The organism is Companilactobacillus tucceti DSM 20183 (assembly GCF_001434665.1).
Classification (GTDB): Bacteria; Bacillota; Bacilli; order Lactobacillales; family Lactobacillaceae; genus Companilactobacillus; species Companilactobacillus tucceti.
The window spans coordinates 1-57,671 of record NZ_AZDG01000004.1; the positions used below are offsets into that span (position 1 = coordinate 1).

General features: G+C 34.2%; 57 protein-coding genes (1 of these 57 running past the window's edge). 26 read left to right on the forward strand and 31 right to left on the reverse strand.

What is annotated here, in order from left to right:
• Window positions 1-921: 921 nt before the first annotated feature.
• A complete protein-coding gene (locus FC72_RS02510) occupies window positions 922-2,535 on the reverse strand; it encodes a hypothetical protein (RefSeq protein ID WP_057764458.1) in 1,614 nt (537 codons plus the stop codon).
• A 151-nt stretch (window positions 2,536-2,686) separates the two neighbouring features.
• The gene (gene brnQ / locus FC72_RS02515) at window positions 2,687-4,009 is read right to left on the reverse strand and encodes a branched-chain amino acid transport system II carrier protein (protein WP_057764460.1); all 1,323 of its coding nucleotides are present in this window, start codon (window positions 4,007-4,009) and stop codon (window positions 2,687-2,689) included.
• A 152-nt stretch (window positions 4,010-4,161) separates the two neighbouring features.
• On the opposite strand from brnQ, the gene FC72_RS02520 reads away from it, so the two are divergent.
• A complete protein-coding gene (locus tag FC72_RS02520; protein WP_057764462.1) occupies window positions 4,162-4,713 on the forward strand; it encodes a GNAT family N-acetyltransferase in 552 nt (183 codons plus the stop codon).
• Window positions 4,714-5,147: 434 nt separating this feature from the next.
• On the opposite strand, the gene FC72_RS02525 is transcribed toward FC72_RS02520, so the two are convergent.
• Window positions 5,148-6,725: a peptide chain release factor 3 gene (locus tag FC72_RS02525; RefSeq protein ID WP_057764464.1), complete on the reverse strand. Its 1,578-nt coding sequence runs from the start codon at window positions 6,723-6,725 to the stop codon at window positions 5,148-5,150.
• 8 nt (window positions 6,726-6,733) lie between these two features.
• Entirely contained in the window at window positions 6,734-8,110 is a 1,377-nt protein-coding gene (locus tag FC72_RS02530; protein ID WP_235805135.1) for a hemolysin family protein, read from the reverse strand.
• 109 nt (window positions 8,111-8,219) lie between these two features.
• Between FC72_RS02530 and FC72_RS02535 the strand changes: the two genes are divergently transcribed.
• The 8 genes from FC72_RS02535 to FC72_RS02570 all read left to right on the forward strand — a co-directional run bounded on the left by FC72_RS02535 (window position 8,220) and on the right by FC72_RS02570 (window position 14,229).
• Window positions 8,220-8,684, forward strand: coding sequence for a hypothetical protein (locus FC72_RS02535; RefSeq protein WP_057764468.1), 465 nt, complete (start codon window positions 8,220-8,222; stop codon window positions 8,682-8,684).
• Window positions 8,685-8,947: 263 nt separating this feature from the next.
• Window positions 8,948-9,607, forward strand: a complete 660-nt coding sequence (locus tag FC72_RS02540; RefSeq protein WP_057764470.1) for an amino acid ABC transporter permease — start codon at window positions 8,948-8,950, stop codon at window positions 9,605-9,607.
• The gene (locus tag FC72_RS02545; RefSeq protein WP_057764472.1) at window positions 9,588-10,280 is read left to right on the forward strand and encodes an amino acid ABC transporter permease; all 693 of its coding nucleotides are present in this window, start codon (window positions 9,588-9,590) and stop codon (window positions 10,278-10,280) included. The genes FC72_RS02540 and FC72_RS02545 overlap by 20 nt, the downstream gene beginning before the upstream one ends.
• Window positions 10,270-11,010, forward strand: a complete 741-nt coding sequence (locus FC72_RS02550; protein ID WP_057764475.1) for an amino acid ABC transporter ATP-binding protein — start codon at window positions 10,270-10,272, stop codon at window positions 11,008-11,010. The genes FC72_RS02545 and FC72_RS02550 overlap by 11 nt, the downstream gene beginning before the upstream one ends.
• A 15-nt stretch (window positions 11,011-11,025) precedes the next feature.
• Complete coding sequence (locus FC72_RS02555; protein ID WP_057764477.1) at window positions 11,026-11,874, forward strand: transporter substrate-binding domain-containing protein; 849 nt, start codon at window positions 11,026-11,028, stop codon at window positions 11,872-11,874.
• Window positions 11,875-11,961: 87 nt separating this feature from the next.
• Window positions 11,962-12,750 (forward strand): transporter substrate-binding domain-containing protein, encoded by a 789-nt coding sequence (locus tag FC72_RS02560; protein WP_057764479.1) that lies wholly within the window; start codon window positions 11,962-11,964, stop codon window positions 12,748-12,750.
• 37 nt (window positions 12,751-12,787) lie between these two features.
• Window positions 12,788-13,483, forward strand: a complete 696-nt coding sequence (locus tag FC72_RS02565; protein WP_057764481.1) for an amino acid ABC transporter permease — start codon at window positions 12,788-12,790, stop codon at window positions 13,481-13,483.
• Complete coding sequence (locus FC72_RS02570) at window positions 13,483-14,229, forward strand: amino acid ABC transporter ATP-binding protein (RefSeq protein ID WP_057764483.1); 747 nt, start codon at window positions 13,483-13,485, stop codon at window positions 14,227-14,229. The genes FC72_RS02565 and FC72_RS02570 overlap by 1 nt, the downstream gene beginning before the upstream one ends.
• 228 nt (window positions 14,230-14,457) lie before the next feature.
• Here the strand turns inward: FC72_RS02570 and ntdP are convergent, their stop codons facing one another.
• Window positions 14,458-14,991: a nucleoside tri-diphosphate phosphatase gene (gene ntdP / locus FC72_RS02575; protein ID WP_057764485.1), complete on the reverse strand. Its 534-nt coding sequence runs from the start codon at window positions 14,989-14,991 to the stop codon at window positions 14,458-14,460.
• Window positions 14,992-15,074: 83 nt separating this feature from the next.
• Window positions 15,075-15,851: a recombination regulator RecX gene (gene recX, locus FC72_RS02580; RefSeq protein ID WP_057764487.1), complete on the reverse strand. Its 777-nt coding sequence runs from the start codon at window positions 15,849-15,851 to the stop codon at window positions 15,075-15,077.
• 64 nt (window positions 15,852-15,915) lie between these two features.
• Between recX and rlmD the strand changes: the two genes are divergently transcribed.
• Together rlmD and FC72_RS02590 are read left to right on the forward strand one after the other, a co-directional pair.
• A complete protein-coding gene (gene rlmD, locus FC72_RS02585; RefSeq protein ID WP_057764489.1) occupies window positions 15,916-17,295 on the forward strand; it encodes a 23S rRNA (uracil(1939)-C(5))-methyltransferase RlmD in 1,380 nt (459 codons plus the stop codon).
• A 115-nt stretch (window positions 17,296-17,410) separates the two neighbouring features.
• Window positions 17,411-18,343, forward strand: a complete 933-nt coding sequence (locus tag FC72_RS02590) for an aldo/keto reductase (protein ID WP_057764491.1) — start codon at window positions 17,411-17,413, stop codon at window positions 18,341-18,343.
• Here FC72_RS02590 and FC72_RS02595 read toward each other — a convergent pair.
• The gene (locus FC72_RS02595) at window positions 18,340-18,768 is read right to left on the reverse strand and encodes a MarR family winged helix-turn-helix transcriptional regulator (RefSeq protein ID WP_057764493.1); all 429 of its coding nucleotides are present in this window, start codon (window positions 18,766-18,768) and stop codon (window positions 18,340-18,342) included. The two genes, FC72_RS02590 and FC72_RS02595, sit on opposite strands and share 4 nt — an antisense overlap.
• A gap of 92 nt (window positions 18,769-18,860) precedes the next feature.
• Between FC72_RS02595 and FC72_RS02600 the strand changes: the two genes are divergently transcribed.
• A complete protein-coding gene (locus FC72_RS02600; RefSeq protein ID WP_057764495.1) occupies window positions 18,861-20,240 on the forward strand; it encodes an MDR family MFS transporter in 1,380 nt (459 codons plus the stop codon).
• A gap of 245 nt (window positions 20,241-20,485) precedes the next feature.
• Here the strand turns inward: FC72_RS02600 and FC72_RS02605 are convergent, their stop codons facing one another.
• Both FC72_RS02605 and FC72_RS02610 read right to left on the reverse strand, forming a co-directional pair.
• A complete protein-coding gene (locus FC72_RS02605) occupies window positions 20,486-21,352 on the reverse strand; it encodes a DegV family protein (protein ID WP_057764497.1) in 867 nt (288 codons plus the stop codon).
• 105 nt (window positions 21,353-21,457) lie between these two features.
• Window positions 21,458-21,769, reverse strand: coding sequence for a hypothetical protein (locus tag FC72_RS02610; RefSeq protein WP_057764499.1), 312 nt, complete (start codon window positions 21,767-21,769; stop codon window positions 21,458-21,460).
• A 452-nt stretch (window positions 21,770-22,221) separates the two neighbouring features.
• On the opposite strand from FC72_RS02610, the gene FC72_RS02615 reads away from it, so the two are divergent.
• Both FC72_RS02615 and FC72_RS02620 read left to right on the forward strand, forming a co-directional pair.
• Window positions 22,222-23,253: a branched-chain amino acid aminotransferase gene (locus FC72_RS02615; RefSeq protein WP_057764501.1), complete on the forward strand. Its 1,032-nt coding sequence runs from the start codon at window positions 22,222-22,224 to the stop codon at window positions 23,251-23,253.
• Between the two features lie 18 nt (window positions 23,254-23,271).
• Window positions 23,272-24,204 (forward strand): L-lactate dehydrogenase, encoded by a 933-nt coding sequence (locus tag FC72_RS02620; RefSeq protein ID WP_057764503.1) that lies wholly within the window; start codon window positions 23,272-23,274, stop codon window positions 24,202-24,204.
• A 317-nt stretch (window positions 24,205-24,521) separates the two neighbouring features.
• Here FC72_RS02620 and FC72_RS02625 read toward each other — a convergent pair whose 3' ends face one another.
• The 3 genes from FC72_RS02625 to FC72_RS02635 are packed head-to-tail and all read right to left on the reverse strand — an operon-like array spanning window position 24,522 to window position 26,735.
• Window positions 24,522-25,163 (reverse strand): flavodoxin family protein, encoded by a 642-nt coding sequence (locus FC72_RS02625; RefSeq protein ID WP_235805136.1) that lies wholly within the window; start codon window positions 25,161-25,163, stop codon window positions 24,522-24,524.
• 52 nt (window positions 25,164-25,215) lie between these two features.
• Window positions 25,216-25,863, reverse strand: a complete 648-nt coding sequence (locus FC72_RS02630) for an NAD(P)H-binding protein (protein ID WP_057764505.1) — start codon at window positions 25,861-25,863, stop codon at window positions 25,216-25,218.
• A gap of 14 nt (window positions 25,864-25,877) precedes the next feature.
• A complete protein-coding gene (locus FC72_RS02635) occupies window positions 25,878-26,735 on the reverse strand; it encodes an aldo/keto reductase (protein WP_057764507.1) in 858 nt (285 codons plus the stop codon).
• Between the two features lie 120 nt (window positions 26,736-26,855).
• On the opposite strand from FC72_RS02635, the gene FC72_RS02640 reads away from it, so the two are divergent.
• Window positions 26,856-27,719 carry a LysR family transcriptional regulator gene (locus tag FC72_RS02640; RefSeq protein WP_057764509.1) on the forward strand — a complete coding sequence of 288 codons (864 nt, stop codon included), beginning with the start codon at window positions 26,856-26,858 and terminating at the stop codon, window positions 27,717-27,719.
• A gap of 320 nt (window positions 27,720-28,039) precedes the next feature.
• On the opposite strand, the gene FC72_RS02645 is transcribed toward FC72_RS02640, so the two are convergent.
• A complete protein-coding gene (locus FC72_RS02645) occupies window positions 28,040-29,056 on the reverse strand; it encodes a YeiH family protein (RefSeq protein WP_057764511.1) in 1,017 nt (338 codons plus the stop codon).
• A gap of 108 nt (window positions 29,057-29,164) precedes the next feature.
• On the opposite strand from FC72_RS02645, the gene FC72_RS02650 reads away from it, so the two are divergent.
• Window positions 29,165-30,016: a LysR family transcriptional regulator gene (locus FC72_RS02650; protein WP_057764513.1), complete on the forward strand. Its 852-nt coding sequence runs from the start codon at window positions 29,165-29,167 to the stop codon at window positions 30,014-30,016.
• On the opposite strand, the gene FC72_RS11060 is transcribed toward FC72_RS02650, so the two are convergent.
• Complete coding sequence (locus tag FC72_RS11060; protein WP_268871645.1) at window positions 30,013-30,144, reverse strand: hypothetical protein; 132 nt, start codon at window positions 30,142-30,144, stop codon at window positions 30,013-30,015. The two genes, FC72_RS02650 and FC72_RS11060, sit on opposite strands and share 4 nt — an antisense overlap.
• A gap of 109 nt (window positions 30,145-30,253) precedes the next feature.
• Window positions 30,254-31,954: an FAD-dependent oxidoreductase gene (locus tag FC72_RS02655; protein ID WP_057764515.1), complete on the reverse strand. Its 1,701-nt coding sequence runs from the start codon at window positions 31,952-31,954 to the stop codon at window positions 30,254-30,256.
• A 168-nt stretch (window positions 31,955-32,122) separates the two neighbouring features.
• On the opposite strand from FC72_RS02655, the gene FC72_RS02660 reads away from it, so the two are divergent.
• Window positions 32,123-32,596, forward strand: a complete 474-nt coding sequence (locus tag FC72_RS02660; protein WP_057764517.1) for a nucleoside 2-deoxyribosyltransferase — start codon at window positions 32,123-32,125, stop codon at window positions 32,594-32,596.
• A 163-nt stretch (window positions 32,597-32,759) separates the two neighbouring features.
• A complete protein-coding gene (locus FC72_RS02665; protein ID WP_057764519.1) occupies window positions 32,760-33,584 on the forward strand; it encodes a hypothetical protein in 825 nt (274 codons plus the stop codon).
• Window positions 33,585-33,754: 170 nt separating this feature from the next.
• On the opposite strand, the gene FC72_RS02670 is transcribed toward FC72_RS02665, so the two are convergent.
• Together FC72_RS02670 and FC72_RS02675 are read right to left on the reverse strand one after the other, a co-directional pair.
• Complete coding sequence (locus FC72_RS02670) at window positions 33,755-34,534, reverse strand: ABC transporter permease (RefSeq protein ID WP_057764521.1); 780 nt, start codon at window positions 34,532-34,534, stop codon at window positions 33,755-33,757.
• 18 nt (window positions 34,535-34,552) lie between these two features.
• Window positions 34,553-35,488, reverse strand: a complete 936-nt coding sequence (locus tag FC72_RS02675; protein WP_057764523.1) for an ATP-binding cassette domain-containing protein — start codon at window positions 35,486-35,488, stop codon at window positions 34,553-34,555.
• Window positions 35,489-35,637: 149 nt separating this feature from the next.
• Between FC72_RS02675 and FC72_RS02680 the strand changes: the two genes are divergently transcribed.
• The gene (locus tag FC72_RS02680; RefSeq protein ID WP_057764525.1) at window positions 35,638-36,153 is read left to right on the forward strand and encodes a MarR family winged helix-turn-helix transcriptional regulator; all 516 of its coding nucleotides are present in this window, start codon (window positions 35,638-35,640) and stop codon (window positions 36,151-36,153) included.
• Window positions 36,154-36,701: 548 nt separating this feature from the next.
• Here the strand turns inward: FC72_RS02680 and FC72_RS02685 are convergent.
• Genes FC72_RS02685 through FC72_RS02695 form a run of 3 tightly spaced genes read right to left on the reverse strand, consistent with a single transcriptional unit; the run spans window position 36,702 to window position 40,239 of the window.
• Window positions 36,702-37,856: a hydroxymethylglutaryl-CoA synthase gene (locus FC72_RS02685; protein WP_057764527.1), complete on the reverse strand. Its 1,155-nt coding sequence runs from the start codon at window positions 37,854-37,856 to the stop codon at window positions 36,702-36,704.
• On the reverse strand, window positions 37,856-39,088 hold the full coding sequence (locus FC72_RS02690; protein WP_057764529.1) for a hydroxymethylglutaryl-CoA reductase, degradative: 1,233 nt from the start codon (window positions 39,086-39,088) through the stop codon (window positions 37,856-37,858). The genes FC72_RS02685 and FC72_RS02690 overlap by 1 nt, the downstream gene beginning before the upstream one ends.
• Window positions 39,085-40,239: a thiolase family protein gene (locus FC72_RS02695; RefSeq protein ID WP_057764531.1), complete on the reverse strand. Its 1,155-nt coding sequence runs from the start codon at window positions 40,237-40,239 to the stop codon at window positions 39,085-39,087. The genes FC72_RS02690 and FC72_RS02695 overlap by 4 nt, the downstream gene beginning before the upstream one ends.
• Before the next feature lie 91 nt (window positions 40,240-40,330).
• Between FC72_RS02695 and FC72_RS02700 the strand changes: the two genes are divergently transcribed.
• On the forward strand, window positions 40,331-40,615 hold the full coding sequence (locus FC72_RS02700) for a hypothetical protein (RefSeq protein ID WP_057764533.1): 285 nt from the start codon (window positions 40,331-40,333) through the stop codon (window positions 40,613-40,615).
• Here FC72_RS02700 and galU read toward each other — a convergent pair.
• The 3 genes from galU to map are packed head-to-tail and all read right to left on the reverse strand — an operon-like array spanning window position 40,612 to window position 43,262.
• Window positions 40,612-41,508 carry a UTP--glucose-1-phosphate uridylyltransferase GalU gene (gene galU / locus FC72_RS02705; RefSeq protein ID WP_057764535.1) on the reverse strand — a complete coding sequence of 299 codons (897 nt, stop codon included), beginning with the start codon at window positions 41,506-41,508 and terminating at the stop codon, window positions 40,612-40,614. The genes FC72_RS02700 and galU overlap by 4 nt on opposite strands.
• 3 nt (window positions 41,509-41,511) lie before the next feature.
• On the reverse strand, window positions 41,512-42,456 hold the full coding sequence (locus FC72_RS02710) for a YihY/virulence factor BrkB family protein (protein WP_057764537.1): 945 nt from the start codon (window positions 42,454-42,456) through the stop codon (window positions 41,512-41,514).
• An 11-nt stretch (window positions 42,457-42,467) separates the two neighbouring features.
• Window positions 42,468-43,262, reverse strand: a complete 795-nt coding sequence (map, locus tag FC72_RS02715) for a type I methionyl aminopeptidase (protein WP_057764539.1) — start codon at window positions 43,260-43,262, stop codon at window positions 42,468-42,470.
• 135 nt (window positions 43,263-43,397) lie between these two features.
• Here map and FC72_RS02720 point away from each other — a divergent pair, with 135 nt between their 5' ends.
• Entirely contained in the window at window positions 43,398-43,853 is a 456-nt protein-coding gene (locus FC72_RS02720) for a flavodoxin (RefSeq protein ID WP_057764541.1), read from the forward strand.
• A gap of 3 nt (window positions 43,854-43,856) precedes the next feature.
• A complete protein-coding gene (locus tag FC72_RS02725; protein ID WP_057764544.1) occupies window positions 43,857-44,297 on the forward strand; it encodes a GtrA family protein in 441 nt (146 codons plus the stop codon).
• A 177-nt stretch (window positions 44,298-44,474) separates the two neighbouring features.
• Here FC72_RS02725 and FC72_RS02730 read toward each other — a convergent pair whose 3' ends face one another.
• The 5 genes from FC72_RS02730 to wecB form a co-directional block, all read right to left on the reverse strand.
• Window positions 44,475-45,461: a 3-hydroxyacyl-CoA dehydrogenase gene (locus tag FC72_RS02730; protein WP_057764546.1), complete on the reverse strand. Its 987-nt coding sequence runs from the start codon at window positions 45,459-45,461 to the stop codon at window positions 44,475-44,477.
• 245 nt (window positions 45,462-45,706) lie between these two features.
• On the reverse strand, window positions 45,707-47,038 hold the full coding sequence (locus FC72_RS02735; protein ID WP_057764549.1) for an APC family permease: 1,332 nt from the start codon (window positions 47,036-47,038) through the stop codon (window positions 45,707-45,709).
• 23 nt (window positions 47,039-47,061) lie between these two features.
• Entirely contained in the window at window positions 47,062-48,018 is a 957-nt protein-coding gene (locus tag FC72_RS02740; protein ID WP_057764551.1) for an L-threonine 3-dehydrogenase, read from the reverse strand.
• Between the two features lie 34 nt (window positions 48,019-48,052).
• A complete protein-coding gene (locus tag FC72_RS02745; RefSeq protein ID WP_420806036.1) occupies window positions 48,053-49,240 on the reverse strand; it encodes a glycine C-acetyltransferase in 1,188 nt (395 codons plus the stop codon).
• Window positions 49,241-49,646: 406 nt separating this feature from the next.
• Complete coding sequence (wecB, locus tag FC72_RS02750; protein WP_057764555.1) at window positions 49,647-50,789, reverse strand: non-hydrolyzing UDP-N-acetylglucosamine 2-epimerase; 1,143 nt, start codon at window positions 50,787-50,789, stop codon at window positions 49,647-49,649.
• Window positions 50,790-51,193: 404 nt separating this feature from the next.
• On the opposite strand from wecB, the gene fba reads away from it, so the two are divergent.
• Window positions 51,194-52,063, forward strand: coding sequence for a class II fructose-1,6-bisphosphate aldolase (gene fba / locus FC72_RS02755; RefSeq protein ID WP_057764557.1), 870 nt, complete (start codon window positions 51,194-51,196; stop codon window positions 52,061-52,063).
• Between the two features lie 84 nt (window positions 52,064-52,147).
• Here the strand turns inward: fba and FC72_RS02760 are convergent, their stop codons facing one another.
• Complete coding sequence (locus FC72_RS02760) at window positions 52,148-53,503, reverse strand: FAD-dependent oxidoreductase (RefSeq protein WP_057764559.1); 1,356 nt, start codon at window positions 53,501-53,503, stop codon at window positions 52,148-52,150.
• Between the two features lie 162 nt (window positions 53,504-53,665).
• A complete protein-coding gene (locus FC72_RS02765; protein WP_057764561.1) occupies window positions 53,666-54,655 on the reverse strand; it encodes an ornithine cyclodeaminase family protein in 990 nt (329 codons plus the stop codon).
• Window positions 54,656-54,797: 142 nt separating this feature from the next.
• On the opposite strand from FC72_RS02765, the gene FC72_RS02770 reads away from it, so the two are divergent.
• Entirely contained in the window at window positions 54,798-55,229 is a 432-nt protein-coding gene (locus FC72_RS02770; RefSeq protein ID WP_057764562.1) for a GNAT family N-acetyltransferase, read from the forward strand.
• A 30-nt stretch (window positions 55,230-55,259) separates the two neighbouring features.
• On the forward strand, window positions 55,260-55,934 hold the full coding sequence (locus FC72_RS02775) for an EAL domain-containing protein (protein WP_057764564.1): 675 nt from the start codon (window positions 55,260-55,262) through the stop codon (window positions 55,932-55,934).
• Between the two features lie 116 nt (window positions 55,935-56,050).
• On the opposite strand, the gene FC72_RS02780 is transcribed toward FC72_RS02775, so the two are convergent.
• Window positions 56,051-57,394 carry an FAD-dependent oxidoreductase gene (locus FC72_RS02780; protein WP_057764566.1) on the reverse strand — a complete coding sequence of 448 codons (1,344 nt, stop codon included), beginning with the start codon at window positions 57,392-57,394 and terminating at the stop codon, window positions 56,051-56,053.
• Window positions 57,395-57,568: 174 nt separating this feature from the next.
• Here FC72_RS02780 and FC72_RS02785 point away from each other — a divergent pair, with 174 nt between their 5' ends.
• On the forward strand, window positions 57,569-57,671 hold the start of the coding sequence (locus tag FC72_RS02785) for a GGDEF domain-containing protein (protein WP_057764568.1). It continues 1,094 nt past the right edge of the window; 103 of the gene's 1,197 nt are visible here — the first part of the coding sequence; its start codon is at window positions 57,569-57,571; the stop codon falls past the right edge of the window.

A 57,671-nucleotide genomic window follows, 5' to 3' on the forward strand; every position in this document is an offset into this window, starting at 1 on the left:
CCGAAAACCTACATTTCTTTCTGCCGAAAACCTACATTTTTAAACTGCCCTTGACATGTTCTAAAAAGTTATATTTTCACATGATTAAAATGAGTTTTGATAAATTGAAATAATTAAATGAATTGCTTATATTAATTGATATTTAGCAAGTTGACATATACACTGTATGGATGAGTTCACTTGCTACACTAAGGATTGCACACTATGCCCCCGTGAATTAACGGGGCCAAGATTATAAATAATTACTTGAACGCACGTCCTCTTTTTTGCATGCTAAATTCTATTAAATAAAAATTCAAAATGGGCATAGATATTATAGATTTAAAGGCTGGTAATTTCGCTATTGTTTTGAACAAAAGCGGATTTAGTCAAAATCATTCAAAAAGATATGAAACAGGTCGTTCGAAACGATCTGTTTTAACTAAAATGCATTGGTTACTCAAAAAAATAGTAACAGTTAACTAAGCTCAACTTAGGGAGTGCCGTTTTAACACCCCTTTGTAAGAAATACAGGCGCCACTTTTGGCAGGCATGGGGTAAAAGACAATTTTGTCTAAAACTATATTTCTCCATAGGTGGAGAAAAGCTATTGGTCATAAAAGACTAACAGTATAAAATCTATAAACTTTAAAAATAAGTCTGCGTATAATTACTCAGGGGGTAACGTTTCGTTCAATGCTTATCAGTTGGGCAATAATTACTAAACGTAAAAATTTGTTTCACATCCTAGATAGTCATTTTAATGTTTTGACTATATTTTTTATTGTCATAACATCCCTAAGTACAAAAAAAGACCGCTAGTCCAATGACTAACGATCTACACGCCCCGATAGTATATTTATTTTTTGACTATATTTTGACTATATAGTTATGAAATTGATTGATAATTTTTAAAACTGTAATTCGTAAAACGTTTATTTATCAAGGCTTATAGCACCTTGTACACCTTGTGAAACACTCAATATTGGGCATATCGGTTCCAATCTTATCTACTTTCCAATTAGTTCCACCTGATAATGCTCTAACTTTTGAAACTTCTTTTTTAGAATTTTGAAGTGCATATGTTTTATGATTTGTAGCTAAACTTATTTCTTTAGGTGTACTCAAATTTTTAACTGTCATATTTTCAGTAATTACACCATCTGCAATAAAGTCTACATCTGAAGCATTTACCCATTCATGTGTTGAAACTCTATATTGTTTTACACCATTAACAGTTCTTAATTTATCTGTTTTCCATGAGGAATTAGCCATCAAACTTCGATTAGTTACTTTTTTATTATCATCGTTATATAGTGCATAGTGTTTTGCATCTTTATGTGTCGTAACTATTCCTGAAATCATAGTATTTTCATTAGAATTTGTATTATCTTTAGAAGGTGTTGGTTTGTCAGGAACGACATCTACCTCTTGTACAAGTTCAAGATAATTATAAGGGATAATATCCATGTCAAGATCGGATATTGCTTTTCTTAATGGTTTACCATTAACCGTAAATTTCAACTTATTATCCCGATCAGAATCACTCAATGAAGTAGAACTAACATTTGATAGTAACCTACTTCCTTCAGTTTGATCAAAATGGTAAGGTGCCCACTCACCGTAAACAATCTCCCCAAAAGATAAAGCTATAAGCCTATAATATGTCCCAGCTTTAAAAGTATCACCCATATCATCTATGGGAACGACATGGTCCATGAATCCTTCCTCATTAAAAAGTTCTGGACGATCCTTTTTAAGTACATCACTACTCATTGGTTCAAACTCTCTTGCATCTTTTTTACTTGTAGCATAAAAAGAAGGCCTCTCTGTCTTAATAAAATAAGGAAGATAAATACTCCTATTGTTCCCATCTTTACTAGTATCTGTCAATCGAGGAGAAACATATTTTTTTAAGTTATCAATTTCGGAAGTATTTTCAACAGGACTTACATTAACTATCCTTTTAATTGGGGTTCCTTCTTTTATGGTTATTTTAGATTTATAACTCAAATTGACTGACGTCGTTGGATTTTCTAAAACATTGAACTTCAATCCTTTTTTCCCTTCAACTCGGCCAGGTTCATTTCCCTTGTGATATAAGAAATCAACATCCATCGAAAAATCACTCTTATTATCTTGTAAGTTTCGCAATTCATCTTCTGTAGTTACTTGTTTACCATTGGAATCATATATTTTCAAACCAATAAATATATCATTGTTAGTCAAGTACTCTTCATCTGAATAAGGTAACGTTGAATTGGTTATATTTGAAAAGGAATCATAATCAAAGACAAAGTAAGTATCGCCATCTAATGGTACAATCCCTCCGCTTAAATTAAGCAGATTAACTAAATCCGGATAAAAGGCTTTTCTAACATTTCCTGATGTAAATTCATTGGCAATACTTTTCAGCCTAGAAACATCAATATTTGTTGCTTGACCATCACTTTCGTCAGCATAAACCTCAGTACTTTGAACAAGTGGGGTAAATACTGGACTAGCAAATAATAAGGTAGCACAAATAATCCCTGAATATTTAATTGATTTTTTCATGTTTTTTCCCCTTTAGCGTTATCTAAATTTCCCGAAATGTAAACGCTATTTATACCATATATATTATTAAAATTATGAGAAAAAATCAATATGATAAAATCAAAATATTAAAACACATAATATCATATATTGATATTATATAATGATATTTTTATTTCTTGTTCAATTTTTCAATCAAATATCCGATCATTAACCCTATCGCAGCAGGAACAATCCATGATAATCCCATGCTAGATAATGGCAGGTAATCATTTGCACTAATTAAAAAACTAATTTGTAAGTTTTTGGGCATCGAAACGGCTCCAGAGATAATTGCCGGAACAATCGTAAATAATGTAGTCATACCATAGATCCAACGTGAATCACCTAATATTGGTGACAAAACGGCCAATAATATCAAAACTATGGCTAACGGATAAATAAACATCAAAACCGGCGTGGAATACTTGATGATATTAGTTAGTCCCACATTGGCAAAAATACAAGGTATAACACTAGCAAAAATAATTAACAACTTATATGAGAGCTTTGGAAACATATTATTGATCGATTCACCAAAAGCTGATATAAGTCCAATAGCCGTTTTTAGACAAGCTATGATGACGATCAAAGCTAAAAGAATACTCCCAAAAGATCCGAAATAATAATTAAATATCTGAGCCAATGTAACTCCACCATTTTCAGCTCGACTGAATTGACCTAAACTCATTGTCCCAATCAATGCCAATAATGAATAAATGGCACCCATCAAAATAACACTAATAACACCCGACTTAATGGTGTCTTTAGCAATCTGCGTTGGTTCTGTTATCCCTAAATTTTTAATAGCATCAACCACAATGCTACCAAAAGCTAATGATGCTAAAGCATCCATCGTATTGTATCCTTCAGTGAAACCACTAAAAATAGGACTACCAACGTATGATTTATTAGGTTGAAATGATAAATCTCCCATGGGCTTTATCAAAGCAACAACAATCAATATCCCTAGCAAAATTAAAAACATTGGCGTTAACCATTTACCCACATACGTCATTAATTTACTTGGCTTTCTAGCAAAGAACCAAGCTGTTAGAAAGAAGATCACAGAGAAAACCGCTAAAACTAATTTCTCATTTCCATGACCTATAAAGGGAGCAATTCCCATTTGAAAAGATGATGTTGCTAGACGAGGTGTCGCAAAGAATGGACCAATCGTCAAATAAAGTAGAATAGTAAATCCATACGCATAAGGTCGATTTACCTTTTGAGCTAGTTCAAAAACATTCTCACTGCGAGTCATTCCCATACCAGCCACACCTAGAAGTGGCAGTCCGATTCCAGCAATCAAAAATCCAATAATTGCCAAAATAACATGACTACCTGCTTGTTGACCTAAAAAAACCGGAAAAATTAAATTTCCAGCTCCAAAAAATAGTCCAAATAACATTGAACCGATAAACATTAAATTACGCCAAGATAATTTAGATTTCATTATATAAACTCCCCCAAAAAGCACTATTACAAAGATAACAATTTTTTAAAAGTTTATACAGTTTTTTGTTGAATCTATCATAACTAAGGTCTAATACTTCAATAAGAATCTAAAATAGCCTAAAATAAGAATCAATTCTGGGAGATGATGGCATGAAACAAGTTGGGACTATACCATTGGAAACCGATCGTTTAGTGTTGAGACGTTTAACGATTGAAGATTCTGATGACATGTTTAATAACTGGGCTAGTGATTATAAAGTCACTAAATATTTGACATGGCGAACCTATAGGTCAGTGAAAGATGCTAAAGATTTTTTGATTGAAAAGGAAAAATCCTATCTTAATCCAGCCACATATGATTGGGGCATAGTTGTAAAAGAAACTAATGAACTTATCGGAACTATATCAGTCGTCAATATGGAAGAAAAAACCTATACGATGGAAATTGGTTATTGCATCGGTTCTAAATGGTGGGGCAATGGATATACCCCTGAAGCACTAGAACGTATCATCGAATTTTTGTTTGAAATGACTGATGTCAATCGAATCGAAGCTAAACACGACGATAACAACCATAATTCAGGACGTGTTTTAACCAAATGCCATATGAGATTTGAGGGAATCTTACGTGACAGTGGTTTAAATAACAACGGCGTTTGCGATGAAGCATATTATTCAATATTACGCCGTGAATATTACTAATGTTTTTTCTTTCCGCTTGCGGTTGAAAACCACGACCTGCTGTTTGGACCGGTTCAAGCCTTGGTCTTGAACCTCGATTTTTAGCTTTGCTAACGCAAATCTAAAAATACGTCCTGTAGTGTAAGTGCTAAAGCACTAACGCTACTACAACTGCTGGTCGTGGTTTTCAACCTCCAGCTACTTTAGCCTTTCATACCTTAAAAAATTAATTAACAACATCAAAAAAAGTCGTTACAAGAAATTATCCTTGTAACGACTTTTACTTTTAATTTCAAATATAGCCGGAGGTAGAAAATTTTGAACCAGCTGTGGAATAAGGACGAATTTTAAAATTCACCGGTTTGTGATGAAGTTTAAAATCGAGGTCCTAGACCTTGGCTAGGACCGGTCCCCACAGCAGGTTCAAAACTTTTCTACCGTAGGCGGCCAACACACTACAGTTTAGAAGTTAATTTAACATCTGGATATTTATTAGCAAACCAGTTTTCTGCAAATCTGTTTTCAAACAAGAATAATGGCTGATCATCCAAATCCTTAACTAACATATTTCTTGTAGATGACATTGCTGGATCAAGTTGTTCAGGATCGATCCAACGAGCTGTTCTGGAGCCGATTGGCTTCATAATAACATCACAGTTGTATTCATTCTTCATTCTGAATTGGAAAACTTCAAATTGTAGTTGACCAACAGCACCTAAGATGTAGTCATTAGTTGTATAAGTTCTATACAACTGAACCGCACCTTCTTGAACAAGTTGTTGCATCCCTTTGTGGAAAGATTTTTGCTTCATAACGTTCTTAGCTTGAACTTCCATAAACATTTCTGGTGTAAATTGTGGAAGATCTTCAAATTGAATAGATTTCTTACCAGTATAAATAGTATCTCCAATTTGAAAATTACCAGTATCGTATAAACCAACAATATCACCGGCAACAGCAGTTTTAACTTGTTCTCTTTGATCGGACATGAATTCAGTAGCGTTATTCAAACGCATTACTTTACCAGTTCTTTGTAAAGTAACATCCATTCCTTTATCAAACTCACCTGAACATATACGGACAAAAGCAATTCTGTCACGATGATTAGGATTCATATTAGCTTGAATTTTAAAGACAAAAGCTGAAAATTCTGGATCATCAGGTTTAACAACTTCATCACTATCTTGCATTTTATGTTCAGCTGGTGCTGGTGCCATATCTAAGAATGTATCCAAGAATGTTTGTACACCAAAGTTTGTCAAAGCTGAACCGAAAAATACTGGTGTTTGGTTACCTTTTTTGATCTTATCAAGATCAAAACTATTACCAGCTTCTTTGATTAGATCGACTTCACCAACAGCTTGCTCGTAAACACCTTCGCCTTCTAATTCTTCATTTCCAGCTGGTAATTTACCGTCTGTTAGTGGCAAATAGCGATCATCGCCTTCTTTACGGTATAGTTCAACACGATCATTAGCAATATCATAAAGACCCTTTAGTTCCTTACCCATACCAATTGGCCAATTCATTGCGCAACCTTCGATATTAAGTAAATCTTCAAGTTCTGCAATAAGATCTAATGGATCACGACCATCACGATCCAATTTGTTCATAAAGGTAAAAATTGGAATACCACGTTTTTTAACAACTTTAAATAATTTCTTTGTTTGAGGCTCAATACCTTTAGCAGAATCAATAACCATGACAGCCGCATCAACGGCCATCAAAGTACGATAAGTATCTTCAGAGAAATCTTCATGTCCTGGGGTATCCAAGATATTAACGTCTTTATCATGATAATGGAATTGCATAACTGAACTGGTTACTGAAATTCCACGTTTCTTTTCGATTTCCATCCAATCACTTGTAGCAAATTGTCCTGACTTTTTGGCTTTAACTGTACCGGCGGAACGAATAACCCCACCAAAATAGAGCATTTGCTCTGTTATTGTTGTCTTACCCGCATCCGGGTGAGAAATAATTGCAAATGTTCTACGCTTGTTAACTTCATTTTCTAATTGTTTTTGTTCCATATTATCTCCTAGTAACTCTTCTTAAACATGTTGCTTGTAACTACTTTTACTTTTTCATCGGGAATGGTAACAATAACGTCCTCGATTTTTGAACCATCCATTTTACCTGAAGTTATTTCAGTTCCATCTTCTAAGTTAAAAGATTTAGGATGATTATTATCTGGAATTTCCCCAACATTCATAATTAAAAATCCGGCAATTGTATCAACATCATCAACATGAATATCTTCATCAAACATATCGTTGAAGTCTTCAATTGATAAACGACCGAAAACTGAATATTTATTAGGACTGATTCGTTGATAATTAGATGTCGCTTCATCATATTCATCATCGATCTCTCCAACAATTTCTTCCAAAATATCTTCGATAGTAGCTAGACCGACGATTCCACCATACTCATCAACAACCATACTGATTTGTGTCTGAGTGCTGCGCATCTTTAATAAAACAGAATCAATATTAGTTGATTCCTGAACAAATAAAGGCTCTTTCATGATTTCATTCAAACTAATATTATCAAATCCTGATTCACGGGCCTTCTTCAATAGATCTTTAATATGTATTATTCCAATGACCTTATCTTTATCTCCACCATAGATGGGTATTCTAGAATAAGGCTGATTCAAAATCGAATCAATATTTTCATTAATTGGATCATTTATATCAATCATAAAAGCATCTATTCGAGGAACCATAATTTCTCGAACAGTTTTATCACCAAAACGAATAATTCCTTGTAACATTTCAAACTCATCAGAATTTATCGTTCCACTTTGACGTGATTTTTGGATAGTAGCCAGCATTTCATTTCTACTTACTGGCTCATCTTTTTGACTAAAGTCAATTGGTGTTATCTTCATCAAGAGCTCAATTGTAGCCGTCAATAACCAGACAAATGGTTTTAATAACTTTCCAAATAGATTGATCATTGGTTCAGTAAAGCTTGCTACTTGATATGGACGATGTAATGCGATCCTTTTGGGATATAATTCACCGAATACTAGTGATATGTATGAAAGTATCACCGTAATAACAATAATAGAAACTTCTCTACTACCTGGGAAAGTTCCTATTAGACTTTCAAACCTGGTACTCAAACTCGTTGCTGCACTCGCCGATGAAAGAAAACCTGCCAAAGTAATTGCAACTTGAATAGTTGATAAGAAACTATTCGGATTATTGATTGCTTTTAAAACTTTAACAGCCCGACGATTTCCGTTGTCGGCTTTTTCCTCCACTTTGGTTTTATTAACCGAGACAATTGCCATTTCGCCAGCAGCAAAGAAGGCATTCAAAAGTGTTAGAACAACAATTAAGATCAATTGACCTAAAAGCGTCGCTCCGGTAGGATCATCACTCATTAAATTTTCACTCTCTTTCATAAAGAACTTTAAACAAAATTGATAGAATCATTATAGCAGGTGTTAAAGTTTTCAACAATAAAGCTTTTTCATGCTAGAATTAAGATATCAATAGATTGAGGTACTAATAATGTCTAATAAAAAGATCGCAGTTATTTATCTTTTCTTTTTTATCATCCCATATGTTGTTTGCTTGGGAGTAGTGGGAATTTCATACAACGCTTTAGTCCTACACGCTCTAACGTGGAGAGTTATTGCTGGAGGTATTGTCGGTGCATTTGGAATGTTTGCTGTAAAAGTAATTGCCCAGCGCCCGGTTTTGATAATGTATCGTTCATCAACAACTAAAGCACTTAAAAATTTAATAAATTTCTTTATCCTTGAACGAAAAAAAACAACCATCGGCTTAAATTTAATGGTGGATTTCTTATTGTCGATTGCAAGTATTTATATTGTTGCTAAATTAATTCCGTTATCCACAATAATCGGTTCTGCTATTGGTTGGTTAGTACTGATTCTCATAGTATCACTCACTTTAGCATCATATTTAGAATTTGAATCATTATCTATTTATTCAAGTAAAAGTAAAAAATGAGAAAAAAAACACTTGACTTAGAGATTTTTTAATAATAGTCTTTAGTCATTAAATTAATAGAGGGAGGTTTTAGACATGACAAACTTAAACAACGTAAAACAAATGCAAGCATGTTGTTGTGTAGTAATGATGCAAAATACATTACTATACTATTTCGGCATGCCTAATACCACTCTCAATTAACACACGTAGTGTAAATAATTAAGGAGAGCTGACATTAGTCAGCTCTCCTTTTTTTTATACCTACAGAAAGGGGGAAATAAATGAGTTGGGAAATTATTAAACAGAGTTTACCAATGTTTCAACAAGGATTTCTATTAACGCTTTATTTATCACTGATCGGAATAATAGGCTCAATCATTGTTGGGATAATTTGTAGTCTCGTCGAGTACTTCAAAATTCCAGTTTTAAATAAAATACTTAAAGTTTATATTGAAATTTCTAGAAATACACCTTTACTGATTCAATTATTCTTTTTGTACTATGCATTCCCTGCTATGGGAATCAAAATGAGTGCTCAACTTTGTGGGATCATCGGACTTATTTTCTTAGGTGGAAGTTATATGTCAGCTGGATTTAGTGGTGGATTCAATGGAGTAAATAAAAAGCAAGTCGAATCTGGTAAAGCCATTGGTTTAAGTCGTTGGCAATTAGCAAGGTATGTTATCTTTCCACAAGGATTTGCATTAAGCATCCCTGCTTTAGCAGCAAATATTATCTTCTTGATCAAAGAGACTTCTATTTTTACTGTTATTGCAATTCCAGAACTAACTAACACGGCATTAGATTTGATCGGGCTGTATTACAATTCCAATGAATATTTATTCGTCTTGGTTGTTGCATACGCAATCATCTTAATTCCACTATCAATTATTCTGACATTACTTGAAAGGAGGGTTCGTTATGGCACATTCGGGAATTAACGTTTTGTTTGAGGGAACAAACTTAACACGATTATTACTAGGAATGTGGACAACTTTTAAGATTGCTGCCGTCGCCATTATTATTGGTCTCATCATAGGAATAATCTTGGGGATCCTTAGAACCTTCCATAATCCAATTTTAAGATTTGTTCTTAGAATCTATCTTGAATTTTTCAGAATAGTTCCGACGGTCGTATTACTATTTTTATTCTATTATATATTGCCCAGACAAATGAATCTTCATATGCCTGGTACTCAAGTGGCGATGCTCGTTTTCTCTTTATGGGTAGCTGCTGAAATGAGTGACATCGTTAGAGGCGCTTTGATATCCGTTCCAATACATCAAAAAGAATCAGGATTAGCAATTGGTTTGAATAAATTTCAACTTTATCGCTATGTTCTAGTTCCTCAAGCGGTTCAACTTGAATTGCCTGCTACGATCAACTTAATAACTCGTGTCATCAAAACAACTTCACTATTAATGCTAATAAGTGTTATGGATGTTGTAAATATCGGACAACAAATAGTTGAAGCAAATAATCAAAAATATCCCACCGGAGTCTTTTGGATCTACGGATTAATATTTTTACTATATTTCTTGATCGACTACCCACTATCTTGGTGGGCGGGACGCTTAGAGAAGAAGAGATTGGAGCAAACAAATGGCGAATGAAGTTTTAAAAGTTGAACATTTGGATAAGTATTATCAGAAGAAACATGTTTTGCACGACATCAACTTCACTATTTCTAAAGGCGAAGTTATCACATTACTTGGACCTTCAGGATCTGGTAAAAGTACCTTGATAAGATGTTTAAACGGTCTTGAAGACTTTAGAAATGGTGAAATAACTTTTGAGGGTAAAAAAGTTATTCCTAATGAAAAAAATTGGCAACAGTTAAGACAAAAAATCGGAATGGTTTTTCAAAGTTATGACCTCTTCCCTAATCTAACTGTTTTAGAAAATATTTTATTGGGACCTACTAAAGTACAAAAGAGAAATGTTGATGAAGTAAAACAAGAAGTTGATAAACTTTTGCAGAAGGTAGATCTACTGGATTATAAAGATGCCTATCCTAGACAACTATCTGGTGGTCAAAAACAAAGAATTGCTATCATTAGAGCATTGGCACTTCATCCTGAATTCATGCTTTTTGATGAAGTTACAGCTTCACTAGATCCCGAAATGGTTCGCGGGGTCTTAAATATTATTCAAGATTTAGCAGACGAAGACAATATGACAATGATCATTGTCACACACGAAATGAACTTTGCACAACAGATAGCTGATAGAGTCTTATTTTTAAAGGATGGGAACATTTTAGAAGATACATCGGGTAAAGAATTTTTTAAAAATCCAAAAACTGATCAAGCACAGGAATTTTTACAAAGTATGAATTTTTAATTGGGGGAAAATATTATGAAGCACAAGTTATTAGTTAAGTTAGTCGCACTAGTAGGAATAATTGCCAGTATTACTTTGGTTTTAGCTGGTTGTGGTTCATCATCTAGTTCTGAAAGTAATAATCCTAGTAGTGTTGAAAAGATTCAAAAACGTGGTACTATTCGAGTTGCTGTCTTTGGAGATTTGCCACCTTACGGCTGGGTAAATAAAGATGGTAAACGTGTTGGTTATGATATTACTTTGGCAAGAAAGATTGCTAAGGATTTAAATGTTAAACTTAAGTTTGTTCAAGTAAATGCCAATAACCGTGTTGACGCATTGAACTCTAATAAAGTAGATATTGTTTTAGCAAACTTCACCGTTACACCTGAAAGAAAAGATGTTGTTGATTTTGCTAAAGCATATATGAAGGTCTCTGTTGGTGTTGTTTCACCAAAAGATTCTCCAATTACTAAAGTCAGTCAATTAAATGGTAAGAACTTAATTGTTACTAAAGGTACTACTGCTGAAAATTACTTCACATCTAAGCAAAAGAGCGTTGACTTATTGAAGTTTGATTCTAAAACACAACAATTTAATGCTCTAAAGAATAATCGTGGAGTGGCCTTAGCCGATGACAATTCCTATTTATACGCCTGGGTAAAAGATAATCCTACCTATACTGTAGGAATCAAAAATATTGGACCTAATCAATACATCTCACCTGCTGTTAAAAAAGGTAACAAGTCATTATTGAATTGGACTAATAAAGAGATAAAGAAATTGAACAAGCAAGGCTTTTTCACTGATGATTACAATAGCCAGTTGAAACCATATTTTGGCGATGAAGTCAAACCATCAGACATCATTTTGCCACAAAAGTAAAATTAAAAAGACATATCTTTTCAAACATGTTGTTATTTGTGAGAAAATAGAAAATGGAAAATTTTTATAATTGGGAGATTATTTAATATGAAGAAAAGAATTGCGTTAATAATAGCTGCTGCATTTGCTTTCATCTTGGTATTAAGCGGATGCTCTAGCAACAGTGCCGAAAATGACACTAAGACAAAGGGAACTTTAACTGTTGGTCTTGAGGGGACTTTCGCACCATATTCATATCGTGAACATGGCAAGTTGACAGGATTTGAAGTTGAATTAGCAAGAGATGTTGCTAAAGAACTAGATTTGAAAGTTAAATTCGTACCAACAAAATGGGACTCACTTATTGCTGGACTAAACTCAAAGACATTTGATGTTGTCTTCAATAACGTGGCTATCAATCCTTCACGTAAGAAACAATACATTTTCTCAACACCATACATCTACTCAAAATCAGTTATCGTAACTAAGAAAGATAATACTGAAATCAAGTCGATCGATGATGTTAAGGGTAAGAAGTTAGGTGAAGGTACTGGTACTGATAACTACAATAAGGCTAAGAAATTTGATGCCGATGTTGTTCCATCATCAGATTACCAAACAACACTATCAATGATTGATCAAGGTCGTATTGCAGGTACTATCAATTCTAAAGAATCGTTCTTGACATGGAAGAAAGACGGTCACCAAAATACTGACTTACACTATATCGAAATTCCATCAAGCAAGATCGAAACATCTAAAATTGCACCTATCTACAATAAGAACTCAAAACACTTACGTGACAGAGTTAATAAGGCACTTAAGAAGCTTGAAAAAGATGGTACATTAACTAAGTTATCTAAGAAATACTTTACAGATGACATTACTAAAAAATAATTTCTAATTTAAGTCAGCGAGAGGGGTTTGCTATTCCATGTGGGATATTATCATAACGTCGCTTCCGGAAATGGTTGGAGCTATGCTTCAATTTACTATTCCTTTAGCCGTAATATCGTTTATTCTAGGATTGATCCTAGCAGTTTTAACAGCACTAATTAAATTTATTGAACCTAGTGAGAATAAGGCTATTCGTTATCCTTACCTATTATTACGAGGTATTGCCAATTTTTATGTCTGGCTATTTCGTTCAACGCCTTTACTAGTTCAATTGTTCATCATATTCTTTGGATTACCAAGTATTGGTGTTCAGTTACCAGCTTTCACAGCTGCTGTAATTGGATTCTCATTAAATACCGGGGCATATGCATCTGAAACCATTCGTTCTGCACTCTTATCTGTACCACAGGATCAATGGGATGCAGCATATACACTGAATTTTTCAACTAGACAGACACTGATGAAAATCGTCTTGCCACAAGCGGTAAGAATCGCCTTACCTCCACTATCCAATTCATTTATTGGTTTAGTTAAGGATACATCTTTGGCCAGTTCGATCACTATTTTGGAAATGTTCCAAGTTAGTCAACAAATCACAGCAAAGAATTATCAACCACTATTGATGTATACACTAGCTGCTGCTTTATACGCAATTGTCTGCTCGTTGCTTAGTTGGCTACAACATTACTTAGAACACAGAACTTCTAAATATGTGAAAGGGAGTGAAGCATAATGATTTCAATGAAAAATATTATTAAGAAATATGACGGCAAAACCGTTTTGAATGATATTAGCGTTGACTTCCCTAGTGGTAAAACTTCAGTTATTCTTGGACCTTCAGGTTCTGGTAAATCTACATTGTTGCGTTCATTAGACCTACTAGTCAGACCTGAAAGTGGATCAGTTAGTTTTCCTGATTTATCAGTTAACTACGCTGAACCAATTTCTAAAAAAGATAGTTTTAGTTTAAGAAGAAAGACTAGTATGGTCTTTCAAAATTGGAATCTTTTCCCTAACCTAACAGTTTTAGATAACATTACAGCTGCTCCAATAACTGTTTTAAAAACTTCTAAGGCAGATGCTGAAAAAGAAGCTAGATCTTTATTAAGACAAGTTGGATTAGAAGGATTAGAAAAACGCTATCCTAGCCAATTATCTGGTGGACAACAACAACGTATTTCAATTTGCCGCGCCTTAGCTATCAATCCAGAATATATTCTACTTGATGAGCCAACAAGTGCCCTTGACCCTGAACTTGAAACACAAGTTTTAAAAATTCTTGAGAAACTTGCTAATGAAGGACAATCAATGATCATTGTTACTCACAATATGGAATTTGCTCGTTTAGTTGCTGATAAAATTGTTTTTATTGAAGATGGTAATAAAGTATTTGACGGAGAAACAAAAGATTTCTTTGAAAATCCCACACCTAGAATTAAGGACTTCCTATCAGGAATATCACTTGAAGCTGAAAATTAGAAATTGGGGTCGTGACATAAGTTACGACCTTTTTTTGTTTCTAAATTTTTATAGACTAAACGTGTGCCAAAAGACTGCAACCTCCACATAGCTACGAACCACAAATGATTGATAGTGCCAATCATTCGCGTCTCTAGGCTATGCTCCGGTGGCAAATCGTCTTTTGTCACACTCTATAGAAAATAAAAAAGACCGCGTAAGCGGTCTTTTTTTGTATATCGAGCAATCCTAATGGTGCGACAATTCTTTATATCGTTGCATCCATAGATCAACATAAGCCTGTGAGAACGGCCCTTTTCCTTTATCGATCCAATCAATTAAAACGTCAACGTTGCGATGTAAGATCGTATCTATTTCTGGCGGATAGTTCCACATTTTACTGTGTGCTGCATATTCATCTACATCAAGTAGACGCTTCTCTCCGTCAGGAAAGACTTTGACATCTAAATCATAATCAATATATTTGATGGCCTCTTTGTCTAAAGCAAATGGTGTCGCTAAATTGCAATAATAAGAAACCCCACTCTCACGAATCATAGCTATTATATTGAACCAGTAGTGCTTGTGAAAATAAACCAGTGCTGGTTCTCTTGTAACCCAACGGCGACCGTCAGATTCAGTAACAAGAGTGTTCTCATTACAACCAATAATTTCGTTTTCACTTGTCTTTAACACCATTGTTTCACGCCAAGTACGATGTAAATGACCATCATGCTTATAACTCTGGATTGCTACGTAATCTCCTTCTTTCGGGATCTGCATAAATTACCCAGCTTTCCAATTCTTGTTCACGAAAAATTATAACAGAGCTGTGAAACAAATAAAAGCTATTATAGTCTTAATTGTTAATCGTTTTCATTCTCATTCAAAACTTGCTTGATATCATCATAGCGATAGCCTTTACCCATTAGATATGTTATTAGTTTTGATTGATTATCATATCTTCGACTAACTTTGCCAACCATCTTACGAAGATTATCTAGTTCGGTATCGTCATCTTTTTCTAAATCCAAATTACTAATGGCCTCGTTAATAACATCCCCACTATATCCCTTTTGATAAAGACTCTGTTTTATCTTGGTCATTTGCTGCTGAAATGAAGCACGACGTTGTTTTCTAGCTTGTTTCTCAGCAAAATTTGTCGCATTTTCAATTAATCTATCCTCGTCAATTTGATCCATTTTATCTTGAATGATCAAACTAGGGACACCTTTTTGAATCATTTTTTGTTCAATGATTTTAGGACCGTTAACTGTAGTATTAAGTTGAGTATTGATAAAACTATTTGCATAGGATTCATCGTCCAAATAATTTAGATCCATCAATTTCTTTAATACAGCATCAATTGTTGGATAGTCATATTCTTTTTTAAAAAGGTAATCTTTCATTTCCTTTTTAGTTCGCAGCTGATAACTTAAATAGTTTGCGGCATCCCCATAAGCTTTATTTATATTCTCTCGATTTTTAATTTCTTTGATCTGAACATCTGTAAGCTCTTCATCTTTCATTAATCTAAAATCGACTAATGTCGCTTCTGACACTGGAAAAGCATATTCCCCATCAAGAAAAATATTATATCTGCCTTTTCTTTTTTGTGCTTGGACCTTCGTTACTTTTGCCAATATACTTACCTCACATGTTATACTCAAGTGTAAGTTTAACGTAGATTTTAAAAAAGGAAAAATAATGAATACAAATATAACAAGTGAATTAAAAATTGGGGACCGTTTTCCCCTAACAATTAAACGTATTGGAATTAACGGTGAAGGTATCGGGTTCTTTAAACACGTAATCGTTTTCGTTCCAAAGGCTGTGCCTGAAGATGTTATTGTCTGTGAAATCATTGATCTTCATGACAATTTTATCAACGGTAAAATTCATAAAATAAGAACTGCCAGTCCATATCGTAATCCAGATGTACCAGAATTAGCTAGTGAAGTCGGCGGATTAGAATTCGCTCATATCAAATATGAAGACCAATTAAAATTCAAGGCTGATATTTTACGTGAATCACTGGAAAAATATAAACCATACGCATATCAAAATTATCGTATAAAATCAACGGTTCCTTCTGTTCAACAAGAAAAATATCGTAATAAAGCTCAATTTCCAATTCAAGAAGTAAACGGTAAAATTCTTTGTGGATTATATAAAAATGGAACTCAAGATTTGGTTGATCTAACACAAATGCCTACACAAATGGACTTAACAATGTCTGCCATGCGTAAGATAGTTCAAATCATTAAAGATTTAGAGATTCCTGTTTTCAATCCCGAAAAGAAATCTGGAATTCTACGTATGATCGTCATTCGTGAATCAGTTGAATTTAATAAATTACAAGTTACATTCATCACTCGTTCACAAAAGTTCCTAAAAGAAAGACAAATCATTGAAAAAATTCAAGAAGAGATTCCTGAAGTTAGTTCAATTTCACAAAATATCAATCCCGACGATAAAGGTAGCGTTTGGGGGGATGAAACTAAATTGATCTGGGGAGATCAATATTTACAAGAAGACATCAACGGTTATGTATTTAATCTGTCCCCTCGTGCCTTTTTACAATTAAACTCACTTCAAACTGACAAATTATATGACCTAGCGACTGAAGCTCTTCATCCTGAAGCAAATGATATTTTATTAGATGCCTATTGTGGTGTTGGTACGATTGGAATTACTTTAGCCGATAGAGTTGAACACGTTTATGGAATTGAGATCATTCCTGAAGCTATTGAAGATGCTAAAAAGAACGCAGAATTAAACGGAATTGAGAATACTGATTATTATGTTGGTTCGGTAGATCAAGTTTATCCACAATTATTAACTGACAATGTTCACCCTAATGCCGTTATCGTTGATCCTCCACGTGTTGGACTTGATGGCAAGTTAATTGATACACTTCTTCGTCATCGTCCTGAAAAGCTTGTCTATGTCTCATGTAATCCATCAACTTTGGCAAAAGACTTAACTAGATTAACAAGTAAATACCGTGTGGATTATCTTCAACCTGTCGATATGTTCCCACAAACTCCACATGTTGAAACTGTTGTTAAATTATCTAGAAGATAACATTTTTCATTTGATCAAAAAGAGCTAGTAATCCGAATTTTGGGTTACTAGCTCTTTTGTTTAGCGCTTACAAAGATTAATATATATTTATCTAATAAAAAAGGGGCATATTATTATGGATAAAAATTTACCTGCTGTAGCACTTGGAACCTGGGCTTGGGGTGCAGAAAAAACTTTTGGTGATAATCTTAATGCAGAAAAATTAAAACCAGTTGTTGATGAAGCTATGAAAATGGGGCTAAATCTTTGGGATACCGCCGCAGTTTATGGAATGGGCATTTCTGAAACGGTCGTAGGTGAACTTTTAGAAAAATATGATCGTAACGACTACTATTTATCAACCAAATTTAGTCCACAAATTGCCAGTGAACATGAAAATGCCATGGAAGAAATGTTAAATGGAAGTTTGAAACGTTTAAAGACTGATCACGTCGATATTTATTGGATCCATCGTCCATCTGATGTTGAAAAATGGACTAAACAGCTTATTCCTCTTGTTAAATCGGGAAAAATTAAAAACGTAGGTGTCTCAAATCATAATCTAGCCGAAATAAAACAAGCTGAAAAAATTTTGAACGATGCTGGCATTAAATTAGCTGCCGTTCAAAATCACTTTAGCTTACTCTATCGTTCATCTGAAAAAGCCGGCATTATCGACTACTGCAATAAAAATGACATTACTTTTTACTCATATATGGTGCTTGAACAAGGTGCACTTAACGGACAATATAACGTAAATAATCCTCTACCAAGTGGATCTGAACGTGCCGAAAAGTATAATCAAATGCTTCCCGAATTAGAAAATTTAACTGCTAGAATGTCTGAAATCGGTAAAAAATACAACGCCAATACCGCGCAAATTGCTGAAGCATGGGCTATTAATAAAAATACTACTCCCATCATTGGTTTAACTAAGGAAAAATATCTTAAACCGACAAAAGATATGATAAATATCAAATTAACTGATGATGAAATAGAGCAATTAGAAAGCCTAGCCGCTAAAACTAATGTAGAGACTAAAGGATTTTGGGAACACGCAATGATTTAATCCAAATTAACCTTTTGGCGAATGAAATCCATTGCTGAAATAACTTGTTCCATTTCTTGTTCTGATAATTTTGAAAAGAGCTGATCAATTTGTTGGTCGGCTCTTTTTTTTATGATTTCTAAAGTACTGCGACCTAATTCAGTTAAACCAAGCAATTTAGAACGCTTATCTAAATCATCTACAGTTTGTTCGATATAGCCTCTTCTTTCCAAACTCTTTAAAACTCGGCTCAAATATCCTTTATCTATATCTAAAAAGGAAACTAAATCGTTAGCAGTTTGAAGTTTATTTTCATATATCTCTAGCAATAGCCGTGACTCCAAAACAGTCAATCCTGTTCCCAGATGATATTTATTAGTAAGTTGGAGTGTTCGAGTATAAAAGCGATTAAATTTTCTTACTTCATAAATTTTATCTGCATCCATCAAATTATGCTCCTATATTAAGTTGACAAAAATAACTAACGACATTATCATTAAAAAAGTTGCTTTTGTCAACTAATTAGGAGGCGCATTTAATGTCAAAAGAAACCAAGCTGTCACTGTGGATAGTCACCATAGGAAGCTTTTTTGGAGTACTTAGTTCCACTCTAATGAGTACAGCCCTACCTTCCATTATGACAACTTTTGGAATTACTGCCTCATCTGGTCAATGGTTAACCAATGGTTATATTATGGTCAACGCCATTATGATACCGACGAGTGCCTTTTTAATGAAGCGGTTCTCATTTAGAAAACTTTATCTTCTGTTTTCTATAATTTTTCTATTAGGAACAATTTTTGGTGCTTTTGCACAACAATACGTACTTTTAATTATTGGACGTATGATCCAAGCTATTGGTGCCGGAGTAATGATGCCACTAGTTAATGTTTTAGCCATGAGCGAGGCTTCAAAAAAATCTCGTGGTGCAATTATGGGAATAATTGGTTTAGCATTTAATTTTGCGCCGGTTGTTGGTCCAACACTTTCAGGATTTATCTTGTCACAATTTTCATGGAGATTTCTTTTTATCTTCGTAATACCTTTTACAGCAATAAATATTATTTTAGCAATTATGTACTTACCTGGACTGTCTAAGAAACAAGAGGTTTCATTCAATACTTTAGGACTAATTTTATCCAGTTTTGGATTACTATTTTTGTTATTTGGACTATCAAATATCGGGACAACCAAGGCTCTATCTTTCCATGTTATCGGTGCAATAATAATTGGATTAATTATATTGGTTATTTTTGTCTTTACTCAAACAAAAGCTCACAGTCCTTTTATTAACTTAAAGGTCTTTGGACGACAACAATATGATGTCGCAACAGTTATCAACATGTTATTAATGATAACTATGTACGGAAATACGATTATCATCCCACTTCTAGTGCAAAACGTTATGCATTACAGTGCCTTAGTATCTGGATTGGTAATTTTACCAGGTGCTACTTCAACAGCAATTTTATCTCCGATAAGTGGTCGCTTATACGATCGGTTTGGGATAAAAAGGTTAGTCGTTATTGGCTTAACCATCGATGTTATAGGTACAACGATGCAGTCCTTTGTTACTAAAGACACTTCGATTTTGACGGTAACTTTTGGACAATTTGTTAGACAATTAGGGCTTGTTTTAGTGCTCATCCCTATTCAAACCCACGCTCTATCTTCAGTTCCAAGTATGATGATCTCTGATGCGGTAGCTTTATTTAATACTTTAAGACAAGTCGCTGCTTCAGTAGGTACAGCTATTTTAGTTGGAATTATCAGTGTGACTGAAAACTTAATACCCGGTCATCATCTAGTAGGTGAACTGAGTGGTATCAAAGTAGGATTCGTAGTCTCGATCGGTATGATTTTACTCTGTTTAGTCATGACTATTTGGTTAAAATCTGAAAACTCATATGAACAATAAATTAATTGAATACAAAAAATACACGAAATTAGAACAAAACTATTTTCTCTTTAAAAAAACTAGGGCTGTGACATATGTCATAGCCCTAGTTTACATTTCCGAACTTTTTATAGCCTAAACGTGTAACAAAAGGCTGCAACCTCCACATAGTTACGAACCACGAATGATTGATAGTACCAATCATTCGTGATTCTAGACTATGTTCCGGTGGCAAAACGCCTTTTGTCCCACTCTCATGGATTTTTTTAAATCATTGTCTGCCAATCACGACTCCATAAAATTCCCATAGTTTTTTCACCAGTATGAACACTGATTGAAGGTCCTAAATGACTAACGGTCACACGAACACCAGGAAATGTTTCATGTAATTCGTCGACCCAAGCTTCTGACAAGACATCATTATTAGCATCAATTACAGTCGCATGGACTTTATAATCTACTTGCTCTAAATTCTTTTGTAATTCTAACAACATTAATCTCAAGCAATGTTTCATCGTACGTTCCTTACCGATTGCGATTATCTTTCCTTCTTTGTTGAAAGTAAGTAAAGGCTTGATATTTAAGAGATTTCCAATAACAGCAGAACGATTGCTCAATCGTCCTGTACGCATTAAATGCTTTAAATCATCAACCGCAAAATATACATCAGTTGTGGATCTTAATTCCTCTAACTTAGGTACGATTTCTTCTGCTTCCTTACCTTCTGCAACTAGTGCTCCGGCTAATAAACAAAGATTGGCCTCTCCAGCACTAGCAGCTAATGAATCCACAGGAAAAACCTTTGCTCGTGTATAACTTTTACAAAACATGCGTAAATTATCCATAAAAGAAGTTATTCCACTGGATAAATGAATAGAAATAATCTTATCCACACCACTATCCACTAACTTGTCATAAGCTTCTTCAATTTGTCCCATTGAAACTTGTGAAGTTGTTGGTAACTCTTTTTCATTTTTTAAATAGTCATAAAAAGTGTCCAAGTCTAACTCTTCAGTTTCCTTGTATGGCTTTCCATCTAAAATCACTGTAACTGGTAAAACAGTAATATTATACTTTTCAATTTGTTCAGGTGTTAAGTATGCTGCTGTATCTGTCACAACTGCCGTTGTCATAGATTGTCCTCGTTCCTTATATCAAATTTTTGTACGATTATAGTGCTTAAAGCATACCACAAAAACACTTTTTTCTAGACTAAAAATAATTAGTTTAATTAATTTTTACCACAATTTTGCTGCTATCAGTCCACCCCAACCATGACCAAATTTTGATAAGGCTAATTTCCTCAACTGTCGATAAACTTTCATAGATTCATCAGAAAAATGGTAGTCATTTTGTGAAAGTGCAATAAAGTTTCTATCTAATTCGTCAAGTGCATCTGGTATTTCTTTTACTCTCATAGAAATTTTTTCAGGTTTATTGATCACGCTATACGCAATGAAGACAAAGTTCTTTGCATCTTTATTATCTAAAGTAGAATTTAATTCATTTAAAAGATTATTTATCAAATCTAGTTTTGCTTCTTTTTTCATACTTATCTCGTCTCCCTTATGAACAACTAAATACTACTTTATTCCTTTATAAATATTATCATGATTGGCTCTTCGTCAAATAGCAGGATTTTACAATTCTAATCTTTATTAGATAATTTTAATACCTATACCAATTCTACTCAAAAACTGATTTAACAGAAATTTTATGATTTTTATTGACAATATTATCTAACAAGACTTATTATGTGTCTAACTTAATTTTAATCATTTTCTAATCAAAGGAGGTACTAATCATGATGCTATCAATTATTATTTTAATTATTGTGTTAGTCATTATTAAAAATATCAACTTGCATTCTAGTTGTACCTTCATTGGAGAATCTTTCTAATTCTCTATTGATCGGAAAACCAGGGAATGACCAAGTTGATATTTATTCAACTTGGTCATTTTTTCTTTTAAATTAAGAACACACTTAAGGAGATAATTGTATATGGCAAAAGCAGATGCATCAAAACTAGATTGGAATAACTTAGGATTCGCATATATGGACTTACCTTTTCGATTCCTTGCAACTTGGAAAGATGGCAAATGGTCAGATGGAGAACTAACTGAAGATAATACTTTACATATCAGTGAGGCTTCAACTATTTTGCATTATGGCCAAGGTGCTTTTGAAGGGTTAAAAGCCTATAGAACACCCGAAGATAAGATTCAATTATTCCGTCCCGATCAAAACGCAAAAAGATTCCACAATTCTTGTGAAAGATTATTAATGCCAGCTTTCCCAGAAGATAAATTTGTCGAAGCTGTTAAAAAGGTCGTCAAAGCAAACGCTGATTTTGTACCTCCATATGGTACAGGAGGAACATTATATATTCGTCCATTAATGATCGGTGTTGGTGATCAAATTGGTGTAAGTCCCGCCCCAGAATATCTCTTCACAGTTTTTGCACAACCGGTTGGTGCATACTTCAAAGGTGGCATGACTCCAATGAACTTTACAACTTCACAATATGATCGTGCAGCTCACAAAGGAACTGGTGAAGCCAAAGTTGGTGGAAATTACGCAGCTAGTCTTTTGCCACATCAAAATGCATCTCAAAAAGGATTTGCAGATTGTGTTTATTTAGATCCTGTTGAACATAGAAAAATTGAAGAAGCTGGTGCAGCTAACTTCTTTGGTATCACAAAAGATGATGTTTTTGTCACTCCTAAATCCCCTTCAATTCTACCTAGTGTTACAAAGTATTCACTACTTTGGTTAGCAGAACACAGACTAGGTTTAGGTACAGAACAAGGCGATGTCTACATTGACCAATTAGATAGATTTAAAGAAGCCGGTGCTTGTGGTACTGCCGCTGTTATCGCCCCAATTGGTGGTATTGAACATAACGGTGATCTACACGTCTTCTACAGTGAGACAGAAGTAGGTCCAGTTACACAAAAACTCTACGATGAATTAACTGGAATTCAATTTGGTACCGTAGAAGCACCAGAAAATTGGGTACAACAAGTAGACTAATAAAAGGGGATAATTATTATGAGAAAATTTGGAGTTATCGGAGTAGGACACGTAGGTGTTACAGTCGCATATACATTAGTTACTAAGGGAATCGCTGACGAATTAGTTTTGATCGACAAAAACGAAAAATTGGCAGTAGCTGAACAATTAGACTTACAAGATTGTCAGGCAAGACTAGACACAACAACTAAAATTAAAGTTCAAGATTATAGTGAATTAAAAGATGCTGATGTTTTGTTTGTCACTGCTGGAAATATTCATGCCCTAGATAATAATTCAGGAAATCGCTGGGTTGAATTTGAATATACTAGAGAAATCGTCAAAGATATTGCACCTAAAATTGCTAAATCCGGATTCAACGGCGTTTTGGTTGATACGATGAATCCTTGCGACGCAATTGCTCAATACCTCCAAAAAGAAGCTGGTTTTACTTCTGAACAATGTTTAGCAACTGGAACATTTCTTGATACAGCAAGAATGCAACGTGTCGTTGCTGAACAGTTTGGAACTAATTCTAAAAACGTTGGCGGTTATGTTTTAGGAGAACATGGTGAATCACAATTTGTTGCATGGTCCACAGTTACAGTTAATAATCATCCCCTAAAAGAATATGCAAAGGCAAAAGGAAAAGAATTAGATTTAAATGATCTTGAAGATGAAATCAGACATGGCGGCTGGGCTATCCACTCCGGGAAGGGATACACAAGTTTTGGAATCGGAACTTGTGCTGTTAAATTAGCTCAATCTGTAATCTCAGATGCACAGCTTGAATGTCCAGTTTCTACATATAATAAGAAATACGATACATACTTAGGTCAACCTGCTGTTGTTGGAAAAGGTGGAGTTCAATATGTTAATGAACTACATCTAACTGACGAAGAGGAAGCCAAATTCAAAAATTCTGCTAATACAATTAAAGAAAAGTTTGCCACAATGTATGAGAGAGCATAAAAAGGCGGTTAGCTCTTGAGCATTGTCTAGGATAATGTTAATGGTGGTCGGCTTCCGATATCGAGTAATTCCACCTGTTGTGTGACCGACTTCAGCCAAGGTCTGAAGTCTCGATTCTAAACTTTGCAAAAATCGCAAATTTTAGAATCGTCAGTGGAGTAAGAACGCAAGCGTTCAACTCCTCTTTCACAACTGGTTCCATTACTCGATATCTCCAGCTTTTAGAATTTTGGTAATATATTAAAAGGGAGTTCTATAATTGTTATATTTTTTGTATAACAATTGTAGGGCTCTCTATTTTTAATTTAACTTTTTTATTATCTAAGCCAATCGCTGATTTGTTTATCAGAATGATCAACTTTATTTCCATCAACTACTAATGATGATGTAAAGGTATTATTAATTGCTCCTTGTTGTTTGAGAATTTCTTTAACTACTTGAACGCTATCACCTTGACCATATCCACCTTCACTCATGAATGGAGCAATTTTCTTACTGGATAATTGACTGCCGTAAGTGTTTAGAAATGAGTGCATTGGATGTGATAATGTCATTGCCCAAATTGGATATCCTAAGTAAACCGTTTTGTATTGGTCAAGATTAGGTAGTTCCATATTTAATTCTGGATAATCCATATTTTCACGTTCAAAATTTGCTCGTGACAATGTTTTTGGGTAATTACTTGGATAAGGGTCTTTCACGGTAATCTCTAAAATATCGGCATTAGTTTTCTTTGCAATTTTACTTGCCAACAATTCTGTACTACCTGATCTTGAAAAGTAAATAACGATATTCTTGGCTGAATCGGTTAACTTTCTAGTAGGATGGCTATTTTTATTAGTATCCATCCCATCAGAAATTGTTCCTGCACCATTACGCCAATCATTACTATTTTTTCCTAATTGATAAGCTGTGATTTTTTGACCATCAATTGTTGCATCTTGAAATTTATTATTCAATTTCTTATCTCCCAAAAGATTAAAAAATACCCACAGATTTGTATCTTCATCTTTAATATACTGGTCTATCTTCACCTTGTGTGCCAGCATCAGCGATACCGACTGAATCGTTCTTCAAATAATCTGGATCAGCAACAATTTTGACGATTACATCGGCCATACTTTGACGAGATCCAGAAACTCCAAGGTATTGTTCATTCTTGTGTGTGATTGCATATTTAACTTCATCACGATCATTCAACCATGGAAAACGTAATGTTGTATATGTTAGACCTGATTCTTCAAGCAACTTATCAGCATTAATTGCTGCATCCAAGCCGCCTTTTACCATACTGTAGTTCCAACGACCAAATTCACCAGGGACTTCGTTATATAGACCTAATAAGCTTGATTCAATAACACGTTCAACTTTGTTTTCTTTCATAGCTTTAACAACATTTTTAGTCATAGTGTTGTTACCATCATGGTCGACAAAAGAAATATAGACGATATCTTGGCCTTTCGTGGCGTTATTAACTGCTTCAAAATCCTTAACATCACCATCAATCAAAGTAACATTTTTATTTGAGCCCAATTCCGCCAAACGATTACTATTACGTAAAAATAGTGTCAATTCAACATCTGGTTGTTCCTTTAGAATTCTATCTTCAACGATTCTTGCAATTTGTCCATTTGCACCTAGTACTAATACTTTTTTCATTTTTATCTCTCCAATTATTTTAATTTAGCTAAACTTGTTCCAAAAATTTGTTCAATTGTTACTGGATCACGGTGGTCAAAGAATTGACTTTCACCTTTATCAAGACTATTCATAATATTCATATCATCATCGGTTAATTTGAAATCAAAGACGTTGATATTTTCTTCCATACGATTTTTATGAACCGACTTAGGAATCACCACAATTCCACGTTGAAGCAACCATCTTAAAATAACTTGGCCATTAGATTTGTTATATTTGTCAGCAATTTCTTTGATAGTTTCGTTAGTGAAAATATCATGCTTACCTTCAGCAAATGGTGCCCAAGCTTCAACACGAACATCTTCACTTTGATTGAATTCAACTTCTGAATTCTGTTGATACCAAGGATTAACTTCAATCTGGTTAATTACTGGTTTAATTTCATTTGATAATTCCAAGTTCTTCAATTGATCTGCATAGAAATTAGAAACACCAATTGCTCGAATTTTACCAGCTTTATAAGCTTCCTCTAAAGCATGCCATGCACCAGACACATCTCCATAAGGTTGGTGCAATAAATATAGGTCTAGATAATCAACTCCAAGATTATTTAATGAAGTTTCGATACCTTTTTTTGCTCGTTCATAGTTGGCATCTGATACCCAAAGTTTTGATGTGATGAACAATTCCTTACGATCAACTCCACTTCGTTTGATAGCACGTCCCACGGCAGATTCATTTTGATAAGCTGCGGCTGTATCAATTAATCTGTAACCTGAAGCAATTGCATCAACAACTGCTTGCTCACATTGTTCTAAGTCAGTTACTTGAAAAAAACCAAATCCTAATTGTGGCATTTTGATTCCATTATTTAATTTCACTGTATCCATATCTGTTTACCTCTGCGTTTGATTTATGAGTTCATTATATGCAGGCCATGTATACTTGAAAATTACTAGATAAACATGCTACTATACGTCCAGCGTATAGTACTTTAACGAGGTGATTTTATGATTGATAATTACTTGCTGGAGGAATTAGTAACTTTTAGTAAATTTGGAACTCTGGCGGCCACCGCAGAAGAACTGATGGTGACACAGCCAACGGTAACTCGTGGAATGCAAAAACTTGAAGATGAGTTAAATGTGAAATTATTTGACCGTCAACCCAATCACATTTCTTTGACCAAAACTGGAGTTTTAGCAGCTAAAGAAGCACAAAAGGTTTTGAATCAGAATCAAAGTTTTATTAACACAGTTCAAGCATATGAGGCCAGCAACACTACCCTAACAGTCGGTTCAGTAGTTCCTGGACCTACAATCGTTTTGCATTCAATAAATAACATGCCCAAAAATACTGTTATCAAGGATGCTTTATTACAACAAGATGATGTTATCAGCGACTTAGAAAACTTAAGCTATTCAATGATTCTAACTAATCAAGAAATCATGACCGATTCGATCGAGTCTCGCTTCATTGGTAGTGAAAAATTATCAGTTAACTTAGATAAGTTCACTTACTTGGCTAATAAAAAATCAGTGAGATTTGATGAATTAAAAGGAATGAGTTTTATCGTTATTAACGATATAGGTATATGGAAAGAAATTATTCAAAATAATATTCCAGATGCTAAATTCTTGTACCAAGAACAATATGATGCTTTTCAAGAAATAACTCAGTACTCCAATTTTCCTTATTTCAGTACCAATATTTCTCCAAAAAGTAATCATATTCCTTCAAAAGATGATGATCGTGTCAGAATCCCAATTAGTGATGATGAAAGTACAATGAATTTTTATGCTTCTTATTTAAAAAATCAAAAAGCAAAAGTTGATCCGTTGATTAAATTAATATCTCAAGCTTGGATATATTAAAGAATTTCAAGACAAAAAAGCCAGTAATCTAAAAATTGATTACTGACCTTGTTTGTTTCCGATATCGAGTAATTTCGGCTTTTAAAATTGTATTTATATAATTATAATAGTATTTCGTAAATTAGCCGGAAGGCGCAGAAAAATTAGGTTGCTGTGAAGGTGGCGTTAGCACTTTAGTGCTTACACCACGGGACGAATTTTGAAACTCGCGGACTTTGCAAGGTTCAAAATCGAGATTCAAGACCTCGGCTTGAATCGTTCCCCATAGCAACCTAATTTTTCTGTGACTGGAGGCGGCAAAACATCACCTACATATATTTTTAGAAAAACATTTTACTAACCACAATCATAAATCCTAATAAAACAACAGAAACGATTGATGCAGCTAAAACGGCTTTTTTGCCGCTAGTCATAAATACTTTAAAATTAACACTCATACCTAAAGCTGCCATTGCCATTCCTAGAACCAAATAAGCTAGTTTTACTAAACCATTTAATATCCCAACTGGCATTGGAATAAAAGTTCCAATAATACTAGCTAAAATAAAGCCACCCATAAACCATGGAATCGGTAATTTCTGCTTAGTAGTATTTCCATTTGATTCTGTTCTTTGATACCAAATTCCAATGATCAAGGCTGCTGGCGCCAACATCAAAACTCGTGACAATTTAGTAATAATTGCTGTACTTAAGCTAATAGATCCACCGGCACCACCAGTTGCAATAGCATGTGCTATTTCATGTAATGATCCACCCGCCATAACTCCAAATTGGGAAGATGTCATATTTAACATTGGCTTAATGGCTATTTCGATCAACGTAAATATTGTTCCTAAAATTGCTACAATAGCTACTGCCAAAACTTCGTCATCCTTTTTTTGTGCTTCAGCATCCGGATGAACTTTTATTTGTGGAGAAACTCCCATAACCGCAGCAGCACCACATATTCCTGTACCACTGGCTGTTAATATGGCTAATTCCTTATTAACTCCCAATTTTCTGGCAATATTATAAGTTAAAATCACAACACCACTAACAACTATTACTGCCACTAAAATTGTTTTAATACCAGCATTGGCTAAATCTATCAAATTCAATTTAAATCCTAAGAGAATGATTCCTAATCTCAAGAACTTATTAGAAACAAAACCTATTCCGGATTTGGCTTTCTTAATAACTGGTTGATGTATTTGAAAAAACATCCCCAATATCAAAGATATTACCAATGCACCAATAATAGTTAGGTATAGTAGTCCACCAAAAAATGTTCCTAAAGCGGAACAAATCAAGGTCATAATAAATGCATAATAAAAACTACTTGTTCTAAAAATCCCCATAAATATGTTTTCCTCTCTTTTAACATGATTTAAATGATAATATAGAATTGATATAAGTAAAAATTAGTAATTGTTTTTATATTATAAATAATTCTTATGAGGTCAATCATGTTAGATAAAAGATTCAAAACTTTAGCCATTCTTTCAGAAACTCTCTCCTATACTAAAACGGCTCAAAAACTGTTCGTTACTCAACCGGCGGTCTCTCAACAGATTAATTCTTTAGAAAATGAATTAAACTTACTTTTAGTTACAAAAAATAATAATAAAATCAAACTAACTCAATCTGGAATTATTCTAGCTAACTATGCTAAAAAAACTTCTATGGAAAGTCAGCGACTCATAAAATCACTTCAAGACGAAAAAAGTCTACGTAAATTAAAAATGGGTTGCACTTTATCACTAAGCACAACCCTACTACCAGAATTTATTAATAAACTAAACAGTGACTTCAAGATCACTACCACTGAAATAAATAATACTAAACATGTTTTAAGCAAGATTCGTGACGGAAAAATCGACTTTGGACTCATTGAGGGTAACTTTGATAAAAAGGAATTTGACTACATCTTAATTAAGCGTGAGCCCTTTATTTGTGTAGCAAATCCTGAATTAGACGTCAAAGAACCTCTTCCTATTGAAAAATTATTCGACCAAAATATTCTAATAAGAGAAATTGGTTCAGGTAGTCGTGATATTTTAGAAAACTGGTTAGCAATTCAAAATTTTCAAATAAATGATTTTCAAAATATCTCTGAAATTTCCAGTCCAACAACGATAATTCAATTACTAAAGCAAAATCTAGGAATTAGTTTCATGTATAAATCACTTGTGGAAAATGATTTGGAACACGGACTATTGAAACAAATTCCGATTCAAGAATTTCATATTGATCATCCTATAAACTTGGTTTTTCTAAAGGATAGTTATTTTAAAGATACTTATAAGCAGCTTGTTTAGAAGTTAAACATGCGGTCATAAACATGCAACCAAACATAGCTTTTTCCACTTAAAACAAATGGTGCCATGACATACGTCACAGCACCATTTTGCATTTCCAAATTTTTTATAACATAACCGTGTAACAAAAGGCTGCAACCTCCACATAGCTACGAATCACAAACGATTGATAGTACCAATCGTTCGTGCTTCTAGGCTATATTCCGGTAGCAAAACGCCTTTTTTTACACTCTTTTTTTACAAATCTAACTTATACCCAGTAACAATAGGCTCACGGTCATTATGAATATCACGGAAATATTCATATTCAGATAATCCTGAGAAAGAACCTACTATATTGTAAATATTAGTATAGCCAAGGTTATTCAACGCACGGACCATGTTATAGCTTCTTTGACTGGTCAAACAGTGAATATAAACTGGTTTATTCCGTGGAATTTCATCTAAACGACCACGGAACTGACTTAATGGAATATTAAGAGCACCTTTAATATGACCTTCCGCAAATTCATCTGGTTCACGTGCATCAATAATAAATGCTCCATCATCTACTAAATCACGGACTTTTGTAAGAGAAATTTGCTTATATTCATCATTTAAAATATTTGTTGCCACAAGTCCTGCCATATTAACGGCATTTTTAGCAGTGCTAAACATTGGCTGGTAGCATAATTCAAGATTTTGTAGATCTTCAACATATCCATGCATAGTGATCATTGTTGCAATAACATCAATTTGTTTATCGACTTGGCTTAGACCGACAGCTTGAGCTCCCAAAATCTCACCGGTTGGATAACTGAATACTAATTTTAGAAAAATGGGATGTACATCAGGCATCAAAGAAACTTTGTCTTTTGGCGCTACCATAGCTACACGATATTCAATCCCATTCTTTTGACATTGTTCTTCACTTAATCCAGTGGAAGCGGCATTTAATCCAAAGACACCGATAACTTGTGATCCAATGACACCATGTTGATGTACTAAACGTCCATATGCATGATTTACGGCATCACGAGCTTCTATTTGAGCTGGAAAGGCTAAGTCTAGTCTTTCCTTTTTTCTAGTCAACATATTAACTACTTCAATTGCATCACCAACTGCATATACATGAGGCAAATTAGTTTGATAATTTTGATTTACTGCAATAGCTCCAGTCTCACCAATTTTCACGCCAATTTTTTTAGCTAATGAAACTTCAGGTTTAACACCAACGGCCATTATTACCATTTCAGTAGGAACGTTTTCACCAGAATCAAAAATAACCTCATCATCCGTAAATTCAACTACTTTGTGGTTAAGTAACAGACGTACCCCATGTTCCATCAATTGTTTATGAATAATTTGAGCCAAATCATCATCCATATTTCTTAAAACATGTTTTGATGATCCAACTAGTGTTACATCTTTACCAGCTTTAATTAGATTTTCTGTTACTTCTAGCCCTATGAATCCAGCACCGACTACAGTAATGTTTTGAACGTCGTTTTCTTCAATATAACCTTGTATTTTTCTTATATCGACAACATTTCTAACTGAAAAGACATTATCGTTATCAATCCCTTTAATATCACTAGGCATTTTAGGAACTGCACCTGGTGATAAGAATAATTCATCATAATTATATGTTTTAATACTCTTAGTAACTAGATCTCTTATTTGGACAGTTCTATTTTCAGCGGATACATCTATTACTTCTGTATTAGTAACAGCGTTGATGTTATATTGCTTTTTAAATTGTTCTGGACTCATCAAAACAATATCATCAGCATTTTCAATTGTTCCACTTAAATGATATGGAAGCGCACAATTAGAGAAGGAAACATCAGGACCCTTCTCAAACATTGTTATTTCAGCATCTTCATCTAATCTTCTAACTCTCGCTGCAACTGACGCGCCTCCAGCAACGCCACCGACAACAATAATCTTTTTTCCCATTTTTATTCACTCCTTAAATGAGGTCGCACGCAATTCTAAGGTAAATTAAATAAAGCCCTTACATTTCCAGCATACTTCATTAAGAACGATTTAGCCATAATAAATCAGTTTCTTCTACTAATTGTGCATGATAATATATTATTATCAATCAAGAAAAGAGGATTTATAATGAAGATTTATTTTGCTAATGGTTTATTTTCTCAAGCCGACCGCATGTTTAACGAAGTCGTAGTTAAGCAAATAAGAGAAATGTCCAATGATATTGAGGTTTATCTTCCTCAAGAAAATGGTGACATTAACGACAAAACTAAATTCGCTGACTCAATCAAAATTGCTGAAGAAGATAACAAAGAATTGCTTTCTTCTGATTTAGTTGTCGCAATTCTTGATGGAGAAATTATTGATATCGGTGTTGCTTCAGAAATAGGTCTAGCATTTGGTAAAGAGATCCCCGTTCTTGGACTATATACTGATTTAAGACAACATGGAGCAGAAAATCCTGAAAAGCTTAAGGCTGTAGGTGAAATTGGTGAGAATCCTTTCCAATATGTTAATACTTATACGATTGGACTCATCAAATTGAATGGTAAAGTCGTCAACACGATCGACAAATTATTGGCTGAAATTAAAGCGTATATCTAAAATAATTTTGTAAATATTGAGTTTTTTAGATTTCAATAACATTACATGTCTTTTACAGTTGGATTATATCCAACTTTTTTTATGCCATGCGTTATATGATGTTTCTCGTAAGAAAATTCGTTAAGCCAAAAAGGCTTCAAAGTAATTCGGGGGACATATCTCAATGAGAATCAAGAAATTAGCAGTATCAGTATTAACAGTCGCTTCACTTGCACTTACAACATTTGCCGCAACAGGCAATGCTGTCCAAGCCGCAGTTTCAGTTTCTAACACAGACGGTGTAGTTTACGTTACAAACGCTAACGGCGCTACAGTATACAACGAACCTTCAGTTGATGGTGATATTACAACTGGTTCAGCTTCATTACAAAACAATACAGCATGGAAAATTGACAAGGCAATCACACTTGATGACGCAACTTACTATGAAGTTGGTACAAATATGTGGCTTAAGTCATCTGATATTTCATTCGATGCTCCACAAGCAAATACATCTACACAATCTTCAAGCGAAGTTAATAAATGGATGTATGTTAAATCAGATCAAGGTAACGTAAATCTTTATGATGCACCAAATGGTTACTTTAACGGTAACTCTGTCTCAAATGGTTCAGGTTATGAAGTATATGATGAATATACAGACTCAAATAACCAAGTTTGGTATGATCTTGGCGCTGGTCAATGGATCAAAGCTGAATTCATGACAGAACAACAAGTATCAGAAACAATCACTATGAACGCTACAGCTTATGATCCAGCTGTTTTAGGTTCAAGTATGGGTTACAGCGGTGTTGCTGCCAACTTATCAAAATTCCCTAAGGGTACACATCTAAAGATCACTGATAGCAATGGTAATGTTTATGACCGTGTTGTTAATGATACTGGTTACTTTGCATACAGCAACCCTAACCAATTAGATATCGCTATGCCAAATTCACAAGCACTACAATTTGGTCGCCAAAACGTTACAGTTCAAGTAATTAAATAAATACAAAAGAGTGGAACAAAACATGTTCAGCTTTTGAGCATTAAGGAAAGCAAGACCAGTAATCCGATTTTGGATTGCGGGTCTTGTTTTGGTTAAGCGGAAAAAGCTATGTTTTGTTGCACGTTTATGCTGCATGTTTAAAGAAGTTTTGTCCAAAGCTCTTTTTACGCCTAATTATTGTGGTTATAAGCAAAAACAGTTAGTGGTGCAAAGACTATTACGATTCCAATTCCAAAAAGTAATACTAACCAAGCTTCATTTGTCCAACTACCTGTGGATAAAATTTGTCTAACAGCGGTAATAACGTAAGTTATTGGATTCAGATACACAATGAATTTCATAGTTTTAGATAATGTATCAACTGGAATAAATGCATTAGATAAGAATGTTAAAGTCAACATAATCATTAGTGAAAAACTCTGAACAGCAGATGCACTTTTAGCTAATAATCCCAATAGTGCAAATACCCATGAGATTGCCCAACCAGAGAATATTGCAAGCAATCCACTTACAACAACTACCCAAAAGATTCCAGCAGCTGGTCTCCACCCCATTAAATAACCTACTGACAATGAAGTAATAGTTGCAATTACTAAACGTAAAATATCAGCAAAAAGTTGACCGGCTAGAGGTGCAATGTGTGCCATAGGTAATGATTTAAATCTATCAAAGACTCCAGAGTCTAAATCCTCTCTAATCTGTGACCCTGAACCAGATGCGGCCGATAACATTGTTTGAATCAATATTCCTGGAACAATCGTTGGCAAGTAACTTTTAACGTTACCAGAAATTGCCCCTCCAAACAGATATCCAAACATCAACATAAACATAATTGGCTGAATAATAACATCCATAAATTGATCTGGATTATGAAGTGTTTTCAAAAGATTACGATAAGCCATTGTTGCAGTATTCATAATTAAATTTCCATGATGTGTCTCTACATTCATAATTAATATCCTTCTTTTCTAATTTTTACCTACTGTCAGTTTCATAAATACATCATCTAAAGATGGTTCTTTTACTGTCAGATTACTAATGCTTATTTTTGATTGTTTTAGAGTAACTAATAATGGTGCTAGTTGATCAACACTCTTCAAAGTGGTACTTAATTGTTCACCTGCGTGATGAATTGGCTCGCCAACATTGTTTGTTAATAATTTCATAGCATCATCAATTTGGGAATTGCGTTCAACAGTAAATTCCAGCTTTGTACCACCGATTTGTTTTTTAAGTTCTTCTGGAGTTCCAATTTTTATTAATTTGCCATGATCAATGACTGCAATTCTATCTGCTAATTGATCAGCCTCATCTAAGTATTGTGTTGTAAGTAAAATAGTAGAACCTTGTTCAACCAATTTTCTGATCGTATCCCACATTTGAGTTCTAGTTCTTGGATCTAGACCCGTTGTAGGTTCATCTAAGAAAATCAAAGCAGGTCGAGTAATTAAACTTACCGCCAAATCCAATCTACGACGCATACCACCTGAAAAGTCTTTTAATGGTTTATCCGCTGAATTTATTAGAGAAAATTCTGATAATAATTCTTGTGTCCTCTTTTTTGAATCTAATCTAGATAATCCATTAAGCCTTGAAAAGATCATTAAATTCTCACGAGCTGAAATATCTTCGTCGACGGAAGCATATTGTCCAGTTAATCCAAACATTGATCTAGCCAGTCGCCCTTCTTTAACTGAATCATGTCCAAAAATTTTTACACTTCCATTATTAGCTTTCATTAATGTGGTCATCATTCTCAATGTTGTTGTTTTACCAGCTCCGTTTGGACCTAATAATCCAAATACTTCACCTTTTTTTACATTAAAAGAAATGTCATCTACTGCAATTTTATTATTAAATTTTTTTGTTAAATGATTAACTTCAATAGCGTTTACTGCTTCCATATCTATTACCTCGTTAGCTTTTGATATTAATCAGGTCACCTGATTAACTACATTGTAAGGGTACCTGATTAATTATACAAGTATTTTATCAGGTACCTTGACTATCTTTTTTAAAATCAACCAGTATAATAATATTTGGAGGTATAAATATGCCTAATCTATTAAAAAAGAAAAGTGCTGCTGGTAAACTAATGGAATTCAATATGGTTCGTCACACAGTAGACAATATGTATCATAGAAACTCTGATCAAGGAGAACGACGATTTCTATTTCAAGGCCAAGGAAAAATCCTTGTAGCCTTATACCAAAATGATGGTATTTCTCAAAAAGAATTAGCCACAAGCCTTGATCTATCAGCTCAATCAACCGCTGAATTTGTCAATAAGCTTGTAAATAAGGGATTAGTTACAAAAGAAAAATCTACGACTGACAAACGTGTATCAATTATTAAATTAACCAAATCTGGTAGAGAAATTGCGACCAAAGAATCAGAAAAAATACCAGAATTCTTTGACGTTTTAACTGATGAAGAACTAGATCAATTCACTAATATTCTGACAAAGATAAATACAAAACTATATGATGAAATAAACGAAAGTAATTCTAGCCTATTTAAGAAAACACAAAAAATCGTTAAAGAACATTTTCGTGACTGGTTTTTATAGAGCGCCAAAGAACACGTTCAGCTTTCGAGCATTAAAGCAAACACCCCTACCAATCCGGCGGATTGATAGGGGTGTTCGTTTTAAGCGGAAAAAGCTGTGTTCTTTGGCGCGTTTTAGCTGAATATTTAAGAAAATAAGCAAAAAAAGACCCCGTCTCACGACGGGGCATTTTTGAGGTGGTAAGATGAAATCTCTACTGCAGTTTTCATCAAATACATCTATCAAAAATATATACATAAGTGAATCATACTACGTAAAACAAATCTTACTACACTACGTGTTCTTTGTTCAAAAATTGGATCCTAGCAAATCATGTATTGAGCTTGCGCGACTACTATAATTTAAGTCGATTTTATGTTAACTTTTGTTGCTAGTTCCAAAATGCCTTTGTACCGTACTACTCTAATAATTCTGTGCTCTCTAATCCTACCATCTCCTTAATGGAAATGAATAAAACTCTATCTAGCATGAAAATTATGGGCTACAGTTCTTGGCATTTCATCTTTACCACGTCTTTAATATACCATTGTCCGAAAGCGTTTACAAGATTAATGTTCCATCTTTTTGTATAATCTTTCACTTTCTTTTATCTCACGTAAATAGAATTCATCCAACACGTCAGAAACGTTGGTACTATAGCCGTTCTGTGGGTCTTCAGCAAAAATATTTTCATATTCTTTAATGCTAATTTTTTCACGATTACTTAAGACTTCCTTAATTTCTTCACTAACTAAATTTTTCTTAAATTCAGGCTGAATTGTAGCACTATAAAGTTCACCAACAGCACCTGAGCCATAACTGAACAACAAAATCTTCTCATTATCTTTAGGATCTCCATTGATCAAATAAGAAATCAAAGCTAAGTAAAGTGAACCGGTATAAAGATTACCAACTTCTCGACCCATTTCGATACTTGCTTGATAATGTTTCGACAACTCATCAAACTTATCCGGATCAATTTTATCCTTTAATGTCTTCAAAGCTTTCATCCCCATTTTAGTATATGGGACATGGAATAGCATCGTCTGAAAATCATCTACAGTTTGATCAAAGGTATTTTGATACTTTTGCCAAAGTTCACTAAAGAATTCTACATAAACTTGATTAGAAAACTTCCCTCTCGCAAATGCAGTTTTAGAAAAAGTAGGACGCCAGAAGTCACCAACATTTTTAGTCATATAGACTTCTTCATGATTGAATTTCAAAATCTTAGGGTCTTTACCAATCAACATAGCAACAGCACCTGCACCTTGAGTGACTTCACCTGGTGTATTAATACCATATCTAGCAATATCACTGGCAATAACCAATGCTTTTTTATCCGGATTCAATGCTACAAATCCTTCTGCCATCTTTAATCCCGCTGTAGCACCGTAACAAGCTTCCTTTATTTCAAATGCTCGAACGTCTTCTGGGAGATTTAATAAATCAACCAAAAATGTAGCAACAGCCTTAGATTCATCAACACTGCTTTCAGTTCCAACAATGACTAAACCTATATTGTCGTCCTTTGAAATAATTTGATTGGCAGCTTCTGCTGCCATTGTGACACTGTCTTGATATTCCATAGGAACAGATTGCTTACTTTGACCAATTCCTATCGTGAATTTATCAGGGTCAACGTTTCTGGCCTTTGCTAACTCAACAATATCAATATATTTCTTAGGTGTATAAAACCCAATTTTATCAATACCTATATCCATTACTTGTTCCTCAATTCTGACAATATCTCTTGTGCATACTCCAATGAGTATTTTTTAGTTTGATTCATCTTTTTAGCAACTAGTTTAATTTCGTCGCCAACTGCTCCAGCGGAAACTGCCAAAGATTTACTTTGAAGGCTCATATGGCCAGCTTGAATACCTGTGGTGACAAGCGCTCTTAAAGCGGATAGATTATTAGCTAATCCAACTGCTCCAATGATCGATTGCAATTGCTTACTGTTATCTATTTGCATAATAGCTAAACTTATTTTTGCCATGGGTAAAGCACTTATAGCTCCGCCAACACTACCAACTTCAATTGGCATTTTTAATTCACCAACCAATTGGTTATCAATTATCTTCCAGTCACTAAATGGTCGATATTTTTCATAATAACTATGTGCAGCAGCTTCTTGGGCTCTAAAATCATTCCCTGTGGCAATAAGCACTGCATCTATTCCGTTCATAATTCCTTTATTATGAGTTACTGCACGTTTCGTAGATACCTTAGCAAATTCAGTCAATTTAACAATTCTTTTTGCAACTTCTTGTCCAGACATTGTTTTGGTAGCTAAATTTTCAAAGTCAACTTTTGCTTTAACAACAATAACTTGATCTTGACCACTATTAGATAAAATACTACATAAAACGTCTCCAGAGACTATTTCTAAAATTTCATGAGCAGTCTTTTCCAAAATTGAGTTAACTATATTAGCACCCATTGCATCAACAGTGTTTACTTTTAAATCTATTTCAAAAAATTTATCATTATCAATAAATTCTATTTCTTCTACACCACCACCACGTTCAACTAAACTAGGGCGTGATTCATTAGCGATATTTTGAAGATGACTTTTAGATTCAGTTATTTTCAAAATATCATCAGAAGACAAGTTTTCTAAAACAATTTGGCCTGTAACGATTCTTTTACTTGGTTCAGTTACAAAACCGCCACTCTTCTTAATACGCTTTGCTCCATTTGAAGCTGCCGCCACAACAGATGGTTCCTCAATAGCCATTGGTACTAGATATTCTTTTCCATCTATTAAAAAATCAGTGGCAAACCCATATGGCAAACCAAATAAACCTATTTGATTTTCACTTAAACTATCAGATAACTGACTAGTTAAAGGATCTCTTTTTAACAAAAAACCTGCCTGTTCTTTACTAATGAGTTTCTTCGATAGTAAGTAATCTATTCGTTGTTCGTCACTCATTTGGTAAACTTTCATGACAATTTGACTCCCATCGCCATTCCCATTCCACCACCAATACATAGTGAGGCTAAGCCGGTAGTTTTATTTTCATTTGAAAGAGAATTTAATAACGTAACGATCATTCTTGCACCAGTAGCTCCTAATGGATGACCTAGAGCAATCGCACCACCATAAATATTTAATTTATCTCCTGAAATATTTAAGTCTCTTGCTACCGCAATCGTTGGTGCAGCAAAGGCCTCGTTTATTTCAATCAAATCAAAATCATTAATATCAACATTGAATTTATCTTGATATTTATTGATAGCGTAATATGGTGCATATCCCATATAGTTAGGATCAATTCCCATTTCGGTATATCCAGTTATCTCTGCTAGATAGTTCAATCCTAGTTCTTCTGCTTTTGTTTTCTTCATCATGATCAAAGCTGCAGCACCATCATTTAATGGTGAAGAATTTCCCGCAGTGACCGTTCCATTTTCTTCAAAAGCTGGTTTTAATTTAGACATTTTTTCTAAAGTCGTATCCGCTCTAACAGACTGGTCAGTTGTGATCTTTTGACCATCTACTTCAATTGGCAATATTTCTTTAGATAAATTCTCTTTAGCCGCAACTGCTCTCTTATGAGAATTCAAAGAATATTCATCTTGAACTTGACGAGTTACAGCATATTTTTGAGCAACATTTTCAGCGGTCATCCCCATGGGTTGATGACTGAATGCATCATTTAACCCATCTTGGAATAACGTATCGCCCAGTTTTTCATCTGCATCTAATTTTCCTACTCTTTTGGCATAAAAAGCAGCATTTGACATGCTTTCTACTCCACCTGCAACAACAATTTCTGCTTCTCCAAGTAAGAGTGCATTTGCAGCAGCATGTACTGCTTTCATACCTGAACCACAGACCTGATTCACAGTCATTGCTGTTGATTCAACTTTAGCTCCTGAATTAAGAGCAATTTGACGTGCAACATTTTGACCTGAACCAGCCTGATAAACATTTCCGAAAATAAACTGATCTATTGTTTGAGGATCAATTTGGTTTTTTTCAAGTAATTGCTTAACTAATTGGGTTCCCAAATCTACAGCACTTAAATTGGCAAATTGCCCACGGAATTTACCTATCGCTGTTCTTTTAGCATCAATTATTACAATCGAATCCATATTTCATATCCTCTCTGGTAAAATAGCCTTAAAATTAAATAATAGTTTATCTAGAAATTAAAAACAATAAAAATGCAAGGTGGTGTTTTCAATGCGTGTAATTGATTTAATTTTATTATTGAACGATTTTAATAAAAATAGCCGTGTTTTAATTGAAAATACTCCAATAAATTTAGCTGTTGTTGATATTAAAGTAATCGATAATAAATTAATTTTAGAAACTTCATCCAAATTAAAAGCTCTAAAAAATTGGGAATTCCTTTTAATGATCAATAAATCATTATATTATACTATGCCTATCTTTTTTGACCACAAAAAAAATCACCAACAACTCTTTGGATTTAGGGTTGCTGGCGATCAGCTTTTATTAGGCTAGTTTTTCTTATTCTTTGGTTGTAACTTCTTGCTTAAGTCAAGAATGTATTGAGTTAGTTCATCCTTTACTTCTGGATGTGTCAATCCATATTCAATATTAGTCTTAACGTAACCAAATTTGTTACCAACATCATATCTTTGACCCTTGAATTCATGAGCAAAGACGCGTTGTGTCTTGTTCATACGATCAATGGCATCTGTCAATTGGATCTCGTTACCTGCGCCTGGTTTTTGAGTACTTAACAAATCAAAAATTTCAGGTGTTAACAAGTAACGTCCAATAATTGCCAAGTTACTTGGTGCATCTTCAACTTTAGGCTTTTCAACAAAGTTCTTAACATTGTAAAGACCAGGTGCTTGTTCACCTTCAGGATCAATAACACCATATTTAGAAACATCCTTTTCAGGAACTCTCATTACGGCAATTGTTGAAGCATGTGTCTTTTCGTAATCTTCGATCAATTGTTTTGTCAAAGGAACTTTATCTTTCATCAGATCATCACCCAACATAACAATGAAAGGTTCATCTGAGATAAATGAACGTGCTTGTGCTACAGCATCGCCAAGACCATTTGGATGTGCTTGACGACTGTAGTATAAATTAACACCTAAATCAGTAGTATCTTGAACAACTTTTAATAACTCTGTTTTATTTTTAGCTTCCAAGTTTTGCTCTAGTTCAGGGACAGAATCAAAGTGATCTTCGATTGAACGTTTGTTTTTACCAGTAATGATCAAAATATCTTCAATACCTGAAGCTTTAGCCTCTTCGACGATAAATTGAATTGTTGGCTTATCGACAATAGGAAGCATTTCCTTTGCGAGTGCCTTAGTTGCTGGCAAAAATCTTGTTCCTAATCCTGCAGCTGGAATAATAGCTTTTCTGACTTTCATTATTTATCTCCTTTTTTCATGTAACCTTAAATAACTTGTGAGTTTACCAGTATTCTTAATGACTGAACCTTCGCTAGCTTCTGCAAAACCAACGTTGATTGCATTTCCAAATAAGAATATCGTCACTGACATATTTACCCACAATAAGAAAACAATAATTGCTCCGATAGCACCATAATTATCCCAAGCTGCTCCAAAATACTTTAAGTAGTAAGAAAACAGTTGTGAGACTGTCAGCATACCAACAGAGGCAATTACCGTTCCTAATAATACATAATGAACCTTAAGACGAACATTAGGTAAAAAATAAAATAAAGCAAAGACGATCAAGAACATTATAACAATAGCCAGAGGCCATTTCCATGTACCAAAGGCATATAAAAATCCCGGATCCATTCCTAATAATGGAACGATCCAATTCAAAAATATTTGTCCAAAAGTAAAGACTATAATTACTGCTACAGCAACAAACATCAAAGCAAAAGTCATTATAAAGGCCAACATTCTACGAATAATATAATTCAAAAATGTCTGCTCAACAAAAATACTATTAATATCTAGCCCATACGACTCATTCATTGACATCTGAGCAGTGTTTAACCCTCTCGAAATTGCCCACAAAGCTAAAACGATACCAACTGACAAAATTCCTTTATTAGAACTAGTCAAAACTTTCTCAATTGTTGGGATCAAGTAACTATGCAGATCTTTGGGCAAAATAAATTCAATATAACCAACCACTGATTTGCGATCAAGATGCAAGAGTGGAATCAGGTTTCCTACAATGATGACGGCTGGAAACAGTGACAACAAAATATAATATGTTACAGCCTTTGAAGCCATAGGTATATTAGTATTTCCCATCGCTTCGGCAATACATTTAACAAACCCGATAAATTTATCTTTAATGGAGATGGGTTGTTTAAAAATCGGTGTATTGTCTTCCATTTAACTCTCCATTATAAAAGATATTTAGCGTCAAACTCAGGATCTTGTGATGTTAAGATTTTAGGACCATCTTTAGTGATAGCAATTGTATGCTCATATTGAGCTGAGTTTGAACCATCAGCTGAGACGAAATATTCCCAACCGTCAGCTTTAACAAACTTATCTGAAATTTCCCAAGTTCCTAAGTTGACCATAGGTTCAATTGTAATTGTCATACCTTCTTTAAGGCGCAATCCTTGTCCTGGTTCACCATAATGAGGAACATTAGGTGCTTCGTGCATTGTTGGTTGAATACCATGTCCAATAAGGTCACGAACATCCCCCATATGTTGTTCATCTTCTACATAATGTTGAATAGCATAACCAATATCACCCAAGCGATTACCAACAACAGCTTGATCAATACCTAGATATAAAGCCTTATGTGTTACTTCCATTAAGTGTTTATCTTCATCTGAAAGTTCACCAACAGCGTATGTCCAGCAAGAATCACTTTCATAACCGTCCAAATTAACAGTCATATCAACTTTTAGAACATCACCATTTTTTAAGATAAGGTTTTTTCTTGGAATACCATGAGCAACTTCATCGTTAACACAAACACAAGTTGCATATTTGTATCCTTCAAATCCCTTTTCGGATGGTCTCCCACCATGTTCAGTAATGTATTTATCAGCAAAATCTTCAATTTCCATTGAAGAGATTCCTGGTTTAATGATATCTCTTAATCCAATATGAACATTAGCAAGTAGTTCACCTGACTTGCGCATGCCCTCGATTTCACGTGCAGATTTTAATGTAATCAATTCCTACATTTCCCTTCAAAAATAAATAATACCTATAGTATAACATTTTCAGCAATTTCCAATTAGATGGTAGAGAATATTATTTTTTGCTATAATACGTCAAGTAAATAAGCAGTTATAAGAGAGTGTATATATATGACAAAAGTAAAAATCGTTTACGCCAGTATTACAGGTAACGACGAAGATATCGCCTATGTTTTAACAGAAAAATTTGAGGATCTAGGTGCAGATGTAGAAATGAGTGAGATATCACAAACTGATGCAGCCGATTTTGAAGATGCTGATATTTGTGTTATCGCTAGTTATACATATGATCAAGGAATAGTCCCTGATGAGGCTTTAGATTTTTATGAAGACATGCAAGATTTAGACCTTGATGGAAAAGTTTACGGAACTTGCGGTTCGGGAGATACATTCTATGAAGATTACTGTCGAGCTGTTGACGAGTTTGCAGCAATCTTTGAACAAGTTGGTGCAACTAAGGGAGCTGAACCAGTTAGGGTCGAACTAGAACCTGAACAAGAAGATATCGATCATCTAGATAACTTTGCTGAAGAATTGGTAGGAAAAGCCAAAGAAATGGATCATTAGACTATGGAATTGATCAAAAAACACCGAGATTTCTTGGTGTATTGTCTATTTGGATTTATGGCATCACTAATAAATATTGCCGTCTTTACTATTTCACACAATAATCTGAAAATATCCCTTTGGTTGGCTAACACTATTGCTTGGCTAATATCAAATATATTTTCTTTTTTTGTGACTAAATTGTATGTTTTTAAAACCAAGATTGGTACATATAAAAAGATGCTTAAAGAAGGTGCTTACTTTATAGCCTCGAGATTATTTTCCTTACTATTTGATGATATCTTCATGATCGTGGCAGTTCTTGTTTTACCACTTAATAATATTGTCATTAAAATAATCGACCAACTGGTCGTAGGATTATTTAATTACTTTTCATCTAAATGGATCTTCAACTACAATAATCGAAATATATTAGAAAAAATCAAAAATTTGAGATCAAAATAAAAAAATACAGAGTGTGACAAAGCATGTTCAGCTTTCGAGCATTAAGGCAGACAAGGTCAGCAATCCGTTGGATTGCTGACCTTGTCTGTTTTAAGCGGAAAAAGCTATGTTTTGTCGCACGTTTATGCTGCATATTAAAGAAAAAAGCAGTTATGTTACACTCCCTATTTTTATTAGTTAGCTTAAGAAGTCAGGATCAAGATATGCAGGATTTGGATACTTATAGAATCCTTCACCAGTACTTACTCCCATTTTCCCTTTATCAATATAATCATTCTTGATCATATCGGCTAATTCTTCATATTCAGGATCATTTTGAGCAGCATTCGAAGTTATATCATACGCTGTCTTCAATCCAACAATATCCAAAATACCAAACGGACCGAATGGTGCTTTAGTTGCTAACATCCAAGTTTTATCAACGGTTTCAATATCAGCCACACCTTTTGCTAAAAGCATTTGCGCGGCATCCAATAGTGGAACTAATAAAGTATTTAAAACATAACCCGGTTGTTCTTTCTTTAATTTGATTGGAATCATTCCAATTCCTTGAGCAAACTCAACTACTTCGTCATATATACTTTGGTTAGTCCATTTTGTACCCATTATTTCAGCGGTATTATTCTTCCAAATTTCATTTGCAAAATGTAATGCTAAAAACTTTTCTGGTCGACCTGTTATTTCAGCAAATTGGCTAGGTAAGAGTGTAGAAGTATTCGTAGCGAAAATTGTTTTTTCATTTGCTACTGCCGCTAATTGTTTGTAGAAACTTTCCTTTATATCCACTCTTTCAGGAATAGCCTCAATAACTAGATCAGCTTCGAAAACGGCCTTTGCAATATCACTTTCATAATTCATCCTTATCGGAACAGCCGCAGCATTACCCCTAGACGTAGTTAAATCACGAATCAAAGTATCTTTCAAATTAGGAAGGATCGTACTTTCATAAACTCCATTATGCAAAAATACATTTAAATGTTCTGATTGACTTTGAACCTCTTTTTGATAAATATCAACTAGACCATTTATTCGTTCTTTAGCTTTAACTAAAACCTGATCGTTAATATCATAAATAGTTACGTTATATCCTCTAAAGGCAGTTTGAAATGCAATTTGACTACCCAAGACACCACTACCTGCTATAGTTACATTTTTTATCGTCATCAAAATCATCTCCGTTCCAGAATATTATTGAAATCGCTTACAGTATACATTCTCGAAACTTTTCATTGCAAATTTTATGCACAAAAATAAACCATACCAATTTGTGGTATAGTTTATTTTTTATTCCGCATAAACATGCAACACAGCATAGTTTTTTCTACTTACAATAAAATACTCCAGCAACCTGAAGATTGCTGGAGTATTTTATTTTAGTGCGCAAAAGTTGGACAGGCTTTGTTGCACTCTTATTCTGTATCTACATTTTGTTTTGATTTATATAGGTAGAATGGCAAACCGACAAACGTCAATGCTAATCCTACTAGGGCAAGTATTGTTTGGGTAAACAATGTATTTATTACAATGAAGGAGCCTCCGAGAATGGCAATAATCGGGACTACAGGGTAAAAGAGGGTCTTGTAGGGTCTATTCATATCTGGTTCACGTTTTCTAAGTATCATTGTAGCGAGGAAGGTCATTGTATAGAAAATCCAGATTACGAATATCAACATATCAGTTAAGGTATTAAATGCACCTAAGAAAATCATAAGACTAGCAATTACAATCTGTAAGATACCACAATTAATAGGAATTCCATTTTTTGATAACTTTTTAAGTTGTTTACTAAATGGCAAGGTATTATCTAAAGCCATTGCGTAAGGAATACGCATACCTGTCATTGTATATCCATTAATGGCACCAAACACAGAAATTAGGATACCGATCGTTACTAACTTACCACCTAATTCACCAAATAATACGGTAGAAACATCTGAAGCAGCATTGTTATTACCGATAATTTGACCAATTGGCATAGTCTTTAGAAATACATAATTGATCAACATATAAACAATCATGATTCCTGCTAATCCTAACAGGATAGCTTTTGGTAGATCCTTTCGAGGATTTTTCATCTCTCCAGCAATATTACCAACATGGATCCATCCGTCATAAGCAAACATTGTTGCTAATAGTCCATGTCCTAAGGCTGTGGCAAAGCCTAAGTCTTTTCCAGCTGTGACCGGGAATAAACTGATTTGAACGTCTGATTTAGCGAATAAACCAAAGATAACAATTAAAATGATAGGAATCAATTTGAAAAGTGTTGTAAACGATTGAACACGTCCACCTACTTTGGAACCGAGCAAATTAGTTAGTGTTAAGAACAATGCTACGGCAACTCCTATCGGAACCAGTAAACTTGGACTTAAGCCAAATAAATTAATACATTGTGTACTGAATATAATTGCCAACGCAGCTATATTTGCAGGGAAATATATTACAGTTTCAGCCCATCCAAGCAAGAAAGCAGGCTTCTTTCCATAAGTATATTCAATATAGCGCATCATTCCACCAGTTTCAGGGATTGCGGCAGCCAGTTCAGCAGCTGTCAAACCAGCACAGATGGTAATTACACCACCTAAAAACCATGCTAAAAGTGATAAGCTAACGGTTCCTGTCGCTTCAGAAACCACGGCAGCTTTGAAAAATACACCCGCACCAATAACTGTACCCATTACGGTGGACAAAGCAGCAACAAATCCAATATTTTTCTTTAGATCAGTTGTTCCTTCTCCCATTTGTTCACCTCTAAGCTAGGAAATTATCCTTGCTCTACTCTATCTTTTAATTTGTCAAGCATGTCGCGTGTCATTGCGTCTAAGTCGTAGTTTGGAGAGAAGCCCCATTCTTCTTTAGCGCATGTTGGGTCAATACTATTTGGCCATGAGTCAGCAATTGTTTGACGCATTGGGTCAACATCGTATGTCATATCAAATTCTGGCATAACTTTTTGGATAGATTTCTTGATGTCTTCTGGTTCAAATGACATTGCTGTGATATTGAAAGCATTTCTATGAACAAGTTTGTCTGGATCAGCATTCATCAATTTGATAACAGCATCAATAGCATCTGGCATGTACATCATATCCATGTATGTGCCTTCTTTAATGAATGATTCGTATGATCCCTTCTTAAGTGCTTCGTAGTAAATATCTACAGCGTAGTCTGTTGTTCCTCCACCTGGTAATGTCTTATATGAGATAAGTCCAGGGAATCTAACACCACGAGTATCTACACCAAATTTTGTGTGGTAGTAGTCACATAATAATTCACCAGATACTTTTGTTACACCATACATGGTAGTTGGTCTTTGAAGAGTATCTTGAGGTGTATTATCTTTTGGAGTATTTGGACCAAATGATCCGATTGAACTTGGAGTAAAGAATTTCAAATTAAGTTCACGTGCAACTTCAAGGGCATTAACTAAACCACCCATATTCAAGTTCCATGCTAATTGAGGTTTCTTTTCAGCTACAGCTGATAGAAGTGCTGCTAAGTGAATCAAGGTATCAACATTATTATCTTTTGCGATTTGTAGCATGTGGTCATAATCATTAACATCTAATTCTTCAAATGGTCCGCTTTGAACTGTAGGATTATCAATTGGTCTTCTGATATCTGTTGCAATAACACTATCAGGACCATTTAATTCTCTTAATTTTGCTACCAATTCTGAACCAATTTGACCTAAACAACCTGTAACCATAACTTTTTTCATCGTGAAATCCTCCAACTAAGGTAATTTGATTTTTTTAAATTAAATCTAGTTCTTTACCAACTTTTTCGTACACGGTGATAGCTTGATCCAACATTTCTTTAGTGTGTGTACGCATTGGCATGTTTCTAATACGTCCAGTTCCTAGAGGAACAGTAGGATAAACGATTGGTTTGACGTAAACGCCATTTTCAATCAGTTTGTTTGAAAATTGTTGTGTCTTGTTTTCATCACCAAGAATAACTGGTGTGATAGGTGTTTCTGATTTTGAAAGAGTAAAACCAATTCTTTCAAGGTTTTCTTTGAAGTAATTTGCGTTGTCCCATAATTGGTCAACATATTCTGGATGATCCATAATCAAATCTAATGAAGCGATACAAGCAGCTGAAGCTCCTGGTGTTAGAGATGTTGAGAATAGGAATGGACGACCACGTGCCTTTAGCCATTCAATTAATTCTTTTGTTCCGGCAACGTAACCACCGACAACACCAATAGCTTTTGATAATGTACCCATTTGGAAATCAATCTTATCTTGAAGTCCAAAATGTTTAACTGTACCTTTACCATGTCCCATAACACCTGACCCATGGGCGTCATCAACATAAGTTATAAGGTTATATTCTTCTGCTACTTTTACAGCTTCTGGAAGGTTTGCAACATCCCCATCCATTGAGAAAACACCATCTGTGATATACATGATCTTTTCGTATAGGCCACTTTCTGTAGCTTCTTTAGCTTTTTGACGAAGATCGTCCATATCTTGATGCTTAACACGAATAATTTTGGCACCTGATAAACGGCAACCATCAATAATAGATGCATGGTTTAATTCATCTGACAAAATGGCATCTTTTTTTGTCATAACCGCAGAAATGGCACCCATATTACAATTGAATCCTGATTGGAAGGCAATTGCTGCTTCTGTTCCCTTGAACTCGGCAATCTTTTCTTCCAATTCCTTATGAATCATTAAAGTTCCGTTAATAGGACGAACGGCACCCGCACCTACACCCCATTTTTCAGTTGCCGCAACATCGGCATCCTTTAATTCATCACGACTAGCAAATCCCAGGTAGTTATTTGATGCAAGATTGATCATTTCATGACCATTTATTTTGATGATTGGTCCATTGTGATCTTCCAAGACATCGATTGAATTGAGAAGTCCTTTTTGCTTAAGATCGTCTAAATTTTCTCTCAAGTACTTTTGTAAAACCTCTGACATAACTATTTGCTCCTTCATTAAGATTTGGTTCACCGAGAATATATCATGTTACGAAATCGCTTACAATCGATAACACTCGGGTTATGATTAGTAATTTCTTAATATAACGATTATTCAATACAAAATATTTCACAAGTTAAATGTATGCAAATGTATTTTAGGTAAAAAAGGCTTATTTCATAATAAAGTGATAGCAAATAATGTTTATGAATAAATTTCCAAATTTCAAAAAATTATTAGACAAAATTTAATAAAAAAATTTTACAATATTAAATAAACGAACATTTTTTTGTAACAAAAAAAGACCACTTGTTGACTATTTTTGATACAGTGTATCAAATTAGTTAACAAGTGGCCATGCTATATGCACATTATTTAAATCTTATATTTAACTTTTTGAACCGGATTATTCAAATTCTTCCGGTTTATTTTTTATTTGTTTAAAGTAATAACTTATAGAATCTAAAATGCGTTCTGATGCCTTACCGTCACCATAAGGATTTTTAGCATTTGCCATACGTTGATACTCATCACTATTATCAAGCAAATTGTTCATTTCTTTTTCAACGACACTTGAATCAGTACCAACTAATTTTAAGGTTCCAGCTTGAACTCCTTCTGGACGTTCAGTCGTATCACGTAAAACTAAAACTGGTTTCCCTAATGAAGGGGCTTCTTCTTGAACACCACCAGAATCAGTCATAATAAAGTAACTCTTTGATGCAAGATTGTGAAAATCAACAACGTCTAAAGGATCGATCAAATGAACTCTATCAACATCACCAAGGATCTCTTTAGCAGTCTTTTGAACAACAGGATTTAGATGCACTGGATATATCAATTCAATATCATCATGTTTTTCAACGACTTTTTTCATGGCATTGAAGACTTGCTTCATAGGTTCACCTTGATTTTCACGACGGTGCATCGTTACCAAGATCATCTTCTTATTTGGATCAATAATATCAAGGATATCATGATGATAGTCTTGGTGAACTGTACTACTTAATGCATCGATTGCTGTATTACCAGTAACGAAAATATTACTTTCATTATGATTCTCTTTGATAAGATTAGCTTTACTTTGATCAGTTGGAGCAAAATACAGATCAGATAGATCATCGGTCATTTGGCGATTCATCTCTTCAGGCCATGGAGAATACTTATTCCACGTTCTAAGTCCTGCTTCAACATGCCCAATACTTGTTTGATGATAAAAGGCTGACAAAGCTGCGCTGAATGTAGTTGTAGTATCACCATGAACAAGGACAATATCAGGTTTTTCTTTTTCAATGATATTATCTAGTTCTTTAAGAACTAATCCAGTTATTCCACTTAGAGTTTGACGTTCCTTCATTATGTTCAAATCATAATCAGGTTTTATCTTAAATATCTCTAAAACAGAATCGAGCATTTCACGATGTTGAGCTGTAACAACGGTTACTGTCTCAAAGCGATCACTATTTTGTTTTAATTTTAAAACTAATGGTGCCATTTTTATTGCCTCTGGTCTTGTTCCAAAGACTGTCATAACTTTTATTTTATCCAAAGTATTCACCTCAATAACTGTTCAAATTATATCAGAAATAAGACGATAAACCTAACCAGCTCTAGACTAACTAATCTACCAGAGTTTTCAGAAAATAATCTGATATAATAATATTATTATGATAAATTTACCCCTATTAATAACTTTAAGTATATTCACCACTTTAGTCGCCTTTTTTCTTGTCATGGCAATTTATAATACCTTAATCAAATCTAACAGTAAAAAATACTGGTGGATTATTCTAATAATTTTAGTAATCCTCTATATCATAGCCTTTGTAGCCTATTTTCATTTCAAAACCGGTACTTTACTGTAAATACTTTTAGAAAAAGGATATTAATTATTCGTGTTTTGCGTTAAAATGATGATTGTATTCTAAAGATGAATTTTTTGGAGGATTATCGATGGTTTTAACAAATGGAAACGAAATTTTCAACAACGCTCGTAAAGGAAAATATGCCGTTGGTGCTTTTAACATCAACGACTTGGAATGGACTCGTTCTATCTTAGCTGCAGCCCAAGAAACAAACACACCAGTATTGGTTCAAACATCAATGGGTGCTGCAAAGTACATGGGTGGCTATGAATTATGTCTACACCTTGTACAAGACACAATCAAATCAATGGGTATCACTGTTCCAGTTGTTATGCATTTGGATCATGGTAACTTTGAAGCTGCTAAAGAATGTATCGAAGTTGGTTACAACTCAGTTATGTTTGATGGACATGACTTACCTTTCGACGAAAACCTTGCAAAGACAAAGGAAATCGTTAAATTAGCTCACGCTAAGGGCATTTCTGTTGAAGCAGAAGTTGGTTCAATCGGTGGTACTGAAGATGGTATCGTTGGTTTAGGTGAATTAGCTGATGTTGAAGAAGCTAAGACTCTTAACGCAACTGGTGTTGATTATCTTGCCGTTGGTATTGGTAACATTCATGGTGTTTACCCTGACAACTGGAAAGGTTTAAGCTTTGACCGTCTTAAGGAATTAGCTGACGTTATCGATACACCACTTGTTCTTCATGGTGGTTCAGGTATTCCTAAGGAACAAATTATCAAAGCTGTTTCAATGGGTATCTCAAAGGTTAACGTTAATACTGAATTACAACTATCATTTGCTAAAGCAACACGTGAATATATCGAAGCTAAGAAAGACTTGGATATTGATGAAAAGGGTTATGACCCACGTAAGTTACTAGCACCTGGTGCAAAGGCTATTACAGAAACAACAAAGGAACGTATCGCTTGGTTCGGTACACCTTCAATCAAATAATCTATCGATAAGATAAATTCAAAAAGAAGCTGTGACGTGAGTCATAGCTTCTTTTTTGTTTAGAAAAAAAATAGCCCTTACGGACTATTTTTTAGCTTCAGCTTCTTGTTCTTCTTTAGCCACAGCCATTTGAGCTACTAAGTTCAAATAGTTGAATGGATTATCATAATTTGGTTGGAATAACATATCTACAAAAGCAAGATCATCAATAGTATTTCCATTTTGAATACTAATTGATAAAGCATTAGCTGATTGAGCCACTTCATGCTTACTAAATAATTGAGCACCAAGAATCTTTCTAGTATCTTTATCGTAAACCAAATCAATCATTAACATTTCATTACTTGGCATAAAGGTAGGACGGTAATAATCATCGTAAATAACATGATCTGCATTGATTCCATCATCAAGGGCATTCTTCAATGTTGCACCTGTTGATGCTAATGTATGTTCGAATAATTCTAGTCCTGTCGAAGCTTGTGTTCCCATATACTTTTGAATATCACCAAAAACATTTTTACCAGCTAAGAATCCTTGGCGAACTGCATTAGTTGCTAAAGGAATATAGACAGGTTTCTTTGTAGGGTTAAAGTTAACTGAACAAGAATCACCAGCAGCATAAATATCAGGGTTAGATGACTGAACATATTCATTAACAATGATTTCTTCATGCTCGCCTCTTTTAACTTGACCCTTTAACAAATCAGTATTAGCTACAAAACCGGTACATACAATAATTAAATCGGCCTTATGCTCACCTTTGTTTGTCTTAATAGTGATTTCATCACCGTCTTCAAAACCAGATACACGTTCATTCAAAAACACATCAACGTAATGATCTCTCAATAGACCAACTATTTTATCAGACATGGGTTTATCAATATAATGATTCAACACTTGCTCACCAGCGTGGATCAAAGTTACATTATGAATTGTATTAGCGTAACTTTCAGCTAATTCAACTCCAACGTATCCTCCACCAATGATAGCAATACTTTGATAATTCTTAGCTGATTCATAAATTTGTTGAGCTTGTTCATAATTTTTACACAATAAAATACGTGGATTATCGAAATTCTTCAAAACCGGTGTATAAGTCTTTGATCCTGTAGTCATGATCAACTTATCATAACTATCTTCGAATTCTTCACCAGTTTCAAGATCTTTTACTATCAACGTTTTCTTTTTTGAATCAATCTTTAAAACTTCATGTTTCATCTTAACGTCGGCACCATCTTGTCTCAATGTGTCAGGGTCGGCATAGAACATGTCTTCCAAACGATTCACAATTCTGCCTAAGTATAAAGCAATTCCACAAGATAAAAATGCAATATTATCTTCACGTTCATACACTGTAACATCTGTTTCAGGATGATCTTTAAGGATTTGTTCCACAGCTGCCGTTCCAGCATGTGTACAACCAACAACTACGACTTTCAATGATAATACCTCCAATGCCTATTCATATATAGCTTACATCTTTTCATATTCAAATACTCATCATCATTTACGAATACTTTTTTCATATAATGAAGTAATATTCAATATACCTTTAGGTATAACCTTATCATATTCTAAAAAAACTTTTAATCATTAGATGCTCTAATTAAGAATTGTGCCAATATTTTGTAAACTTGCTTTTTGAACTATTTTATCTGCCACAATTATGTCTAAAACAGCTGTACCAACAGTTTTAAAGATTGTTATATCTGAATCACTCTTACGACCTTTGATGTCTTTATTGACTAATTGTCCGAGTTCACCGTCAATATCTGCCTTTTTTATTAGAGCTTTTTCTAATGCTTGGATTATATCACCTGCTTCAGATAAAACCCCATCTAACGTATCGAAAATTATTTTGTCAGCTTTTTGAAGAGCAACCGCTGGAATCTCACACATTTCTGGAGTATATGCTCCTACACCATTAATATGTGTTCCTGGTTTAACAAGATCTCCGTTAAAAGTAGCCTTTCTTGAAGTTGTCACAGTCGTGATTATGTCAACTTTTGGAACAACTTCATTAGGATCAGAAACAGCAACAAATTTTGTTGAGAAGGTCTTTTGGAATTCTTTAGTGACTCTTTCGCAAAATTCTTCTGCTTTTTCCAAATCACGGTCAGATACATATACCGTATCTAAGTTACGAACTGTAAGCATTGCCTCTAGCTGTGTCAAAGCCTGTCCACCGGTTCCTATAAGAAGGGCAAACTTTGCATCCTCTTTAGACAACAAATCAGTTGCAGCACCTTGGATCGCCCCCGTTCTTAATTGTGTTAAGTATGTTCCATCAAGGATCGCATTAACAATACCTGTTTTAGCATCTTGAGTAATCATAGTTGCAGGTACACTGGGCAAACCAGATTTAGGATTATCAGGATAAACAGCTACTATTTTTAAACCTAATGTGGGATCTTCGCCACTTGTTGTTCCAGGCATATACAAACTTTGTCCATATCCCTCAACTGATAAATTAGTACGTAAAGGTATATCGGCCTTACCTTTTGAATAGAGACTAAGAGCTTTTTTGTCTTCCTCAATAGCTTCTTTCATACTTAAAACTTGCTTAATATCTTCAGCAGATAGATAGCGCATATTTATCCCTCCATTGATTTTGATAAACGAAGTAATCGATTTCATTATATCAACTAATCTGTTCTATTGCATAAGAAGTCTCAATACTCTTCTATTATTTACAAATTTAAAGTAAAATTATTTAAAAGTTAGGAGAAAACTTATGAAGGAAATAAAATATTCAAATAGTTTAAATTCAAAAGTTTATCAAGATGATTTAACAATCAGGAAAAAGGTTTTCGTAGAAGAACAAAAAGTTCCTTCTTCTATGGAGGTTGATGAAATGGAAAATAAGTGTATGTATGCTACGCTGTATATAGACAAAAATCCAGCAGCTACAGCACGTTATTTTCCAACTGAAGATAATGGAATTCATATCCAAAGAGTTGCTGTTTTAAAAGAGTTTCGAAAACAAGGATTAGCTTCATTTTTACTAAAAGATATTTTTAAAAAAGTTAAAAAAGATTACCAATATATTATTTTAGGTGCACAAGATCAAGCTCAAGAATTTTATAAAAAATTGGGTTTGCGTGTAGTAAGTGACCAGTACCTTGACGCTGGTATATTGCATCACGATATGCGCTTAGATTTGTAATATAGGGGATTATCAGACTAGGGGATTACTATGTACAGATACTTTATTCAACCACAATTAAATAAATACAATAATACCTTAATCGGCTATGAGTTATTGATGAAGCATGACACACCTGATGGATGGCGCCCGCCATTACATTTCTCAGATATACCTTCTCATACTTTAGCCGAAGTACTTGTTGCTACCACTAAGTTACTTTCATTAAAAATTGGCTCAGTGTCAGTAAATCTTAATAGAACTCAACTAATGGACCCTGAAGTTAGAAAGGCTATTATCCTTTCGCAAAGCCAACTAAGACCACTAAAATTAGTCGTTGAATTAACTGAAGAGCCCGGAAACGAACAATGGTCCAACGAAGATCTAATTCCTTTGATCCAACAATTCAAAAACTATGGTATGGACTTTAGTTTAGATGATGTCGGTACTGGTGAAAATAAATTGGATCATATTAGATCATTAGTTCCACTTGCTGATGAAATGAAATTTGCAATTCAGAATTTCTCTGAAAAGCTACGTGATCCAGATATTGAAAATAAAGTGATTTTTTGGAGAGATTTTACGAAAGAACACAATTTGCGTTTTATCTTAGAAGGTATTGAAGATAAGAACGATGATCGTTTAGCAGATACTTTAGAGATTGACCTACGACAGGGTTATTTCTATGGACGCCCACACCTTCTAAAGTTAGAGGGAGATAAATAGATTACTTATCTCAAACGCGCAAATAAACACAACTTTTTCCGCTTAAAGTAAACAGCTCCATCAATCCGCTTGGATTGATGGAGCTGTTTATTTTAATGCTCGAAAGCTGAACGTGTTTATTTGCGCTCTCTTTCCTTATCCACAGCCATTTGACCTACTAAGTTCAAATAATTAAATGGATTATCATAATTTGGTTGGAACAACATATCGATAAATGACAAATCATCGATCGTATTATTATTTTGAATACATACTGATATTGTATTTGCTGACTGTGCAACTTCATGCTTACTGAAGAATTGAGCACCTAATATCTTACGAGTGTCTTTATCGTAAACTAACCTGATCGTAAGCATTTCTGTCGTTGGCATATAATCTGGACGATAATAGTCATGATAAACGACTGCATCGGCGTTAAATTCATGCTCAAGTGCATTTGTTAAGGTCAAACCAGTAGAAGCTACTGTATAACCAAACAATTCCATTCCTGAAGTTGCTTGTGTACCCATATATTTTTGAATATTTCCAAAAATATTGATTCCGGCTAACGCACCTTGTCTAATAGCATTAGTAGCTAAAGGCATATATGAAGACTTGCCAGTTGGATTAAAGTTGACTGTACATGCATCCCCTGCTGCATAAATATCAGGGTCTGAAGTTTGGACATAGTCATTGATTATAATTGCACCATGACGATCCATATCAACTTGTCCACGCAAAAGATCAGTATTAGCAATAAATCCTGTACATACAATTACTAAATCTGCCTTATGATCTTCCTTGCTTGTCTCAATAACAACTTGATCATCACCACTAAATCCATTAACATGCTCGTTCAAAAATACATTAACACCATGTTCCTTCAAAAGATCCACAACATTATCAGACATTTCAGGATCTAAGTAATGATTTAAAACCTGATTATTTGATTGTATTAAAGTAACCTCATGGTCTGTATTAGCGTAACTTTCTGCTAGTTCTACACCAATATACCCAGCTCCAACAATTGCAATATGCTTATTCTTTTTAGCAGTTTCATAAATTGCTTTAGCTTGAGCATAACTCTTACACATTAGAATTTTTGAATTATCAATTCCCACAATAGGTGGTACTTGAACATAAGAACCAGTTGTCATGATCAACTTATCATATGTATCTTCAAAGACATCATGAGTCTCTAAGTTCTCACACATAATCTTTTTATTTTTAGCATCAATTTTTAAAACATCATGTTTCATACATACTTTGGCACCTAATTTCTCAAGTGTCTCAGGATCGGCATAAAACATATCTTCCAGTTTTTTAACTCTACGTCCTAAATACAAGGCTATCCCACAGGACAAGAAAGAAATATTATCATCACGTTCATAAACTGTGACTTCTGTCCCAGGATGATCCTTTAAAATCTGATCAACAGCAGCTGTCCCTGCGTGTGTACAACCAACTACTATAACTTTCACAATAATTCCCTCCAATATATAACTTTATTTTACTATATAAACAATAATATTGAATTTTATTATATATATTTTAATATTCTCGTAGAAAAAATACATTTTAGTGTTAATGTGTTAAGTGTATACCATTATATGATACTCGTATTAAAAAATAAAATCTCGGATTAGGGGTGAAGAATGTCAATTAATAACATTAATGGTCTTCAATCACTTTTAAGTGTCGACGGGAATATCAATGCAATAATCATCGGTCTTATTACGATAGGACTGATTACCATTA

Bases quoted from the DNA above. Each gene is read 5' to 3' on its own strand.
- FC72_RS02770 (WP_057764562.1), top strand. From the start codon at position 54,798: ATGAAGGAAATAAAATATTCAAATAGTTTAAATTCAAAAGTTTATCAA.
- FC72_RS02690 (WP_057764529.1), bottom strand. From the start codon at position 39,088: ATGAAAGTTTACCAAATGAGTGACGAACAACGAATAGATTACTTACTA.
- ntdP (WP_057764485.1), bottom strand. From the start codon at position 14,991: ATGCAGATCCCGAAAGAAGGAGATTACGTAGCAATCCAGAGTTATAAG.
- FC72_RS02630 (WP_057764505.1), bottom strand. From the start codon at position 25,863: ATGAAAAAAGTATTAGTACTAGGTGCAAATGGACAAATTGCAAGAATC.
- FC72_RS02560 (WP_057764479.1), top strand. From the start codon at position 11,962: ATGAAGAAAAGAATTGCGTTAATAATAGCTGCTGCATTTGCTTTCATC.
- FC72_RS02700 (WP_057764533.1), top strand. From the start codon at position 40,331: ATGCGTGTAATTGATTTAATTTTATTATTGAACGATTTTAATAAAAAT.
- FC72_RS02670 (WP_057764521.1), bottom strand. From the start codon at position 34,534: ATGAATGTAGAGACACATCATGGAAATTTAATTATGAATACTGCAACA.
- fba (WP_057764557.1), top strand. From the start codon at position 51,194: ATGGTTTTAACAAATGGAAACGAAATTTTCAACAACGCTCGTAAAGGA.
- FC72_RS02570 (WP_057764483.1), top strand. From the start codon at position 13,483: ATGATTTCAATGAAAAATATTATTAAGAAATATGACGGCAAAACCGTT.
- FC72_RS02540 (WP_057764470.1), top strand. From the start codon at position 8,948: ATGAGTTGGGAAATTATTAAACAGAGTTTACCAATGTTTCAACAAGGA.
- FC72_RS02675 (WP_057764523.1), bottom strand. From the start codon at position 35,488: ATGGAAGCAGTAAACGCTATTGAAGTTAATCATTTAACAAAAAAATTT.
- FC72_RS02745 (WP_420806036.1), bottom strand. From the start codon at position 49,240: ATGTCAGAGGTTTTACAAAAGTACTTGAGAGAAAATTTAGACGATCTT.
- FC72_RS02605 (WP_057764497.1), bottom strand. From the start codon at position 21,352: ATGACAACGGCAGTTGTGACAGATACAGCAGCATACTTAACACCTGAA.
- FC72_RS02765 (WP_057764561.1), bottom strand. From the start codon at position 54,655: ATGCGCTATCTATCTGCTGAAGATATTAAGCAAGTTTTAAGTATGAAA.
- galU (WP_057764535.1), bottom strand. From the start codon at position 41,508: ATGAAAGTCAGAAAAGCTATTATTCCAGCTGCAGGATTAGGAACAAGA.
- FC72_RS02600 (WP_057764495.1), top strand. From the start codon at position 18,861: ATGTCAAAAGAAACCAAGCTGTCACTGTGGATAGTCACCATAGGAAGC.
- brnQ (WP_057764460.1), bottom strand. From the start codon at position 4,009: ATGAAATCTAAATTATCTTGGCGTAATTTAATGTTTATCGGTTCAATG.
- FC72_RS02615 (WP_057764501.1), top strand. From the start codon at position 22,222: ATGGCAAAAGCAGATGCATCAAAACTAGATTGGAATAACTTAGGATTC.
- FC72_RS02545 (WP_057764472.1), top strand. From the start codon at position 9,588: ATGGCACATTCGGGAATTAACGTTTTGTTTGAGGGAACAAACTTAACA.
- FC72_RS02695 (WP_057764531.1), bottom strand. From the start codon at position 40,239: ATGGATTCGATTGTAATAATTGATGCTAAAAGAACAGCGATAGGTAAA.
- FC72_RS02735 (WP_057764549.1), bottom strand. From the start codon at position 47,038: ATGGGAGAAGGAACAACTGATCTAAAGAAAAATATTGGATTTGTTGCT.
- FC72_RS02725 (WP_057764544.1), top strand. From the start codon at position 43,857: ATGGAATTGATCAAAAAACACCGAGATTTCTTGGTGTATTGTCTATTT.
- FC72_RS02595 (WP_057764493.1), bottom strand. From the start codon at position 18,768: ATGGATGCAGATAAAATTTATGAAGTAAGAAAATTTAATCGCTTTTAT.
- FC72_RS02665 (WP_057764519.1), top strand. From the start codon at position 32,760: ATGAGAATCAAGAAATTAGCAGTATCAGTATTAACAGTCGCTTCACTT.
- FC72_RS02510 (WP_057764458.1), bottom strand. From the start codon at position 2,535: ATGAAAAAATCAATTAAATATTCAGGGATTATTTGTGCTACCTTATTA.
- FC72_RS02650 (WP_057764513.1), top strand. From the start codon at position 29,165: ATGTTAGATAAAAGATTCAAAACTTTAGCCATTCTTTCAGAAACTCTC.
- FC72_RS02775 (WP_057764564.1), top strand. From the start codon at position 55,260: ATGTACAGATACTTTATTCAACCACAATTAAATAAATACAATAATACC.
- FC72_RS02535 (WP_057764468.1), top strand. From the start codon at position 8,220: ATGTCTAATAAAAAGATCGCAGTTATTTATCTTTTCTTTTTTATCATC.
- FC72_RS02710 (WP_057764537.1), bottom strand. From the start codon at position 42,456: ATGGAAGACAATACACCGATTTTTAAACAACCCATCTCCATTAAAGAT.
- FC72_RS02550 (WP_057764475.1), top strand. From the start codon at position 10,270: ATGGCGAATGAAGTTTTAAAAGTTGAACATTTGGATAAGTATTATCAG.
- FC72_RS02610 (WP_057764499.1), bottom strand. From the start codon at position 21,769: ATGAAAAAAGAAGCAAAACTAGATTTGATAAATAATCTTTTAAATGAA.
- FC72_RS02655 (WP_057764515.1), bottom strand. From the start codon at position 31,954: ATGGGAAAAAAGATTATTGTTGTCGGTGGCGTTGCTGGAGGCGCGTCA.
- FC72_RS02590 (WP_057764491.1), top strand. From the start codon at position 17,411: ATGGATAAAAATTTACCTGCTGTAGCACTTGGAACCTGGGCTTGGGGT.
- FC72_RS02525 (WP_057764464.1), bottom strand. From the start codon at position 6,725: ATGGAACAAAAACAATTAGAAAATGAAGTTAACAAGCGTAGAACATTT.
- FC72_RS02565 (WP_057764481.1), top strand. From the start codon at position 12,788: ATGTGGGATATTATCATAACGTCGCTTCCGGAAATGGTTGGAGCTATG.
- FC72_RS02640 (WP_057764509.1), top strand. From the start codon at position 26,856: ATGATTGATAATTACTTGCTGGAGGAATTAGTAACTTTTAGTAAATTT.
- FC72_RS02720 (WP_057764541.1), top strand. From the start codon at position 43,398: ATGACAAAAGTAAAAATCGTTTACGCCAGTATTACAGGTAACGACGAA.
- FC72_RS02645 (WP_057764511.1), bottom strand. From the start codon at position 29,056: ATGGGGATTTTTAGAACAAGTAGTTTTTATTATGCATTTATTATGACC.
- FC72_RS02520 (WP_057764462.1), top strand. From the start codon at position 4,162: ATGAAACAAGTTGGGACTATACCATTGGAAACCGATCGTTTAGTGTTG.
- FC72_RS02635 (WP_057764507.1), bottom strand. From the start codon at position 26,735: ATGGATACAGTGAAATTAAATAATGGAATCAAAATGCCACAATTAGGA.
- FC72_RS02730 (WP_057764546.1), bottom strand. From the start codon at position 45,461: ATGACGATAAAAAATGTAACTATAGCAGGTAGTGGTGTCTTGGGTAGT.
- FC72_RS02740 (WP_057764551.1), bottom strand. From the start codon at position 48,018: ATGAAAAAAGTTATGGTTACAGGTTGTTTAGGTCAAATTGGTTCAGAA.
- FC72_RS02685 (WP_057764527.1), bottom strand. From the start codon at position 37,856: ATGGATATAGGTATTGATAAAATTGGGTTTTATACACCTAAGAAATAT.
- FC72_RS02660 (WP_057764517.1), top strand. From the start codon at position 32,123: ATGAAGATTTATTTTGCTAATGGTTTATTTTCTCAAGCCGACCGCATG.
- FC72_RS02620 (WP_057764503.1), top strand. From the start codon at position 23,272: ATGAGAAAATTTGGAGTTATCGGAGTAGGACACGTAGGTGTTACAGTC.
- FC72_RS02555 (WP_057764477.1), top strand. From the start codon at position 11,026: ATGAAGCACAAGTTATTAGTTAAGTTAGTCGCACTAGTAGGAATAATT.
- FC72_RS02680 (WP_057764525.1), top strand. From the start codon at position 35,638: ATGCCTAATCTATTAAAAAAGAAAAGTGCTGCTGGTAAACTAATGGAA.
- FC72_RS02530 (WP_235805135.1), bottom strand. From the start codon at position 8,110: ATGAAAGAGAGTGAAAATTTAATGAGTGATGATCCTACCGGAGCGACG.
- rlmD (WP_057764489.1), top strand. From the start codon at position 15,916: ATGAATACAAATATAACAAGTGAATTAAAAATTGGGGACCGTTTTCCC.